This window comes from Rhodoferax sp. (genome assembly GCF_028689295.1).
Taxonomy (GTDB): domain Bacteria; phylum Pseudomonadota; class Gammaproteobacteria; order Burkholderiales; family Burkholderiaceae_C; genus Rhodoferax.
The window spans coordinates 1-57,671 of the sequence record NZ_JAQTWL010000002.1; the positions used below are offsets into that span (position 1 = coordinate 1).

A 57,671-nucleotide genomic window follows, 5' to 3' on the forward strand; every position below is an offset into this window, starting at 1 on the left:
CGATCTGTGCCGGTGACCCGGCACCGATCCGCGCTGCCTGGTGCGAGCTGGTGGCCACGACCGGCGCTACCTGGTGCGAGTGCTGCCGGGCTCGATCTGTGCCGGTGACCCGGCACCGATCCGCGCTACCTGGTGCGAGCTGGTGGCCACGACCGGCGCTGCCGGGTGCGAGCCGTAGCGCCGTAGTCGTGACACTGGCCACAATCTGCAATGAACTGGCCACTGTGAGACGCCGGGCTCGATCTGTGCTGCCCGGTGCGAGCGCTGCTGGGCTCGATCTGTGCCGGTGACCCGGCACCGATCCGCGCTCAAGCGCCAGTAGGGAAGTGTTGGGGTAATGCGTCTGTTCAGGTACCCACCCCCCGCCTGGCAAGCCAACGAGCCGCCCTGCCGACCCCCCACCCCTGGCGAGTGCTGCCGGGCTCGATCTGTGCCGGTGACCCGGCACCGATCCGCGCTGCCTGGTGCGAGCTGGTGGTCACGACCGGCGCTACCTGGTGCGAGTGCTGCCGGGCTCGATCTGTGCCGGTGACCCGGCACCGATCCGCGCTACCTGGTGCGAGCTGGTGGCCACGACCGGCGCTGCCCGGTGCGAGCCGTAGCGCCGTAGTCGTGACACTGGCCACAATCTGCAATGAACTGGCCACTGTGAGACGCCGGGATCGATCTGTGCTGCCCGGTGCAAGCGCTGCCGGTGACCACGACCGGCGCTGCCCGGTGCGAGCGAGCCGGGCTCGCGCTGCTGGGCGTGTATGTATAGGCTACACCCTAGCCGGACAGTTAAACACCCTTGGATTGATGTTCATCTAGGGTTACTTTTGCAATTGTTTGACATATTCCGGTTGAAGTCATAGAATCTAAACGTACACACTCACAACCAACGGGGGTTTTCATGGCCACAACATCCAAGCGCACCAGCACAGCCACACCCAAGCTAGCCCCTGCCGGGCAAGCGGTTGGATACGTCCGGGTTAGCAGCGCTGGCCAGAACGATGCCCGACAGTTGGATGGTGTCACTCTCGATAAGACATTCACCGACAAGGCCAGCGGCAAAGACACCCAGCGCCCCCAGTTGCAGTCCATGCTTGAGTTTGTCCGAGAGGGTGACTGCGTTTACGTTCACAGCATGGATAGGCTGGCGCGGTCTTTGAGCGATCTTGAGACCATCGTGAAGGGACTCACGGGGCGGGGTGTAGCGGTGACGTTCACCACCCAAGCCATGACGTTCACGGGTGATGATTCACCCATGAACACCCTGATGTTGCAACTATTGGGGGCCGTGGGGCAGTTTGAGCGAGCCCTGATCCGTGAGAGACAGCGAGAGGGTATTGCCATCGCCAAAGCCAAGGGGGGCGTTTACACGGGCCGCAAGCCATCGCTTGATGCAGCCGGGGTTATCGAGTTGCGGACGTTAGTGGCACAAGGGATACCAAAGGCGCGGATAGCTGAAAGGCTTGGTATCTCAAGAACGACGCTTTACGCCGCACTGGCAACGCCAGCGAACGGTTAACCCAAGTCCCAATCTGCAATGAACTGGCCACTGTGAGACGCCGGGCTCGCGCTGCTGGGTTCGATCTGTGCTGGTGACCCGGCAACCGAGCCGCGCTGCCTGGTGCGAGCCGTAGCGCCGTAGTCGTGACACTGGCCACAATCTGCAATGAACTGGCCACTGTGAGCCGCCGGGCTCGCGCTGCCGGTGGCATTGAATCAAATAGCTTAAAACGAGTTTGCCCGATATTGCTATGATTTGCATAGCGGGGTCTATTTGCACCCCTCCCCGCCGAAGGAAAGCAGGGAGTCTGGGTTCCACACCAAACATTGTGTAACAGTGTTGATGCCTGACCCGATGATCTGATCTGCCATGGCGACTACCGAACACCGACATGTTTTCACCAACACCGACACTCTGTTTTGTGTCGGTCTTGTCGGTATTGGCTTCCTTGGATATGTCAGTTGTTTCATGTCGGTCGATCGGCATAGGCCGAATCCCGCATGATTTGAGCGTTTGTGTAACTGTGCCACTCGATTTGCATCACGCTGCCTGGCGTGAGCCGCCGGGCTCGCGCTGCTGGGCTCTATCTGTGCCGGTGGCGCTGGCACTGAGCCGCGCTACCTGGTGGCCATGACCGGCGCTACCTGGTGCGAGTGAGCCGGGCTCGCGCTGCTGGGCTCGATCCGTTCTGGTGGCCACGACCGGCGCTGCCCGGTGCGAGCCGTAGCGCCGTAGTCGTGACACTGGCCACGCTCTGCAATGAACTGGCGACTGTGAGCCGCCGGGCTGCAAATTGGCATCATTAAGGCTGTGTCGGGTTATTATCAGGTCAAGTCACACGGTGTTACGGTGTAGCTTAATTGAGACAGATTGAAAAATGACGGTACTTTTGACGGTACTTATTTTTTGAGAAAAGTTTTTCGTCAATTAAATCAAGTGGTTACAAGCTCAACGCGGTTCCGGTCTCGCACCAACACCTGACAGTTCACCATAAATAAAGTGGCATCCGAGCATGACCGCAGCCAGCCAATCCCTTCCCCTTTCTGTTCCGCTCAAGCAGGACGCCACCATCATTGCCTTGGTGGGCTTGGCACATGCGGCTTCGCACTTCGGCCATCTGTTGTTGCCGCCGCTGTTTCCTGTGTTCATGGCTGAATTCAGCCTGAGTTTCTCACAACTGGGTGCGCTGGTGAGCGTGTTTTTTGTCGTGTCGGGGCTGGGCCAGGCATCTGCCGGATTTGTGGTGGATAAACTGGGCGCACGGCCTATGCTGTTTGCCGCTTTGACTTTGTTTGCGATGGCTTCGCTGCTGGCATCGATGGTGACAGGCTACAGCGGCCTGCTGCTGGTGGCAGCGCTGGCTGGCCTGGCCAATGCGACTTTTCACCCGGTGGACTTCACCATTCTGAACCAGCGTGTCTCGGCGCCGCGCCTGGGCCACGCCTTCAGCACCCATGGCCTGACCGGCAATCTGGGCTGGGCGGCGGCTCCGGTGTTTTTTGCCACTGTGACTGCCTTGAGCAATTGGCGCACGGCCTATGTTGCCGCAGCGCTGCTCTATGTGGGGGTGTTGGGGCTGCTGTGGATGCAACGCGACAAGCTCAAAACGCAGACGGTGGCGCACCCCGCCGACGCGCCCGCCGAGCACAGCATGGCGTTCATGAAGCTGCCGGTGGTGTGGTTGTGTTTTGCATTCTTTTTGCTCTCGACCATGACGCTGGCTGTGGTGCAGAGTTTTTCTGTTTCCATTCTCAAGGCCATGCACGGCATCTCTTTTGAAGCGGCCACGCTAACGCTCACCGCCTACATGCTGTGCGGCGCCTTCGGCATATTGGTCGGCGGTTTTGTGGCGGCCAAGTCGCGCCACAGCGACCGCGTGGTGGCACTGTCGATGTCGGTTGGGGCGGTGTTGCTGGCACTCTGCGGCACGGGCATTTTTGGCGCCAATCTGACCATGGTGGTGCTGGCAGCTACCGGTTTCGCCGTGGGCGTCGGTGGGCCGTCGCGCGACATGATGATCAAAAACGCCACACCCAAAGGCGCCACCGGCCGGGTCTATGGCCTGGTATATTCTGGGCTGGATAGCGGCTTTGCCATTTCACCGTTGATCTTTGGTGTCTTCATGGACCGCGGCTGGTACGGCGCCACCCTGTTGGGGGCGGCAGCCGTTTTGCTATTGAGCGTGGTGGCAGCGCTGGGGGTGGGGCAGCGCACGATTGTCAAGTCTTGAGTCAATGACCCTTGATGGTGTAAGTGCCGTCTTTCAGCCATTTGATCTCGGCATCCAGAAACACGGTTTTGAGTGCCGGTTTGTAGAGTTTGACCATGTCATGGGCTTCGCCACTGCGTCCTCCGGCACCACAAAAGAAGATGATGGGCTTGTCGGTTGGCAGTTTGTCGATGTTTTTCTCCAGCGCATTGACCGGCATGTTGATCGCCCCTTTGAAGGTGCCTGTGGCAAATTCTTGTGGATCACGCACGTCGATCAAATGCACGGTGTCAGGCGCTTCCTTGTAAATGCGTTCGAACGAGGTCACGGTGATGGTGCCTGACTCCTTGCCAGCCTCCATCACTGGCGCTTTGGTTTCAGGAGCCGCTGCTGCGCTTGCCGAGGGGCCTGGGCCATAGGCTTTGGCCCATGCCGGATAGCCTTCAGGCACGACCTTGACGTTGGTGTAACCCAATTTGATGGCCTTGGTAGCTGAGTCGTTGCTGAGCTTGCAGGCCAGACCGTCGCAATAAAAGAACAAGGGAGCCGCTTTGTCGGCAGGCAGCATTTCAGCAGCCAGCTTGTCGAATTGCAAATCCGGCAGATTGATAGCGCCCGGGATGTGCCCCACTTCGTACTTGCGCGCTTTGGGGCGTGCGTCGATCAGCGTCATCGGCGCTTTTTCGTCCATCAGTTTCTTCAGGTGCGCCACGCTCACGGCATGCAGGTTGCCGTTTTTGATCCAGTCGGGGAAACCTGCGGCGTACACCCGAATATTGGTGTAACCCAGTTTTTCTGCCTTGAAAGCCGAGTTGTGGCTCAGGATGCACTCGGGGCCATCGCAATAAAAAACCAGCAAGGTATTTTTATCGGGGGGCAGCAGCGTGGGCGCCAATTTGTCAAACATCGTGTCGGGGATGTTGACCGCAGTGGGAATATGGCCCAGATCGTATTTGCGCACGGCAGGGCGTGAGTCGATCACCATGACGCCATCGATCTTCGGCACCACGGCTTGCTGCTTGACGAAATCGACTTCGACCAGTTTGGTGTACCAATTCGCTTTGGGCTGCACGGCAGCTGCGTCTTGAGCCAGCGCGGCAGTGGAAACAAATGCCCCTGCGCTCATCATCAGGGATGCCAGAATGGCTGCATAAAGCGGGACTTTCTTGAACTTCATGGTGAACTCCTTTAGGGGGGAACGTTGAAAAAATAATTACATCAGGGTGAATTTTTCGGTTGATTCGTTGTAGCGCACCAGGGCGTACCACAACAGCAGCAGTCCCCCTGACATCAGCAGGGTGAGACCCCAGCCCGAGACCATGTCCGGCCAGTAGGCCTGAAAACCCACTGCGGTTTTCTCAAAGGTCTCGATGTTGGTTTCGTCGATCGACGTGAAATGGAATTTCTTGAGCAAAGCGCTGGCGGTAGAACCCATCCAGGCAAAGAAAAACATGCCGACCCATAGTTTCAGGTGGCCTTCACCCATGCGCCAGAGCGAGCCTGAGGCGCAGCCGCCGGCAAATACCATGCCGATGCCGAAGATCACCCCCCCCAGCAGGGAGCCGATCCAGAAGGTGGCGGGAATGGCGACATAGGGGTCGATGATTTTCTTTTGGAACAACAGCGCGGCCAACGGCAGGCCGATGGCCAGCGCCAGAATCACGGCCTTGGTCATCTCGCCCTCGCCAGTGACGAAGGGCTCGCGGAACGCCCGAGCAAAACACAGGCGCGAGCGGTGCAGAATGAAGCCGATGGCAAAACCGGCGATCACGATCAGCGCACGGACAACCAGCGTTTCAGTGCCCGAATACAGCCACATGGCGGCCCAGACGAGGATGGCCAGGGCGACCAGCAGTCCCATCCATGGATACGCATTCTTGACTCTCGGCGAGACCTGCAGCATGGGTGGTGCCTGGGTGCCCCATTCAATGTTTTCCATGGTCCACAGCAGCAGCTTGAAGCCGATCGCAGCACCGGCGAGCAGGCCCAGCCACATGGCCCAACCGGCGGGAGAGGAATGCAGCACCGGATTGAAAAAGCCCCCTGTGGTGCAACCCCCGGCGAGGGCGGCGCCGATGCCCATCAAACACCCGCCCAGCATGGCCCACAGGTATTCGAGTTTGGGTGGACGGCTCGGTGCAAACTGGCGCGACAACAAGGCGGCACAAAAGGAACCCAGCACCAGAGTGGTGTTCATCAGGGACATGCGGTGCATCCAGAAGCTGTCAAGCTCGGCCGGTACACCCAACAGCGGCCCCAGGCCGATCAGGTTGTTGACCCAGTCGCCCCAAAATTTGACGCCACCAAAGACGCCCCACACCATGCCGTTGACCATCAGGCCAAGAATGACCAGGACCAGCAGCACGGCCCCCATGTACGACGACCATTTTTTGACAAACAGCTTGTCGTAGTCCGACTTGAAGCCAGCCACCCATTTGGCGCTTGTTAAGTCACTCATCGTGTTTTCCTCTGGAGAGAAATTGGTTGAAACGATCAGCGCATGTCAGCTGCAACTGGCCGGTGCATCGCCGTCCTTTGCACCCTTGATCAGAAACGCCTTGATGTCTTCAAAGAGCTCTTTGTCAGGGGTATCGGCAAATTTTTCGGCCGCCTTGTTGCTTGACTTGATGCTGGCACGGTAGGCCTTGCTGATGTATTTGCTCACGGTATCCTTGCCCTTGGCGTGTTTGTCGGTGAGCAGATAAGCCGTCCATTCAGCCTTGGTCTTGGTGCTGGGGTTGATCGACCCAATCGGTGAGGCCACGTGGCACGAGGTGCAGACGCTGCGGTAGTAAACCCGGCCACGTTTCCAGTCAGCGTCATAGGCTTGCGCAGAGAAAGACGCACCCATCAAGGCGAGCAGGGCGACAACAGGTAAAGATTTGGATAATTTCATGATGGCTCCTAGAAAAATGAGAGTAATGATTAATGTTTCGAAATTTCGATTTCTTCCCAGCCCGTGATCATGGCTTTGACCTGCGAGGTGAGCTTGTGCCCGGTCGTAGCCAGATACAAGTGCGAGACCAGAAAGGCCAGCATCAGGAACGCGCCAATCGTGTGACCGGTGGCCACCCACTCCAGTTGCAGCGCGCTCAGTCCCCAGGCTGACCAGTCAGCGTAAAAAAGGTAGAGCCAGCCGGTGATCCACAGCAGCGGGCTGAGCAGCGTCAAGATGGCCAGATAGGTCAGGCGCTGGAGCGGGTTGTGCTTTTGCACTGGTGTGGGCCTGAACGGATGCGGCTCATCCTTGAAGATGCCCGACGAGTAGTAGCGCATGATCGCTACCACCTTGTCGGTGGTTGGGATGTACTGGCGCCATTCGCCGGTCGTGACGTGCCAGAAGATGGCAAAGATCCATAGCCCGACCAGGGTCCATGCGGCAATGGTGTGATAACCCACCGCTTGCTCGAACCCAAAAAGGGTGTAGGTGCCATGAATCTCGAAACCGGTCACCATCAGAGAAATGATCAAAGTTGCTTGTGACCAGTGCCAGAAGCGCACAAAGCCCTTGAATAAATAGACACGTTCAGTCATTTTGATTCTCCTTATGCCTTACGGCGTAACACGATCCGCATCGCACCATGACCCAGCACGCCGAGCAAGGTCAGCAGCACGAGACTCCAACCCAACTTGTCAAGCAGCGGGTTGGCACCACTGCCTGGCATATAAATGCCAGGCAAGCCAGCCAGGCGGCCGTCCTTGGCGTGGCATTCCACACAGCCCAGTGCCTTTTCCTTGGGCGCGACCATGTGGGTGATGGGCCAGTCCATTTGGGTCTTGATGAAGCCAAACTTGCCAGAATAGGGCACGCCCGACACTTTCACGCCGGCCTCAAGGGCCTTGTCCCACTCCAGGTTTTTCCAGTAACCGGTGTCATCATTGCCCGCAGTGTGCGGGGTCAGCAGGGTCAGGTTGACCGTGTCGTAGGGCTGTTTGCCGCCAAAACGCTTGACTGGCCAGATCATCGACTTGCCGTCAGTCGGGCTGCCCCCCAGCGTGTTGATACGGGTCACGTCCGCGTTCACATCAAGCTTGTCGGTCTTCAGTGTGTAGTTGACCTGGCCATTGAACCACACATAGACCGGTTTGACGTTCTCGGCCAGGATGAAGTCGCCCTTGCGCGATTCATAGGTGAGGCGGCCCTTGGCATCCTTCTTCTCAATATGCTTGCCGTTGGCATCACGCTGGCCAGCGGTGGACCAGTCCCAGTTCATCTTGGTGGCAATACCGCCGCGGGCAAACTCAGGGATATGGCAGGTCTGGCAGGCCAGTTTGGTGGCATGCTGGTTCAGGCGAGCCTCTTGCTTGTGCGGGCCGTTGCCGTGGCAGGAGACGCAGGTTTCAGGGGTGCCACTGTCTGCGGCACCGCGCAGGTGGGCACCCTTGGCTTCTTTGGCCGTGGGGGTGTAGCGGCTCCCGGCCACGTCGTGGCTGGAGGTCCTGTGGCAGGTGCCGCAGGTGAAGTCAAGACCAGAGGCATCCATGTGCACATCGAGTTCTTTCTCCGGGGCTGCCAAAGAACTGTCCATGTCGCCATGCTTGACACCGTCACCGCCCCCGCCATTGAAATGGCATGAGCCGCAGGTATCACGGCTGGACTTACCCACTTTCTGGGCAATTTTGGTGAGATCAATGGCTTTCAGGATCTTGCCTGATCCCGGCGGAAATTCCATGTCCTTGGTGACGACGTTGCCGGCCAGTCCAGACGGTTTCTTGTAGTTGCCGGTGGTGTCATGGCAAACCACGCAGTCCACGTTTTCTTCCGAGGTGAAGTCAAAGCTGGCATCTTTCCAGCCGTAACCCACGTGACAACTGTTGCACGCCGCTTCGTTGGAGGCAATGGAAATGCAGAAGTTGTTGACGACGTTTTTCTTGCCGAGCAACTGGTCGGTTTCGGGATTTTTGTATTCCCATTTCCAGTGCTTGGTACGGTGGATCTGGCCTGCTGCCTCGGTATGGCACGTCAGGCAGGCCTTGGTGACCTCTGGCCCGGAGGCAAACTCGCGCTGCAGCGCTTCAAACTTGGTGTGGTCGGCTGTGGTATTGAGCTTGACTGGCTTAGTCTCCTCAGCACTGGCTAAGCCCAATGCTGAGAATCCCATCCAACTGGCTAAACAGACCGCTAACGCGACACGGGTTGACTTGGACATCATCTGCGACCTTTCGTCATTTAGTTTTTAATATTCGAAACTAATGATAAGTATTCTCATGACCTTCATATCGTTACTCTTTGATAAAAGTCAATGAAACATAGGGAAAACCCTAGGCTTCGGACTCTAACCACAAAGCCTGAATCCGGACTGATGCGCTGCAAGCGTTGTCGTCCGGCTGCGATCTGGCGCAATTGGTTTGTCGGCACAATGGCGGCATGACTGAGACTTCTATTCCCCAAATCGGTGGCCACCTGCTGGTGCAGTGCCTGGTCGCACAAGGCGTTACGCACGCGTTTGGCGTGCCGGGCGAGAGCTATCTGGCGGTGCTCGACGGTTTCTACCGCTATCGCGACCAGATCAGCTTCATCATCAACCGGCAGGAAGGTGGTGCGGCCTTCATGGCGGAGGCGCAAGGCAAGCTCACCGGGCGCCCAGGCGTGTGTTTTGTCACACGCGGGCCAGGTGCCACCAACGCCTCGATCGGTGTGCATACCGCGTTTCAGGATTCCACGCCGATGGTGCTGTTCGTCGGCGACGTGGCCAGTGACACACGCGACCGAGAGGCATTTCAGGAAGTGGATTATCAGAGCTTTTTTGGGCCAAGTACCAAGGGTTTTGCCAAGCGCGTGGAGCGCGTTGACGATGTGGCCCGGATCCCGGAGTACGTGGCGCGCGCCTTCGCCACCGCCATGAACGGCCGGCCCGGCCCGGTGGTGCTGGTGCTACCCGAAGACATGCTGATCCAAGCCGTGTTGGTGAACCCGCTCACCGGCGCGTTGCCCGCGGCCCTGCCGTATGTGCCTGCCGTTGAGTGCCATCCGGGCAGTGAGCCTTTGTCAAAATTGCGTGAGGCGCTGTTGCAGGCGCAACGTCCGCTGGTGATCGCGGGCGGCCCGGCTTGGTCGCCTGAAGCGGCTCAAGCACTGCAGCGTTTTGTTGAAAAATGGCAACTTCCGGTGGCCAATGCCTTCAGGTTTCAGGACACCTTTGACAACCACCACCCGCTCTATGCGGGCGATGTGGGCATTGGCATCAACCCCAAGCTGGCGGCGCGCATTCAGGACAGTGACCTGATTTTGTCCCTTGGCCCCCGCCTCGGTGAGATGACCACGGGCGGCTACTCCCTGATAGAAGCCCCGCTGCCCAAACAAAAGCTGGTGCACATCCATGCCAGTGGTGAAGAGCTCAACCGGGTGTTTCAGGCGCATCTGGCGATCCAGGCCAGTCCGGCACAGGCCGCACTGGCACTGGCTGGCCTGCCTGCACCTGATGACGTGCCATGGGCAGGCTGGGCGCGAGACTGTCACGCCGACTATCTGGCCAATCTGGTGCCGCAGCCCCTGCCGGGCTTGATCGACATGCCCGCCGTGGTTGCGACGCTGCAAAAGCATTTGCCTGTCGATGCCGTGGTGACCAATGGGGCGGGTAATTTTGCCAGTTGGGTGCATCGCTTCTATCGTTACCACGGCTGGGCCAAAGGCTGCAAAACGCAGCTTGCACCCACCAACGGCGCCATGGGCTATGGCGTGCCGGCCGGCATTGCCGCGGCCATCATCACCGGCCGGCTGGCCTTCACCATTGCCGGTGATGGCGACTTTTTGATGAACGGGCAGGAGTTGGCCACCGCCGTGCAATATGGCGCCAAAACCGTCATCGTGCTGCTCAACAACGGCATGTTTGGCACCATTCGCATGCACCAGGAGCGAGAGTACCCGCAGCGCGTGGCGGGCACGTCATTGGCCAACCCAAACTTTTGCGCGCTGGCCCAGGCCTACGGCTACGCCGCAGAACGCATCACGCGTACCGATGAATTTGAGCCGGCTTTGCTGGCCGCGTTGCAGCGCGCGCAGGGCACGCTGATCGAGGTCATGCTGGACCCGCAGGTGATCAGCACGCGCGGCACGCTGGACGCCATCACGCGGGCTGCGCTGGAACGGTAAGAAGAAAGGCGCTGACCAGCTTATCAAACCTGGCATTTCTTTCACTCGAAAAACGGGAGCCAAAAAAAGCCAGCTTGCGCTGGCTTTTCAATGAAGCTGGAAAGACTTATTTGGCCATATCGACACCGTAGAACACGTGGGTGCCAAACGGGCTGATCTTGAAGTCGATCACTTCCTTTCGGACAGGTTTTAGCGCCACCGCGTGCGCAATGGTGAACCAGGGTGCCTGCTGTTTGAACACCACCTGGGCTTGTTCGTAAAGCTTGGTGCGTTCAGCCTGGTTGGAGGTCACCTTGGCCTTCTGGATCAGGTCTTCGAACGGCTGGTAGCAGAACTTGGCCACGTTGGAGCCATTGGTCTTGGCCGAGGCGCAACCCAGCAGCACGTTCAGGAAGTTGTCCGGGTCGCCGTTGTCGCCGGTCCAGCCCAGCATGCCCATCTGGTGCTCGCCAGCCTGCATGCGCTTGCGGTACTCGCCCCATTCAAAGCTCTTGATCTCAGCCTTGATGCCTACCTTGGCCAGGTCAGCCTGCATCAGCTCGGCAATGCGTTTGGCGTTGGGGTTATAGGGGCGCTGCACCGGCATGGCCCACAGGTCGGTGGTGAAACCGTTGGCCAGACCCGCTTCAGCCAGTAGTTTTTTGGCGGCTGCCACGTCATACATGTCGTCTTTGACCGACTTGTTGTATGACCACATGGTGGGCGGAATCGGGTTGGTGGCTGGCACGCCGGTACCCAGATAAACGGCATCGACAATGGCTTTTTTGTTGATCGCCATGTTCACCGCCTTGCGCACACGCAGGTCGTCAAACGGCTTTTTGGTGGTGTTGTAGGCGAGGTAACCCACGTTCAGGCCGGGTTTTTCCAGGACCGTGACTTTGGCATCCTTGCGCATGGCAGGCACGTCAGCCGGGTTGGGGTAGGGCATGACATGGCATTCGCCTTTTTGCAGCTTGGCCCAGCGCACCGACGCGTCGGGCGTGATGGCAAAAACCAGATCGTCGATCTTGGCCTTGCCAGCCCAGTATTGCGGGAATGCCTTGTAGCGGATCAGCGCATCCTTTTGGTATTGCACCAGGGTGAACGGGCCGGTGCCCAGGGGTTCCTGGTCGATTTTTTCGGGGGTGCCAGCCTTGAGCATGGCAATGGCGTATTCCTTGGATTGCACGCCATTGTGCGGCATGGCCATGTTGGCCAGGAACGGTGCTTCGGGTGCGTTCAGCGTGATCTTGACGGTGTAGTCATCAACCTTGTCCACCGACTTGAGCAACTTGGGCATGTCCATGTCATCAAAGTACGAGTGGTTGGAACTGGTGACCTTGAAGTAGGGGTCGTTCTTTATCCACTGGCGCTCGATCGAGAAAATGAAGTCGTCGGCATTGAAGTCGCGTGTGGGCTTGAAGTTTTTGTTGCTGTGGAACTTCACCCCTTTGCGCAGGTGAAAGGTATATTCCTTGCCATCCTTGGAGATGTCCCAGCTTTGCGCCAGGGCAGGCAACACCTTTGTGCCGCCACGCTCGAATTGCACCGGGGTGTCATAGATTTGCACGCCAGCATCAAACGAGGTACCCGTGGTGTTGATGCCGGGGTAAAAGTTTTCAGGGCTGCCTTCAGAGCAATACACCAGCGTCTTGGCGCCAGCCTGGCTCACGGCCAGCAGCGCAGGCAGTGCCAGGGCACATAGCGCCGCGCGCTTGAGCGCAAATGTGCGCCTTGATTTCAAAACAGTCATCTTGTGGACTCCTACAGGTTAATGCTGCGCTGCAGCGGGTTGGATAAATTGTTCAGCCAGATGACAAGCCACTTGCCTGCCAGCCAGCATGCGCAACACCGGGCGTTCATTGTGGCACTGTGCCGTCACGTGCGGGCAGCGCGTCGAAAACACACAACCGCTGGGTGGATTCAAAGGCGAGGGCAATTCACCCGTGAGCACGATGCGCTGCTTGGCGGCACCGGTGCCGACAATGCCGGGCGTGGAAGCCAGCAGCGCCTGCGTGTAGGGGTGCAGTGGCTGCGCAAAAACGGTTTTCTTCTCGCCCTGTTCGACCGCATGGCCGAGGTACATCACCAGCACATCGTGGGCAATGTGGCGCACCACGCCGAGGTCGTGCGAGATGAACAAATAGGCCAGGCCCAGCTCCTGTTGCAAGTCGGCGAGCAGGTTGAGCACTTGCGCCTGGATCGACACGTCGAGCGCCGACACCGGCTCGTCAGCCACGATCAGTGCGGGCTTGAGCATCAGCGCGCGGGCAATGGCGATGCGCTGGCGCTGGCCGCCGGAAAACATGTGCGGGTAGCGATCGTAATGCTCGGGGCGCAAGCCCACCAGCGCCAGCATGGCGCGGGCCTGCTCGGCGCGAGTCTTGGTGTCCAGCGTGGTATTGATTTCCAGCGGCGCCTCCAGGATGGCGCCGATTTTCTTGCGCGGATTGAGCGAGCCAAAAGGGTTCTGGAACACCAGTTGCACCGTGCGTCGCAAGGCATGACGCTCGGCTGCGCTGGCCTTGACCACGTCAACACCACCCAGCGACAACTCGCCGGAAGTGGGCACCTCGATCAATGACACCATGCGTGCCAGGGTGGATTTGCCACAGCCGGACTCACCCACCACGGCCAGTGTTTTGCCCGGCAGCACGGTGAACGACACGCCGCTGACCGCTTGCAGATGGTCGGCCGGGTGCATGAAACCCCGGCTGATTTTGTAAACCTGTTTCAGGTCGCGGGCCACCACCACGGGTGCTGCGGTTGGTTCAGTCGTGTTGTCGGGCAGGCTCATGGCTTGACCCCTGGCAAGGGGTAATGGCAGCGCACCATGCCGCTTTGCCATTCGCGCAATTCGGGGCGATCAGTGCGGCAGTGGTTGTTGGCGTAGATGCAGCGCGGCGCAAACAGGCAGCCAACTGGGCGGTCGTACAGGCCGGGCACCATGCCGGGAATGGTGGCCAGACGCGCGGCGCCGTCGCTGCGCTCGGGCATGGCGGCCAGCAGGGCCTCGGTATAGGGGTGTTGCGGCGCATCGAAAATATCGTGCGCGCTGCGTGTCTCCATGATCTGGCCGGCGTACATCACGGCCACGCGCTGCGCCATTTCCGACACCACGCCCATGTTGTGGGTGATCAGCACCAGCGCCATGTTGAGGTCTTTTTGCAGGGTGCGCAGCAGGTCCAGAATCTGCGCCTGGATGGTCACGTCGAGCGCGGTGGTGGGCTCGTCGGCAATCAGCAGCTTCGGGCTGCAGGAAATCGCCATGGCAATCATCACGCGCTGGTTCATGCCGCCCGACATCTGGTGCGGGAACACGTTCAGGCGGCTCTCGGGGGCCGGAATACCGACCTGCTCCAGCAGTTCGATCGAGCGCTTGCGCGCCGCCTTGGTGTCCATCCCCATGTGCAGCTTGAGCGTTTCTGCCAGTTGAAACCCGACGGTAAAGCAGGGGTTGAGGCTGGTCGTAGGGTCCTGAAAGATCATCGCCACGTCTTTGCCGGTGAGCTTGGCTCTGGCATTGGCTGACAGCTTGAGCAGATCATGGCCGTCAAAGCGCAGCTTGTCGGCCGTGACCTCGCCCGGAAACGACACCAGGCCCATCAACGCCATCATGGTGACGCTTTTGCCCGAGCCCGATTCGCCCACGATGCCCAGCACATCACCGGCCTCCAGCGACAGCGACACGCCATCGACCGCGTGCATCACCGCCGTCTTGGTCGGAAACTTGACGGAGAGGTTTTCTATTTCAAGCAGCGCCATAAATTGACTTTGTCAACGTTTGAGTTTGGGGTCAAACGCGTCGCGCAGGCCGTCACCCAGCAGGTTGAAGGCCAGCACGGTGATCAAAATGGCCAGGCCGGGGAAGGTGACGACCCACCAGGCGCGCAGCACAAACTCGCGCGCGTCGGCCAGCATGGTGCCCCACTCGGGCGACGGTGGTTGTGCCCCCAGTCCCAGAAAGCCTAAAGCGGCGGCGTCCAGAATGGCAGCCGAGATGCCAAGCGAGGCTTGCACGATGAGTGGTGCCGTGCAATTGGGCAGCACCTCGTTGAACATCAGGCGCAGGTGGCCAGCGCCGTTCATGCGTGCTGCGGTCACATAGTCGCGGCTCATTTCGGTGATGACGGCCGCCCGTGTGATGCGCACGTAATGCGGCAACACCACCACGGCCACCGCCAGCATGGCGTTCATGAGTCCAGGGCCCAAAATGGCCACGATCACAATTGCCAGCAGCAGGCTGGGCAGCGTCAGGATGATGTCCATCAGCCGCATCACCGCCACTTCGAAGATGCCGCGAAAGTAGCCCGCAGTCAGGCCCAGCACGGTGCCCAGCACCACCGACAGCGCCACCACGGCCAGGCCAATGGCCAATGACAGGCGGGCGCCATGAATCAGTCGCGACAAAATATCGCGGCCAATGGCATCGGTGCCGAGCCAGTGCGCGTTGGAGCCGCCAGTCTGCCAGGCCGGCGGCGTTAAAAAGACGCTGGGGTCGGTGTCGTTGGGCGCATAGGGTGCAATCCAGGGCGCAAACGCGGCCATCAGCAGCACCGCCAGCACAATGACCAGGCCCGCCACCGCGCCTTTGTTGGAACTGAAATAGTCCCAGAACTCGCGCAAGCGGTGCGGCGGCTCGATCAGGGCAGGAGTGTCGGCAAGGGTGGTCATGGTGGGGCTTTTAGTGCCGGATGCGCGGGTTGATGATGCCGTAGGTCACGTCCACCAGCAGGTTGACGACCATGACCATGCCGCCCAGCAGCAACATGCCGCCCTGCAGCACGGGGTAGTCGCGCCGGCCGATGGCTTCGATCATCCATTTGCCCACGCCGGGCCACGAAAAAATGGTCTCGGTCAGGATGGCGCCGGTGAATAACACGCCCACCTGCAGGCCGATCACCGTGATCACCGGGATCAGCGCGTTGCGCAGCGCGTGCAGCGCCACCACCCGAAAATTGGACAAGCCCTTGGCACGCGCCGTGCGGATGTAGTCTTCGCCCAGCACTTCGAGCATGCTTGATCGCGTCATGCGGGCAATGACGGCGAGCGGGTTGGTGCCCAGCACAATGGTCGGCAGAATCAGGTGCGTGGCAGCGGACCAGAAGGCATCCATGTCGCCAGCCAGCCAGGTGTCGATCAGCAGGAAACCCGTTACCGGCTCAATGAAATACTGCACGGCGATGCGCCCGGACACCGGGGTCAGGTCGAGCTGCACCGAAAACAGCAGGATCAGCAGCAGGCCCCACCAGAAAATCGGCATCGAGTAGCCGGTGAGCGACACGCCCATGACGCCATGGTCCAGAATCGTATTGCGCTTGACCGCCGCCAGGATGCCCGCCGGGATGCCAATGATCAGCGCGAACAAAATGGCACACACCGCCAGCTCGATGGTGGCCGGAAACAGCGCCATGAATTCATTGAGAACGGGTTCATGGGTGATGATGGATTTGCCCAGATCGCCTTGCAGCACACGGCCAATGTAGATGCCGTATTGCACCAGCACCGGGCGGTCCAGGCCGTAGGCCTTGAGCAGTTCGGCATGGCGGGCGGCATCGATGCCGCGCTCGCCGGCCAGGGTTTCGATGGGGTCGCCCGGCACCATGCGGATCAGGAAGAACGCGACCAGTGTCATGCCGATGAAGGTGGGAATGATCAGGCTGAAACGGGTCAGAAAGAAACGGAGCATCGGCGAACGATTGGTGTTGTTGGGCAGAATGATGCCACAAACAAAAGGCCGACTTGCGTCGGCCTTTCAAACACTGCGCGGGGCAGAATTATTTCAAATGTTTGCCGATCAGACCGGCCATTTCGAACATGGTGACTTGCGCCTTGCCAAAAACTTCCCTGAGCTTGGCATCGGCGTTGATCAGGCGTTTGTTGATGGCGTCTTGCAGTTTGTTGGCCTTGATATAGACCCACAGTTGCTTGACCACCTCGGTGCGCGGCAGCGGTTTGCCACCGACGATGGCAGCCAGCGCGGAGCTGGGCGTCATGGCTTTCATGAAAGCGGCGTTGACGGTGCGCTTGGCAGCAGGAGCTTTTTTGACTGCAGCCTTTTTGGCAGGAGCCGCTTTTTTGGCGGGCGCAGCCTTTTTGGCGGGCGCAGCAGCTTTTTTGGCGGCTACCTTTTTAGCGGGTGCCGCAGCTTTTGCCGGGGCAGCTTTTTTAGCCGGTGCGGCTTTGGTAACAGGTGCCGCTTTTTTAGCTGGCGCTTTTTTTGCAGTTGCCATGTGAATGTCCTTTTGGTAGTTGATCAAACACCAGCAAAAAAAGATTGGCTGGTTGGAGGCGAATCCTACTGGAGAAATTAGCGTATTCATAGGGGGAAGACGCTAATTTCTCAAGGAATAAGTCATTTGTGTTGCGTTTTTTACCGATTTACAATTTTCCGAACCCTTCAACCCATGCCTGTCGATTTTTATGACCCCCACTTTTGCCACCTGTGATTTGTGCGATGCCCACAAAAATGAGCCCCCTGAGCTGTTCCGGGTGCTGCCGCCAGTGTTCAGAGACTTCGGCGCACGCCAGACTTTTTGTGGTCCGGTGGCGACCGTCAAATGCTTCGAAGACAACTCGCTGGTCAAGGCGGCGGTGGACTCGGTCGGGTATGAAGACACACCCTTGGGTCGCATCGGCAAGGTGCTGGTGGTCGATGGCGCGGGCTCAACGCGCCGTGCTTTATTGGGCGGCAATCTGGGCGCGGCGGCCGTCAGAAACGGCTGGGCCGGCGTGGTGATCGACGGCTGTGTGCGCGACGTGGCCGAACTGGCCGTGCAGGAGGTGGGCATTCGCGCGCTGGCCAGTGTGCCCATGCCCACCGAAAAGAAGAACCAGGGCCTGCAGAATCTGGCGGTGCAAATCCAGGGTGTCTGGGTTCATCCCGGCGACTGGTTGTATGCCGATGCCGACGGCATGGTGGTCAGTGCAACGCGGCTGGTTTAGCGCGCCCCGGCAGGGTCGCCAGCAGCACGCCCGCCAGGCAAAGGGCAAAGGCAAACAGTTGCATGGCGTTGAGCTGTTCACCCAAAAAGAGCACACCCACCAGCGCCGCTGAAATGGGCAGCATGACGGTGAAAACACCGGCGCGAGATGCCGCAATGGTCTTGAGCCCGGTCATCCACAGCCACACCGTCCAGACGCTGGCGGCCAGCGCATAAAACAGCAGCAGCAGCCACATGGCCGCCGGCACGCTTGAGAAGTGAAAGCCCCAGGCGGCATACAGGCCAAACGGCGTCATCATGGCAAAGCCCCACAGGTTGATCAGCGCGGTGATGCGTTTGGGCGACAGGGCGCCGGTGAGCTTTTTGCCGATCACCGCGTAGCTGGCCTCGCACAGCACGGCGGCAAACACCAGCAGGTTGCCCCACAGCGCGTTGTCTCCCGCAGGTGCGGACGCGTCAGATTTGGCCATTGAAAACAAGCTGATGCCGATCACGGCCAGCGCAATCGCCGCCCACACGCGCAAGCCGATACGTTCACGCAAGAACAGCCAGCTCAGCAGCGCCACGGCGGTCGGAATGGTGGCCATGATGATGCCGGCCGAGACGGCGGTGGTCATGCTGACGCCGTACAGCATGCAAATGGTGAACATGAAATTGCCGAGGAACGACTCCAGAAACAGCAGGCCCTTGGTGCTGCGGCTTATGGGTGGCTCACTTGCCGGCTTGATCAGCCAGTGCGGCATGGCCAGCGCGCCAATGCCAAAGCGCAGCCAGGCCAGCAACATCACGGGCAACGCCAGCACCAGCGGCTTGCTTAGGGCCACATAGCTGCCGACCAGCGACATGCTGGCGGCCAGTAGCAGGTAGGCGAGCCAGGGCGGCGCGGCGCGGGCTGAATCTTGGCTGGGAGGTGTCACGTTTTGGCTGGCGCGAAGGTGGAGTGATCGATGGTATGTGAATTGGCACCTTGAAAGCGCCTCAACCCCGGATAATTTGCTGTGCCGCTGATGGTGCGTCAAATCGCTCAGCCATCGCTTCTTTCAAGGATGTATTCATGTCAATCGGTGAATTTGCTTACGCCAACCACAGCAACCGTTTTCTGGCTGCGCCCGAGTTGGCACAGCAGCCGTTTGCCGTGGTTGGTGTGCCCTTTGACGGCGCGGTGACCAACCGGCCTGGCGCGCGCTTTGGTCCGCAGGCCATTCGCAGCGCCAGCTTGATGTTGTGCGACGGCATCCACCCGCTTTTCGAAGTGACGCCGCTGGGGCATCTGGGCGACGGCCATGACATGCGTCTGCCCAACGCCTCGCCGCTGGCCGAGGTGCGCGCGCTCATCCAGGCCCGGGCCAGCGCGCTGATGGCGCGCCACCACTGCGTTTTTCTGGGGGGCGACCACTCCATTACCTTGCCCCTGCTGCGCGCCGCTCATCAAAAGTATGGCGCGCTGGCGCTGGTGCATTTCGATGCCCATTGCGACACCTGGACCGACCACTTTGGTGAACCCTCGGGCCACGGCACCTGGACCTATGAAGCCCTGCAAGAGGGCCTGGTGAGCCCGCAGCATTGTGTGCAAATCGGCTTGCGCTCCAGCGGTGACCGCGCCGCGCGCGAGTATGTGCTAGACCAGGGCGGCCTGATCTTTACCGGGCGCCAGTTGCGCGGGCTCGACGGCGCGGCACTGCGGCCGGTGGTTGCGCAAATCCTGGCGCGCCTGGGCGGCCGCCCGTGTTACCTCACGCTCGACATCGACTGCCTCGACCCCGCCTTTGCCCCCGGCACCGGCACGCCCGAGCCCGGTGGCCTGAGCAGCTCGCAGGTGCTGACGCTGCTGGAAGAGCTCAGCCCGCTTAACCAGATCGGCATGGACTGCGTCGAGGTCGCGCCCGCCTACGACCATGCTGAACTCACCAGCAACGCGGCCGCCACCTTCGTCTGGACCTATCTCTGCGGCCAGATTGCCAAACTTGCCTGAAAGCCCCATTGCATGCTGCTCGACTCCGACACCCAACTTAACCAGCACAGCTACTACGAAGCCAGCGTGCAGCGCGACGCTATTGAGCCACCATTGCAAGGCCACATCACTGCCGACGTGCTGGTGGTGGGCGCCGGTTTTGCCGGCTTGTCGGCGGCCATTGAGCTGGCACAGCGCGGCTACCAGGTGGTGGTGCTCGAAGCCGACCGGATTTGTGCCGGTGCCTCCGGGCGCAACGGTGGCCAGGCTATTGCGGGTTATGCCAGTGGGCAGGAACCCTTTGAGGCGCAACTCGGCAAGGCACAGGCGCGGCTGGCCTGGGACCTGTCGATGCAATCGCTGGACCTGATCGACCAGCGCATTGCCAACTTCCAGATCGACTGCGACCGCCAGCACGGCTACCTGCACGTGGCCGACTCGGCGCGCAAGGCGCGCGCGCTGGCCGCCGACATGCAGCGCTGTGCGCGCGACTACGATTTTGTGACCGACTTTGCCACCGGCCCCGAGGTGCAACGCCACATTGCCAGCCCGCTCTATCACGCCAGTGCCTATGAGCGCAAGTCGGGGCATCTGCATCCGCTCAAATATGGCCTGGGGTTGGCTCGCGCCGCCAAAAGCCTGGGCGTGCAGATTTACGAATACTCGGCAGTCACCGGTCTGCAGCGGGGCAAGCAGCTCACCGCCACGACAGCGCAGGGGTCGGTCACCGCGCCCTTCGGGGTGCTGGCCGGCAACTGCATGCTGGCCGATTACGGCCCGGCGGTGGCCCCCGACATCGCGCCGCGCATCATGCCGGTGGGCACCTACATGATCGGCACCGCACCGCTCGACCCCGAACTGTGCCAGCGCCTGATCCCGAGCAATGCGGCGGTGTGCGACAACAACTTCATCCTGGATTACTTTCGCTTCAGCGCCGACCACCGCATGCTGTTTGGCGGTCGCGTCAGCTACACCACCCGCACGCCCGCCAATTTGCAGGCGCTGATGGCAGCGCGCATGGCCAAGGTGTTTCCCGCGCTGCGCAATGCGCCGGTCGAATTTTTATGGGGCGGCTTTGTGGACATCAGCATGAACCGCGCGCCCGACTTCGGCCGCCTGGGCGACAACCTGTATTACCTGCAGGGTTTCAGCGGCCATGGCGTGGCGCTCACCGGCCTGGCCGGGCAACTGGTGGCGCAGGCGGTGGCGGGCCAGGCCGGGCAGTTCGACCTGTTTGCCAAATTGCAGCACCGCCGTTTTCCGGGTGGGCCGCTGTTGCGCATGCCCAGTCTGGTGCTGGGCACGCTCTACCACCGGCTGCGCGATGTGTTGTGATCAGGATCACACGATCCAGACGCTGGTAAGAGAGCCAGCGAGCGATTGAATCCAAGGCCCGAAGCGGAACTACGACTCGCGCGATTCATTTCCGAAAAGCGGCCGACCAACGGCGTGAAGTCGGGGTCACCGGCCGAGACAAGGGGCAATGGCGCAAACACTGCCAGCCGCAGCGTGAACTCCAGCGGCGCCATCACAAGGGTGCGTCGTGCATCGTGCGATCTATCGAATGGCGACCGCAATATCGTTCAACGCGAACTCATAGCGGATGCCGCGGCCGACGATCCGGTATCGTCCCCGGCCCTGTGTAGAGAGAGGGTTTGGCAGAACGGAGACCCAGCGGTTCTCGCTGTCGTTGACGCGCCCGACGAACAGGATCCTGTAGCGGTCATGTCCGGCGTTCGCCTGGGCAACCGCGATTTCTCTCTCAGAAAGGTCAAACGCCATGTCGTCGGTCGTCGTGGCCTTCACTTCGAACATCAGCGGCCCTCGGCGCTCGCGGAGCACCTCGATGTCGAACCCGAGATCATCATTTCCAATATCGCCGTCATTGATCACGTGGCGGCGATAGTGCGAGCGCCAGAGGCATGCCGATCCATAGCGTTTGCTCAGCCATTCGTACGCAACGAGTTCACCCATGAAGCCGATCAGTTCGGTCTGGTCACTCGTCAGTCGCTTCGGCACGCGAACCTTGGGCGGACGATCGGCGTCCCCGTCGTTGAGCCGCTTCCGCTTCCGGCGTTCCTCGATCTCGCGAAGCGAAACGGGACGATCCGACGTGCCGAGGAGGTCGGGTGAGATTCCGGTCCGGATCGCCTCGACAAGCTCGCCGATTCGGTCGGGCTCAAGGGAGACTGGCCGGCCATCCAATGACACCGATCGCCTCTCTTGCGCGCGCTCCCATCGAGCGCGCGCTAGCTCCTCGGCTTGTGCGGCGAGGTCATCAGGAGTAAGGCCGAGCATCGCGAGCTCGAGCGAATTCGGAAGCTCCTGGGACCATTGACCCAGGCGGCGCAACCAGGTCACGATGGCCTCTTCGTCGAGAGGACGGAAGTCGAGGATTCCTGCTGATGCGATCTGCCGTAAGAGCTCGTCGGTTTCATTGGTGGTCACCCACGCCGGGGGCAAGACCCCGCCACGCTTGATGGACCAAAGGGGAAGCCGAGCCACGGCGCATTCGATAAACGCATTCAGACGACGCGCGTTCGCGGTCCTGGTATCAAGGAGCGCCGGAAGGTCGCTCGTATCCACGGGGGTGTCCGTTGGAAGCGTGGCAATCCAGACGTCCACGCGCCTGGCCATGTCAGCCTCCGGCGGCTGGTCCCATTCATTCAACCACTCGAGATCAGGGTCCAGTTGGCTACGCCACTCGTCAGGCGGAGTAGTCCGCCTCAGGATCGCCGCGCCAAGCTCGCTCACCATGGCCGCGTAGTGGACGGGAAGGATTCCCGCGTCGAATAGCGGGGAGGCGCGTACCCGCAGCCGGTCGATGATCAGATCCCGCTGCCGAGCGAGGTGGGACGCCATGGCCGTGACCAAACCTTGGGGGTTCTGTATCGGTGCGTACTCGCCGCCGAGCGCGATCAAGACGCGGTTGAACTCCGCGAAGCCGATCTGCAACTCATCGCGCATCGCAGCGATGGGCGAGCCCTCGAGGGCACGGTTCACAAGATGCTCCGGGGACACACCTGACGGGAGCCGATCCGAGAAACCTGATAAATAGGCGACGATCGCATCCGGATCCGGCTCCTCAGCTGTCGCCCTCAGCAGATCAAGGAGAACATCCTCGCCGAGGAGCGCAGCCACGATGGGCCGAAGCGCGAAAGCAAGTCCCGTAACACCGGTGCGCTGGGCATGCCGGACCTCGGCGACGCGATCAGTCGACTCCTCGAACACCGCCGAGTAGTCGGCATCTGACGGGGTTGTCAAGGATGCTGAGCCAAGCCTTCGTGCAAGCGATGTGACAACAGTCTCTAGAGCGTTTGCTGTCTCCACGGCGCCGATGAGTTCACCGATCTTTGGGGCAAGGAGACTAAGGATGTCCCAGTTCAAGAGGCTGGCCTCTCCCTCGTAAGCTACCGCAGGATTGCCAGGTCCGGAAACCGCAAAGACACGGCGTAAATGTGCAGGGAGCGCGACGGGCTGACCTTGCAGTTCAATGCTTATGTCGTCCCCCGCGTGGAGCTTGATCGCCCGGAGCAGTCCAGTCGCGCTTCGGATCCTGGCATCCGTTTGTCGATTGAAGGCCGACGCCTTGAATTCGAGCGTCAGCGCTACGAGATCGACGAGCCACTCTCGTCCAGGGCAAACCAAGGTCTCCCCATCGTGATCCTCGACCGGCACACCGTCAACGAAGACGCGCACGTCCGTCCCACCCACTGTCCGCAGCTGCAACGCAGTCCATTTCTCTATCGTTGCTGCGACGACCCGGCCGTCACTAGGATCGACCGGCAGGACTGGCACCTCGATCGTGTCGAGGACGGCCGCGACCAAGCGATCCTCGTCCACGAGCACATATGGGACCAAGGCACTCGCCAGCGCGTGAGCGCCGAGGCGGCCACGCTGAGTTACGAGGACGTGATCCTCGCGCCGAAGAGAGCCGACGGGACCCGGTCCGACCCCGCGCGTCACGAGGGTCCAGGTGCGTTCGTATGCCTTGCGCAGGTTTGCGACAAGACTATCGGGGATGTCGTAGGTCTGTTGCGCCAAAGCCAAGGCACGAAGTCGTAACACTGCGTCGCTTCGTTCGTTCCACGTGTTTAGTCCGAGCGAACGAAGGCGCTCGGAAGCGACAGGCGACGACTCGATCTGACGGCGCACCGCTGTGACCACGAGTGGCATGAATGTCGGCCGTGCCTCGTTGTCAGTGTCGCGGTAGTGCCATGCGGTAGTGGGGCGGGCGAAGTCTTCCGCCGTCGGTGCGCCTGGGCGGGTCACTGGCAGCCATTCAACTTGTCGCAGGAACTCAGCAGCGGGCGACGGAAGTGATACAGGATCTGCCTGATTTTGCGCTCGGGGCCGGGCGATGCGAACCGAGACCACGTCCTGATCCCAGCTGCCGAGGCCCGACACCAGCAGACGGCCGTAGGTCTCACGGGCCGCGGGTGGTAGGAGTTCGTACTCGCCCGATCCCGGGAGCCGTTGAACGCGGCCAACGATTCGGTAGAGGGTATACGGGTAATAGGGTCGTGCGACCGACGCCCGCAGGGCTGGATCCCAGCGCGCGTGGTCGGCTGGCGGGAGCTTGACGGCAGTGGCGAACCCCGACGTCCACCAGTGGCCCTGTTGATCGCCAATTGAAGGTGTGACGTCGATCGGCGGGAGCCCATCCCGCACGCCGACGCGCCGTAGGAATGCGACCCACATGTGCAAGGACTCGATCCGGAACGTGAACTCGACTGGGGGAACGAGGAGTCGGCTGCTGAGGCCTTCGATGTCGGCCGAGGCCCCTGCTGCCTCACCGATGAGCTTCTCGACGACGCTGCCGAGAGTGTCTGTCCAGGAGGCTGAGAACAGCGTCTCTCCCGCTGGCAGCCAATCTCCAGAACATGTCGGTAAGAGTATGTGCAAAGCGCTAACGGGCGGCGCCTGGGTGTATTGGCGCTTGGCCGTCAGGTTGAAAACGAGACGCAGGGCGTCGGCGTGAACCTGCTTGTCGCGCGTGTGCGGCAGCACCGCGGCCAAGCGCGCGAGCAGCGCTTGCGTCCGAGGCATCTGGACTAGGTTGGTGCGCTCGAGGAACTCCCGACCCGGCCGGTTTTCCATCCGCTTCGTCTTGGGGTTCATCGATTTCCACGCAATCTCACTGTGCACGTAAGCGAGATGCCGGCTGAGAGTCTTGGGGATTGTTACATCCCGGCTTACGTCATCACCTTCGGCGATCTCACGCATTGGAAAGAAGACGGCGGGAGCCTGAGCCTGGTCGTCGGCCGGGCCACCCCACGTCCGGTGGATTCGAAGGTTGTCGTCGATGAGCAATTCGCGGCCGCGGAGGCTTGACACATCGTCGCGCTCGAAGAATGCATCGAGGTCGTCGTACAGCCCGATCCATGCCAATGGGTCGAAGCTGGCGGGTCGTCGATGGGCTGTAGCCGCCATCCGCCTGGCGACGGCCTCCGCCCAAATGGCGACGCGTGCGGCTTCCGGGATCATTGAGCGCCGCGTCACGGCCATGGACATGGCCTCTATCGCATCAAGCGTGGGCTTACCGAGCAGGGGCTCCAGAATCGACGCCTGGTCGTCCGCGGCGAGGCTGGTCTCGGCGATCGCCTCCGGGGTAAGTGTGTTCATCGACCGACTCCACACATTGGCCGCCGCGAGGGATGACCATCGCTTCGGACCCAGGACGGGAAGGAAATCTGCAGTAGCGAGGTCGCACCCCTGTCGCTGGAATGCGGCCCTTAGGCGCGCTATCTGTGCTTCGTTCCAGACGGCAAGCCCGGGCACAAGACGTCGGCCCTCGGCGTGCTCGCGCAAAGCGGTCCACGAAGCCGCAACGATGTCGGCCGCTACATCGAATAGGTACTCATTGAGGGGCGCGCCCGGCACCAACCCGTCCCGCGCCAGGGTCACTGCGAACGGAGCGTTGAGGTGCCCTGCGAACGGGCCACGTACTCGATGGTCCATCGGCAGGAAGCAATACAGGCGCGAGTCCGCCTTATCCACTTCATCGATCCGCAGGGCGATCGCCACCTCCGCGACTCCATCCCAGTCGCGCCAGGACTCGTCGACCAAGGTCGCAGTGATCGACGCCTCGATCGCTTCGATGAACGCCTCGTGGGGCACGGCCCTCGTCAGCAGCAGACATCGGCCCGCGTCCCCCAAGCGCACCTCGCAAGAACGAATGCCAGCGACTTCGATGCCTGATGGAACCTCCTCCCGAACCAGCTCATGGACGACAAGTTCCCCAAATGGCTCGATGACTTCAATCCGAAGCTCCGCAAGTCGGTCGAGGAAGAGAAGCAGCGGAGCGTGACGTGAGACGGCGTCAGAAATCTGCTTGCGGGTGATGTCGCCCGCCCGCGCTGTTCTCAGTGGAAGGCGGATGACCGAAACGTAACCCGCGTCTGCGAATCCGCTCAGGCGGGCTGGGTGATAGGCCGGAGCGATGTAGATCGGCAGGCCATACGACGAAATTCGATCACCAAGGTCGGAAGTCTCCTCGTCGCTTTTCGTCAGGGTCCGCATTGCTGCGGGATCGGCGAAGCGGAAGCAATACCCGTTGAACCCGACACCCTGACTGCCGCGCGAATAGATTTCCGGCCAAGCCGCTACCTGTAGGACGCTCTTGAAGCCCACCCCTTTGTTGCCGATCCCTTCTCCGGGTCGCTTGCTGCTTTGAGCGATCTCGCAAACAGCGCGGAAATTGGCGTCGGTGAACGGTCGGCCAGTGTTGGCGACGTAGACACACCCGAACTCCCCTTCTGTCGCGTCGAAGACCACGAGTACTCGCCCACGCGAAGCTGGCGGTTGGGCATCGTAGGCGTTCTGGATGAGCTCAAACAGGAATCGCTCGGCGTACTCCCGCGCGGCCTGCTCGATGAACTTCTTTGCGCCCTTGAGGGTGTCTACGAGCGCCCGGACCGTCAGTGCCTCGCGGATGATCGCGTCCGTGAACGCGTATATCCGCGCTGCCGCCTCTTCGGTCGTGTCGGGAGTCGACGGACGGCTGGTAGTGTTCATTTGCGTCGGTTGGATCAATTGGAGTTTCGCACGAAATTGGATGACCTATGTGCGCCAGCATATCGCAATACCCGGCGAGGACACGACCCCACAAACGATCATTTATTCCGGTCGACCGAAAGACTTGTCAGTTGTGGCCGCAGCAGCTGAACCAGAGCTCCACCTGACAGTGCAACGGTCCGAGCCGCAATGTGGATATCTTCCGCTCCAACTTCCTTCGCTGCATGTTGTGATACCGAGACTCGCTCGAAGAGCGAACACTTCACGGTCGCGCTACTCGTGCAATCTGAAGCACCATAAGCGGCCGCTCCCGAATGTCGGCTGATGGTCGTCACAAGCCAGCCATCTTCTCAAAGTGCTTGCCCCAAACTTGAGGTTGAAACGTTTACAAACTCGGGCCACCATACAAATTCCGGTCGTCGGCGCGAACGACCTGCCCTCATGTGGAGCTCGGCATAATGGCACGTTGCGGGTACAGCTGGCGCTTGCAGAATAGGCAGATAGCCCGTCTAATCTGATTCACGGAGGAACCTTTCATGCAAACAAACTTTCGGCAGCCGCAGATCGATCAGTCGAGACCGGCGAACGCGTCACTGCTGACGCGATGGATCACCTTAGCGATTGCGGCATGTGCCTTCAGCCCGGCCCTGGTGCTGGCGCAGTCGGGCAAGTTGGGCAGCTACACCGGCACCATCAAGGTGTCCGGAACAGAAATCGGCCCAGAGGTAACCTACCGCGCCACCGTCAAGGTCAGCCTGCCGGTCACGGAACGCGATAGCAGTTCCATCACCGCCGATTTCATCACCGAGGACGCGCCGAACGCAAGCGTGCAGATTGCGCAATGGGACTCATCCTTCACCGAAAAGTCTCGTGGAGCGGATGGCAAGTTCGCCCATTGGACCTGCTCGCTCGCAGCGCCTGTCGAGATCGCCATGAAGCCGACCGGCATCCTTAATGTGGACCTGGAAAAAAAGAGGCACGAACTTTCGCTGACCTTGCTTTCCGTTCAGGATGTTGCCTTCAACTGCGTCCATTCACAATCGGGCGCCCACAAGAAAAAGCAGGGCATCGCGCTGTACATGGGTACCGGCGCTCCAGGTGCGCAGGGCAAGGCACCGATGCCGTTTATCGACCCCGCACGCCTGACCGCAAAATACACGCTGATGCCCACAGCGGAAACCAAAGGCAAGTACGGTCCGATCGTTCAGGAATGGGACTTGCGACTGGTCCGCTGAAAGAGGTCGGCGAGCCCGCCGCTGCGCTGCACCTTGATGCCCACTGCACGCAACAACACCTCCGCCTGCGGCACCACCAGCGTCAGTTGCTCCCTGGCCCGCGTCATGCCGGTGTAGAGCAGCTCGCGCGTCAGCACCGCCACCAGCCGGTCCGGCAGCACCAGGGCCACATGGTCAAACTCCGAGCCTTGTGATTTATGCACCGTCATGGCAAACACCGTTTCCACCGCGTCCAGCCTGGCGGGCAGCACCCAGCGCATGCCGCCTTGACCGTCCGGGAACGCCACGCGCAACCCCCTGGCGTGATTCAGGCACAGGCCGACGTCGCCATTCATCAGTTTGAGGTGGTAGTCATTGCGCGTCACCATCACCGGGCGGCCGGCGTACCAACCCTCGCCGGGCAGCCCCAGACTGGCGGCGATGCGCTGGTTCAGGCTGTCCACACCCCAGGGGCCGTCGCGCACCGCGCATAGCACCTGAAAATTGGCAAATGCTTTCAGTGCGGCTAGCGCCTGCGCGTCGCTGCAAGCGCTGTTTTTGAGGGGTTCGAGTTGTTGCAGCCAGGCCTGCCAGCCCTGCCGCACCAGCGCCTTCAAGCGCGGGTCGTGGGCTTGGCCGGGTTGCAGTTGGGCTACGCTGGCTGGCGCGTCAAGTTGCCAAGTCGGCGCCTGTTGCCACAGCCTTTCCACCGTGGCGCTGTCGCCCGCATTCACCGCGCGCGCCCATTGGCCGATGCCACTGTCGTCGGCAAAGCGGTGGCTCAGGCGCAGCATGACGGTCTGCTGCGCCAGGGCCGAGCCGTTGCCGGCCCAGGCGCTCACGTCAGCGCCGGTGGTTTGCGCCAGCCAGGCCAGCGTGTCCGGGTTGTAATTGCCCTGGTCGGCATCGGCGCAGAGTTGGCCCATCACCGCGCCGGCTTCGACCGAGGCCAGCTGGTCTTTGTCGCCGAGCAGGATCAGGCTGGAGGTGAGCGGCACGGCGGCCAGCAGCCGAGCCATCATGTCGAGGTCGATCATCGACGCTTCATCGACCACGACCAGGTCCACAGCCAGCTCCAGCACCGTGTCTTGCGCCAGGTTGCTGCGCACTTGCAGCAGCTTGTGCAAGGTGACGGCCTGGGTCGGGATGTGCCGCCGCAGGTGTTCGGGCAGCTTTTGCACGGCCGAGGCGATGGACTCGCCCAGCCGCGCCGCCGCCTTGCCGGTGGGTGCCGCCAGCGCGATGCGCAAGGGCGTTTGCTGGCCTGCCGGGTCGGCTTGCAGCAGCGCCAGCAGGCGCACCACGGTGGTGGTTTTGCCGGTGCCCGGGCCGCCGGTGATGAGCGTGAAGCGTTTGCGTGCGGCCAGCGCGCAGGCCACCTTTTGCCAATCGGGGGCGGCGCTTGGTTGGCCTGGCTCGAACAGCTGCGCCAGTGTTTCTTTTAGGTTTTCGGGCACAGGGCAGGGCTGCGCCAGGCGGGCCGCAATCGAAGTGCGGATGTTTTGCTCGGCCTGCCAGTTGCGCCGCAGGTACAGGCGCGCACCGTCGAGCACCAGCGGGCTGTTGGGGCCTTCAATCCACGGCAGACTGGCCGCGCTTTGGCGCAATTCGGGTGCCAGCGTGTTCAGGTCCAGGCAGGCGTGGCCAAGACTGAACTGGTGGCTGACCCGGGCGGCCAGCTCGCTGTGCAGCGGGTCGGGGCTGGGCTGCTCCGCTTGCAGGAATGCCACCAGCGCCCGGTCCAGCCCGGTCAGTGCCAGGGCGTCGTCTTCAGTCAGCGAGGCGCTCATGAGGCCGCCTCCAAAGGTTTGACTTTCGCTTGGCTGGCAGAGAATGCCGCGTCGAGCGCTTCGATCAAGGCCTTGGGTGGCCGGTCCGCATACAGGCCAGCGCCAGGCTGGTCGATGCCGCGCAAAAACAGATACATCGCGCCGCCCACATGCCGGTCGTAGTCGTAGTCTGCCAGGCGAGATTTCAGCAGCCGGTGTAGCGCCAGCACATACAGCGTGTACTGCACGTCGTAGCGGTGCGCCAGTATGGCCTGTTGCAGTTGCGCCGGGTCGTAGCCCGGCAGCTTGTTGGACTTGTAATCGAGCACGTAATAGCGGCCCTCGAATTCAAAGACCAGGTCCATGAAGCCGGTGAGCATGCCCTCCAGTTGGCGGGGCTGCATGGCTTGGCGCGGTTGACCGACCAGTACATGTGCAGCGATCAGGCGGTCCAGTTGCGCGCTGCCCAGCGCGCTGACCTTCAGGCTGAATGCCATCTCGGGCCAATGCTGCTCGGCGCCCAGTTGGCCCAAAACCAGAGGTGATGCCGTGTTCAGCGGCAGTGCGGTGCCGACGATGGCTGGCACCCAGTCTGACAGTAGCGCGCATTCAGTCTCATCGAGCCCGAGCTTTTGGGCCTGGCGCCTGAGCGTGGCCTGCCACTGCGCGCTGACGGCTGCGCCAGGGTCATGCTGTGCTGCGGGCCAGCCTTGTTGCGCCTGCCATTCCAGCAAGTCGTGCAACAGCGTGCCGTAGTGGCTGCCGGCAGGGAAGGTATTGAATGGCGGTGGCGGCGGATCAGCTTGATCGTCCTGGCATGGATCGCCGCGCTTCGCTCGCGATGACGGCGGCAAATCGCTGTCGATGTGCGCGTCGCCCAGGCGTTCGTCCAGTTCCGACGCCATCACCGCGCCGCCGGCCGAAGCACCGACGTCGCGCGTCAGGGCGCTGAAGCTGGCACTCCACCAGCGGCTGATGAGTTGGCGCCGGGGTGTCAACGCCGGCTTCCAGTGCCTGGCGCTCGCCTGCGGGCTGTAAGCGGTGTCATCGGGCTCAGGGGCATCTTGCACCGCGATGTGCGCACATTCCCAGGCCTTGAGGCACTGCGCCAGGTCGCCGCTGGCCCGGCGGCCCAACAGCGCCGACACGGCACTTTTAACCTTGATGGTCTTGCCTTCCACGTCGCCGCGCGTGGCGGTGATGCCGAGCCACAGGGCCTGCTCGGCACGGGTCAGCGCCACGTACAGCAGGCGAATGTCCTCGGCCAATCGCGGGGCATCGTCCTGGCCGCTGTCGGCCTCCCGGTAGTTGGCCACGAAGGGCAGGAACACCAGCGGGTATTGCAGCCCCTTGGCCTTGTGCAGGGTGACCACCTGCACAAGGTCGGCGTCGCTTTCAAGCCGCAACTGGGCCGTGTCGCCACTGGCTTGCGGGTCGCGCAACTGGTCTTCCAGGTAGCGGATCAGTGCACCTTCGCCTTGCAGCCCGAGGCTGGCGTTTTGCAGCAAGTCGCCCAGATGCAGCAGGTTGGTCAACTGGCGCTCGCCGCTGCTGCTTTGGCGTTGGTGGTCGGCCTTGTCCTGGTTGAGCAGGCGCGCCGGGATCGATTGCTCATGCAACAACTGGTGCAGCATGGGCAAAAAGCCCTGGCGCTGCCAGATGGCTTGCCAGGCATGAAAGCGCTCGGTCAGCGCGTCCCAGGCCGCTTCATCCTGAAACAGGGTTTCAAGTTCGCGCCACGACAGGCCCCAGAGCCCGGTCGCCAGCGCGGCCCTGACCCAATGGCTGGCGCGCGGGTTGGCCACCGCCCGCAAGATGCGCCACAAGTCGTTCGCCTGCGGCGTGGCGTAAACGCTGTCGCGCTCGGACAAATACACGCTGCGCACGCCCCGGCTGGCCAGGGCGCTGCGAATGGCACGCGCCTCGCGCCAGTCGCGCACCAGCACCGCCATGGCGCCGGGTCGGGTCGCGCCCGCATTGAGCAGATGCGTCATCTGCGTGGCAAAGACCTCGGCCATTTGCCGCATCCACACCGCCTTGCGCTGGAGGTGCGGGCTTTGCAGGTGCCAGACCGTCATGGCCACTTGCGTCTGGCCGGCCACTTGCAGGGGCTGCACCTTGTCGTTGCAGGCGCTCACTTTCTCGTAAGGCACTTCACCAAATGGCTCGGCGGCGCGGCCAAAGACATGGTTGACCGCAGCCACCACGCCTTGCGTCGAGCGGTAATTGCCGCTCAGGGTGTGGATCGCCTGGGCCTGCTGGCGCGCGCTCAGGTAGGTGGCCAGGTCAGCGCCGCGAAAACTGTAAATGGCCTGCTTGGGGTCGCCGATCATGATCAGGCCGGTGCCACCAGAGGCTTGCGTCGCGTTGCCAGAGGCGCCATAGATTTTGGACAGCGCGCCGTATTGCCAGGGATCGGTGTCCTGAAACTCATCGACCAGCGCCACCGGAAATTGCGCGCGGATGGCGGCGGCCAGGCGCCCATCTGGGGCTTGCAGTGCGTGGTACAGGTGCTGCAGCAGGTCGGAAAAATCGAACTGCGCCAACCGGGACTTGGCCTGGCGGTAGGCGGCACCGACCTCTTGGGCAGCGTGAGCGAGCAGCAGCTCGGTCACCGGGGGTTCCTGATCGAGGGACTGGCACAAGGCTTCGACGTGGGCAAAGGCGATGTGTTGCGCGGCATCAGCCCAACCCTTTTCCAGCAGGCGCGACACAGTAAAACGCTGCAGGGTCTCGGGTTTGATGCTGTTGCCTTGCTGCCAAACCGACATTTGTTCAAGCCAGCCTGCCAGCCAGTCGGCGCGGTAGCCCTTGATGGCCTTGCGCGCGGCGGCCTCGGTGACCAGTGTGACCAGTTCCGGCGTCCAGGCAAGTCGGGCCTGTGATGTCAGCGCGTCGTGCTGCTGTTGCCAGACCTCCCAGGCCTGAATGGCCACATAAGGCGTCTGCTCGGGCGCACTGGCCAAATGCGGCGCCTTGTCTTCAAGGTTCCAGAGCGGGCCGAGTTGTTCAAGCAATTCTTGCGGGCTGGAAGCCACAGCTTGCAGGGCGCCCAGTTGATTGGCAGATAGCGGATAAAACCACTTGCGCCAATAGTCCTGCACGGCGCCGAGCTTGAGTGCCTCGCTGTCTTCGACCCGGCTTTGCTGGAACAGGCTGGCGCTGTCGAAGGCGTGCGTTTTGAGCATCCGGCTGCTCCAGCCGTGGATGGTGAAGATGGCGGCCTCGTCCATCCACTGCGCCGCCAGGTCCAGCCGCTCGGCGCAGGTTGGCCATTGCGCGGCGTCGATGTCGGCGCGCAGGCTGCGCAGAAAATCATCGGCCTCGAAGCCGGGTTGCTCGCCGTGTTTGAAGAAGCGCGCCGCCTGCGCCAGGCGCGCCCGAATGCGCCCGCGCAACTCGGCCGTGGCGGCCTCGGTGAAGGTCATGACCAGGATTTGCGGCGGGTACAAACCGCTGCCCGGCTGGGTGCCTTTGGGTGCGTGGCCCAGCACCAGGCGCACATACAGCGCGGCCAGCGTCCAGGTCTTGCCGGTACCGGCCGACGCCTCGATCACCTGCAGGCCGTTGAGCGGCAGGGTCAGTGGGTCGAGTGGCTTGATGTTGCTCATGCGTTGACGCCTTCGCTTGGGGTCAGTGCAATGTGCCGTGCCAGATCACCGTACAAAATGTCGGCCCACTCGGGCAACCTGGATTCGATTTCGTCATAACTCTCGAAAGCGCGCGCCAGATAGGCCGACTCGGCGCGCTCGCCAGGCCCGTGACCGCCCTCGAAAACGGCTTGGGCCGCGTCATGCGGGTCTTTGGGCACCTTGTCGGGCTGCGCCACGGCCAGACGTTCGGCCTGCAGCACGGCTTGCAGATAGGCCCAGCCGGTTTTGCAGGCGATGGGGAGCGGGCGCTGCCACGCTGCTTGGTAAGCCAGCACCAGCTTTTCCAGTATGGCCAGGGCGTCTGGTGCGGGCAGGGGGTTGAAGACCGCCTGGCCGTCGAGCCCCAGTTGCACGCTGGTCAGGGGCATGGCGCTGGCGCAGGCCGCCAGGTGCTGCAGCCACAGGCCAACCACGATGTGGCAGCGCGCGGTTTGCTCATCTTTTTTGCCCTCCAGCACGGCCCCGACGCGCTGGCCGATTTGCAGCCAGCCGGCTTCACCGCTGTAAAGCCCTGCCAAAGTTCCCGTGAGGCTGATGCCACCCAACTGCAGGTCGATCGACTGCGCGGGCAGGGGATTTGGGTAGTGCTGCACCCAGTCGGCGCGCCGATCCAGCACCACTTGCGTTTTGGCCTGCAGCTCAGATGCCAGGCGCTGGCCAAAGGCGGCCATTGGCAGTTGGCCCGAAAGCGTCAGTTTTTCCATCGCCTGGGGCAAATCGGCGGCGTCTAGCAGTGCCTGCCCCGCGTGGTAGTGTTCCAGACCATTGAGCGCGAAAGGTTCTTCGGTTTGCTCAAGCTCATCGACCGTGTCAAGCCGCACCTGCAGGCGCGACCTGAAGAACACCTCGACCGGCTGGCGCATCAGTTGGCGCAGATCGGCCAGCGTCAGGTGGGACGGGGCTGCCAGGGCTGTGGTGTCGGCGGCGGGAGATGCGGGGGTCGCGCTGTCATGCACTCGCGCCCAGTCGGCGGCGTAGGTCTGAAAGGGTGAATCCTGCAAAAAATACGCTTCAGAAAAAGCCTGCAGCGGCTGCTGTCGAACCTGCGGTGCGGCTTGCCAGCCGGCATGGAGGTAGTCGATCAGTTGCGCTACCAGCACCGAGGGCGGCTGCTCGCCGTTGTCGCTGGCGCTGTGCCCTTGCCAGCTGATGTAGAGCTTTTGCCGCGCCGACAAAATGGCTTCCAGAAACAGGTAGCGGTCGTCCTCGCGGCGCGAGCGGTCGCCCACGCGCCAGCTTTGCGCCATCAGGTCGAAGTCGCGCGGGGCTTGTTGGCGCGGGTAGTCGCCGTCGTTCATGCCCAGCAGACAAATCGTCTGGAACGGAATCGCGCGCATCGGCATCAGGGTGCCGAACTGCACGCCGCCGCCAAAAAAGCGCTGCTGCAAACTGCTTTCCTCGATCTGCGCCAACCAGTGCTCGCGCACCACGTCCAGCGGCAGGGGGGTGTCGAGCTGTGCCGCTTCGCAAGCTTGCAGCCAGGCTTCGAGCGGGGTCAGGCAGCGCTGGATGAGGCGTTCATCGGCGTCGTCACTGGCCTCAAAAAAGCGCGCCACAATGCCGGCCAGAATCGGCCCCCATTGCGCGGGTGTCTTGTCACCGGCGAGAGCTTGCAGGGCGGTGCTGGTGGCCTCCAGCCAGTCGAGCAGGGCACTGATGACCGGCGCATCGAGCCCGCCCAGCGCGGCCTGCGGCTGCGTGGCGCCCCAGGGCGCACCGGCGCCCACGGCATAACCCAGCAACAGGCGGCGCAAGCCAAAGGCCCAGGTGTTCTGGTCCAGGCCCGCCACGCCGTCGGGCACGCCCCAGGCCTTGCGGTGGCTGGCATCCAGCCCCCAGCGCACACCGGCCTGCGCCAGCCAGTCGTGCAGTTGCGCCACATCGGCCTCGCTGAGGCCAAAACGCTGGCGCACCGCTGCCACTTCGAACAGCCCCAGCCAATCGGCCGATGTCAGGCGCGATGTGGGCAGCGCCAGCAGTTGCGCCAGCGCCTGCACCAGCGGCGACTGTCGCGGCGTCGTGTCGGCCAGCGCATAGGGAATGTGCCGCGCCTGCCCCGGCATGAAGCGGCCAAAGACCGCCTGGATGTGCGGTGCAAACGCGGCCATGTCGGGCACCATCACCATCACGTCGCGCGGTTGCAGGGCGGGGTCGGCATCGAACCAGGCCAGCAATTGGTCGTGCAGCACTTCGACTTCGCGCTGCGCCGAGTGGCAGGTCACAAAGCGGATCGAGTCATCTGGCGGCAGCGCCCGGGGCGACGCTGGCAAAGGCACAAGATTGAGCATGTCCGATTGCATCCGGTGCAGCAGGCTGGGGTGTTGCTGACCGGCTGCGGGATCAACGAAGACATCGACCCGGTTCATGCGTTGCCGGTAGCGTTCAGGCGCGTCGAAGCCGTCCAGCAAATGCAGGTAGTCGCGCCCCTGTTTGCCCCATGATGCCAGCAGCGGGTGGCCGCTGGCGGGCAGCGGTGTGGGACTTTGCCGGTGGCGCACCTGCGCGCGCACTTGGTCATGGCCGGCCACGATGTCACCCCAGTAATACTGACACGGGTTCTGCACCAGCATCAGCACCTGGCAGACCTCGCCGAGCCGCGCCAGTGCCTCGACCGTTTGCATCGGCAACGAAGAAATGCCAAACACCACCAGGCGCGGCGGCAAGCCTTCCGGGCGCTGGCCGGTGGCTTGGCATTGCGCCGCCTGGGCTGTGAGTGCGGCCATGAAGCGGGCATGCACGCTGGCGCGCGAGGCATCGGCCAGCGCGGCCCCGACATCGGCGCGCAGGTCGCGCCACAGCTGGGCTTGCCAGGCGTGGGCGTCTGCCAGCTCACCGGGCTGGCCATTGTGGCTGCGCAGCACGTCGTGGCCGGTCAGGCCAGTGGCCCAGTCCGCCAGCCAGTCGGCGCGGTAGCTTTGGTAAGCATCGAAGACATCCGCCACCTGCAGCGCCAGCTGGTAGCGTTTGCGGCCGTCGGTGTCACCTGCCAGATAGCGCTGCAGCGGCTCGTAAACAGGGTTGCTGGCCGCCAGTTCGGGCAACAGGCGTACCAGGCGCCAGAGCAAGTGGCCCTTGTCAAAAGGCATGTGCGGCGGCACGGCAGCAGCGCCCAGCACGCTGCGATAGACCTGCCACAGGTAGCCACTGGGTAATTCCAGCCGGGTGGCAGCGCAAATGCCCAGGGCGGCGTCGTCGGCCAGCGCCATTTCCAGCCAGTGCTTCATGCCGTTGCTTTGCACCAGGATCACCTCGGGCGTCAAAGGCGGCAAGGGCTGGGCGCGCAGGAATTCGCAGAGCAGGTCGCGCAGGTCTTCCAGGCGGTTGCCGTGCAGGACCATGAAACCCGGCTTGAAAACGGGGGCGGTGACACCGGGCGTGGATAGGGTCATGTTGAAGGGCTGAAGCTTGCCAAGGCGCTGGCGATGGTGCGGGCCAGCAGCGGCCCGAAATGCTCAATCTCGGCCAGCGGCGCATAGCCGTAGCCAATGATCAGCCCACGCAGCCGGGTTTGCTTGAGGCAATAGCTCGACAGCGGGCGCACCGTCAGCCCCAACTTGGCGATGCGCTGCGCCAGCGCCTTGTCGTCCAGCGTATCGGGCAGACGCAGGCACAGGTGCAAACCTTGTTCTGCCCCGTTGATCCGGGCCAGCGACCCCAGGCAGGGCTGCAATGCTGCCAGCAGGCTGGTGCGACGCTGGGCGTAGCTTTGCCGCGCGCGGCGCAATGCGCTGGCGAAATGCCCCATCTCGATGAACTCGGCCAGCGCTGCCTGCAGCGGCATCTGGCCGGGGCGATTCAGGTCGTAGTGGGCGCGCTTGAATGCCGCGGCCAGCCCCTTCGGAACCACCATGTAGCCGAGCTTGAGCCCCGGGTAAAGCACCTTGGAAAACGAGCCCAGGTAGATCACGCGCTGGTCGGTGTCGAGCCCTGCCAGCGAGGCAATGGGCGGGCCGCTGAAGCGGAATTCGCTGTCGTAATCGTCCTCCAGGATCCAGGCCTGGTGCTGGCGCGCCAGCGTGAGAATCTGATGCCGTCGAGCCAAGGACATCACTGCGCCAGTCGGGTATTGGTGCGACGGCGTCACGTAGATCAGCCTCGGTGGCGTGGCGTCGTCAGCGGGCTGGGGCGCAATGCCCAGCTCGTCCACCGGCACGGCGTGCAGCGCCAGGCCGGTGGCCATGAACGCCTTGACAGCGCCCCAGTAGGCCGGGTCTTCGAGCCAGACGGTGTCGGCATGGTCGGCCAGCAGTTGGGAGCACAGCGCCAGAGACTCCTGCGTGCCGCTGGTGATGATGACCTGTTCAAGGTCCAGCGGCACACTGCGAAACACTCGCAGATAGTCGGTCACCGCGCGGCGCAGCGGGGCGTAGCCGCCCAAACTGCTGTAGTCGAGCATCTCGGGGTAGGTCATGCGCCAGTGCTTGTTTTGCAGGCGCTGCCACAGTGCCACCGGGAACGCGCTGAAATCGGCAATGCCGGGGGTGAACGGCTGGATCTCGAGGTCGGTGGCGCAGAACGTGCTGCTCAGGCGCATGCCGCGTGCCGACAGGCTGGCTTGTCGGCTGGGTGCGCCGCGGTGCTTGAGCGCAGGCAGCCTGGGGACGTTGTCGCTGACAAAGGTGCCGCTGCCGATATGGCTGACCAGATAGCCTTCAACCGTCAACTGGTTGAGGGCGGCGACCACGGTGTTGCGCGACAGTTGCAGGTCTTGCGTCAAGTCCCGGCTGGAGGGCAGGCGCTCACCAGCGGCAATTTTGCCGTCCAGGATGGCACGCCGCAGCGCTTCGTACAGCTGGCGGTGCAGCGGCAGCTTGGTGGGCTGGTTCAGGCGGCCGATTTCGGTCAGTAACAATTCCGAGAGCATGTCGTGGCGAAAGTGGCACCAAGGCCAAGGTTTAAATGGCTCTGATTGTGAACCAATTTCTGGCTCACAATGGTTTTTATAACTGCGCGCAAAATAGGTGAACAGTATCACCCTGGAGCAAACCATGAATGCCAAGAAGTCAATGAATTTCAACGATCTGGAGCAATGGCTCAACGAACGCCGCGTGACCGAGGTGGAGTGCCTGGTGCCCGACTTGACCGGTGTCGCTCGCGGCAAAATTTTGCCGCGCGTGAAGTTCACCGAGGACCGCGGCATGCGCCTGCCGCAGTCGGTGGTGGCCATGGGGGTGACCGGCGAGTTCCCCGAGAGTGGCCCCTATTACGACGTCATCGACCCCACTGACAAGGACATGCAGTTGCGGCCCGACCCCAGCACCGTGCGCATCGTGCCGTGGGCCACCGATCCCACCGCTCAGGTCATTCACGACTGTTTTGACCATAAGGGCAACCTGGTGCCGTTTGCGCCGCGCAGCGTGCTGCGCCGGGTGTGCGACCTGTTTGCCACCGAGGGACTCAAACCCATCGTGGCGCCAGAGCTGGAGTTTTACCTGACCGCCCGCAACACCGACCCCAACACGCTGCTCAAGGCACCCATTGGCCGCAGTGGCCGCAGCGAAACCTCGCGCCAGGCCTACAGCATCGATGCCGTCAACGAGTTCGACCCGCTGTTCGAAGAAATCTACGACTTCAGCGACAAGATGGAACTCAACGTCGATACGCTGATCCACGAAATCGGCGCCGGCCAGATGGAAATCAACTTCTTCCATTCCGAGCCGCTGGGCCTGGCCGACGAGGTCTTCCTGTTCAAGCGCACCGTGCGCGAATCGGCACTGCGCCATGACATGTACGCCACCTTCATGGCCAAGCCGATCGCCGGCGAGCCGGGCAGCGCCATGCACGTGCACCAGAGCATTCTGGACGTCACTACCGGCAAGAACATTTTCAGCAACGAAGACGGCACGCCCTCCGAAGCCTTCATGCATTACATCGGCGGCCTGCAGCGCTACATTCCGGCGGCCATGGTGCTGGTGGCGCCCTATGTGAACAGTTACCGGCGCCTGTCGCGCAACACCGCCGCGCCGATCAACATCGAATGGGGCTACGACAACCGGACGGTGGGCATTCGCTCGCCGATTTCATCACCCGAGGCGCGCCGGGTCGAGAACCGGGTGATCGGCGCCGACGCGAACCCCTATGTGGCGCTGGCCATGACGATGGCTTGCGGCTACCTCGGGCTCAAGAACAAGATCAAGCCCAAGGCCGAGATGAAGGGCGATGCTTACCTGTCGCCGTACTCGCTGCCACGCAGCCTGGGTGAGGCGCTCGACTGGCTGCGCCGCGAGTCCGACCTGCACGAGGTGCTGGGCAAGGAATTCATCACGGTGTATTCGGAAATCAAGGAACTCGAGTTCGACGAGTTCATGAAAGTGATCTCGCCGTGGGAGCGCGAGCACCTGCTGCTGCACGTGTAACTCGCCATTCTTTTATCTCTCCGTTGCTGACCCGAGGATCGCCACCATGAACGCTTTCACTTCTGCACAAGCCTTGTCCACCCAGGAAATCCAGGCACTCGACAGTGCCCATTTCATTCACCCGTTCACCGACCATGGAGACCTGGCTACCCGTGGCGCGCGTGTCATCGTCAAGTCCGAAGGCATCTACATCTGGGATTCCGAAGGCGAAAAAATGCTCGATGCCATGAGCGGCCTGTGGTGCGTCAACGTGGGCTATGGCCGCAAGGAACTGGCGCAAGCCGCCTACGACCAGATGATGACGCTGCCGTTTTACAACAGCTTCTTTCAGACCACCAACGTGCCGGCGGTCAAACTGGCCACGCGCCTGGCCGCGTTGGCGCCCAAGGTCGGTGACCGCACGTTCGAGCATGTGTTTTATTCCAGCAGTGGCTCCGAGAGCAACGACTCCAACGTGCGCATGGTGCGACGCTACTGGGACCTGCTGGGGCAACCACAGCGCAAGGTCATCATCAGCCGTATGAACGCCTACCACGGCAGCACCATGGCCGGTGCCTCGCTGGGCGGCATGAGCGGCATGCACGCGCAGGGCGATCTGCCCATTCCCAACATCACCCACATCGAGCAGCCGTACTTTTTCGAGAATGGACTGCCCGGCGAAAGCGCCGATGCGTTTGGCTTGCGCGCTGCGGGCTGGCTGGAAGAAAAAATTCTGGCGCTGGGTGCCGACAAGGTGGCCGCCTTCATTGCCGAGCCGATTCAGGGCGCCGGCGGCGTCATCATTCCGCCTGCCAGCTACTGGCCCGAAATTCAGCGCATTGTGGACAAATACGGCATTTTGTTGATCAGTGACGAGGTAATTTGCGCCTTTGGCCGCCTTGGCCACTGGTTTGCCTATGAAAAATTCGGCTACAAGCCCGACCTGGTGACCTTTGCCAAGGCTGTCACCAGCGGCTACATCCCGCTCGGCGGCGTCATGGTGGGCAACCGCGTTGCGCAGGTGCTGATTGACAAAGGCGGTGAGTTCAACCACGGTTATACCTACAGCGGGCATCCGGTAGCCTGTGCCGTGGCGCTGGCCAACCTGGACATCATGGAAAGCGAACAACTGCCGCAACGCGTCAGGGACGACATTGGCCCTTACCTTGCCAAATGCTTTGAATCCATTGCCGAGCATCCGCTGGTGGGCCTCGCCGAAACCTGTGGCTTTACCGCCGGCCTGGTGCTGGTCAAAAACAAGCCAAACAAGACGCGTTTTGCCGAAGAAATGGGTGTGGGCATGATCTGCCGGCGCCATTGTTTCCAGAATGGTTTGATCATGCGCGCCGTGGGTGAGCGCATGATCATTGCCCCGCCATTGACCATGACCCATGCCGAAATTGACGACATGATGCGTCTGATTCGCCTGGCGCTGGATCTGACGCAACAGGAATTGACCCAAAAAGGGTTGATTTAGGCGCCAGGCGCAAAGATTTTGCTGGTCTGGTTTTTGCTAGGCTTAAACTATCGTTCCCTTCACCGTTTTCTCTTATTCGGAGTATTTTTATGATGAAAAAAATCCTTTGGTCGTTTGCGCTCTCCGCCATCGTTCTGGCAGGTTGTGGTAAAAAAGAGGAACCGCCAGCGGTCGCTCCGGCCCCGGTGGCAAGTGCCCCGGCACCCGCGCCCGTCAATGCCGAAGAAAAGGTGCTCAACATCTACAACTGGGCCGACTACGTTCCCGAGGGCATGATCGCCGCGTTCGAGAAGGAATCAGGCATCAAGGTGAATTACGACACCTTTGAGACCAACGAGGCCCTGCACGCCAAGCTGGTGGCTGGTAATTCGGGTTACGACATCGTGGTGCCTGGCTCGGTGTTTGCCAAGCCACAAATTGAAGGCGGCCTGCTGCAGCCCCTGGACAAGTCGAAGATACCGAACCTGAGCAATCTTGACGCCCCCATCATGGCCACGCTGGCGGCGAAGACCGACCCCGATAACAAGCATCTGGTGCCCTGGGCCTGGGGTTTCACCACGGTCGGCATCAACAAGACCAAAGTGGCCAAGGCCCTCGGCAAAATGCCGATGCCGGAAAACGCCTGGGACCTCGTGTTCAAGCCTGAATACACCAGCAAGCTCAAATCCTGCGGCATCGCCTACCTGGATTCGCCCACCGAGATCATTCCCGTGGCCCTGCACTACATCGGCAAGGACGCTTACTCCAATGATCCGGCTGACTACAAACTGGCAACCGACATGCTGGCCAAGGTGCGCAAGGATGTGCGCATCTTCAGCTCGACCATGATCGACGACGTCGCTGGCGGCAAGGCCTGTGTGGCGATTGGCTGGTCGGGGGACATGAACATTGCCGCTGCGCGTGCCAAGGAGAACAAGTCCAAGGACGAGATCGAGTCCATGTTGCCCAGCACCGGCGCATTGATCTTCTTTGACACCATGGCCATCACCAAGGATGCCAAGCACCCCAACAATGCGCATGCCTTCATCGACTTCTATTTGCGTGCCGAGAACGCCGCGCGCATGAGCAATGAAATGAACTACCCCACGGCCAACAAGGCGGGTGTGCCGCTGGTCAAGCCGGAAATTGCCGCCAACAAGACGATCTTTGTCGAGGCCGACTATTTCGCCAAGATGATTCCGCCGAGCAGCTTCAGCAACGAGGCACGTGAAGCCATGGCCAACGCTTACAACAGCTTCAAAAAGGGCAAGTAAAGCCCGGTGTGATGACGCCAGGGGCTGTTTGTACGCTCGGTATGAACAGCCCTTTTTGTATCTGAAGTGATGTGCTGAAGCAAAGGGTTGACCATGGCTGATGTGGGTTCCAAAAGAGACTATCTCGTCACCGAGAAGCTGGTCAAGCGCTTCGATGAAGCGCTGGCGGTGGATGAGGTCAACCTGTCCATCAACAAGGGTGAGATCTTTGCCCTGCTGGGAAGCTCGGGCTGTGGCAAATCGACGCTGCTGCGCATGCTGGCCGGGTTCGAGACACCGACCTCAGGGCGCATTTTGCTGGGCGGCCAGGACGTAGCCAAATTGGCGCCGTACGAGCGGCCCTTCAACATGATGTTCCAGTCCTACGCGCTGTTTCCGCATCTGGACATCTGGGAAAACATTGCCTTCGGCCTGAAACGCGAAGGTCTGCCAAATAGTGACATCAAGCAGCGTGTCGGCGAGATGCTGGATCTGGTGCAACTGGGCGCTTATGCCAAGCGCAAGCCACACCAGCTGTCGGGTGGCCAGCAGCAGCGCGTGGCGCTGGCGCGCAGCCTTGCCAAAAAACCCAAGGTGCTGCTGCTGGATGAGCCGCTCGGTGCGCTGGACAAAAAGCTGCGCGAGCAAACCCAGTTCGAACTCGTCAACATCATTGAAAAAGTGGGTGTGACCTGTGTCATGGTGACACACGACCAGGAAGAAGCCATGACCATGGCGGGCCGCATTGCGGTCATGAGCAAGGGCAGGGTGCTGCAGGTGGGCTCGCCCGAAGAGGTCTATGAGCACCCGGCCAACCGTTTTGTGGCCGACTTCATCGGCAACGTCAACCTGTTCGACGGCAAGCTCAGCATCGATCAGCCCGACCGCTGCGCGGTGCAGACCGCCATTGGCGAAATTCACGTCGGGCATGGCGTCAGCGGTGCGCTGAACATGCCGGTGTCAATTGCGGTGCGCCCGGAGAAAATTGAAATCAGCAAGGAGCGGCCTGCCGTTGACCATAACCTGTTCAGTGGCAAGGTCAAGGAGATTGCCTACTTTGGTGCACACAACACCTACATCGTCACCGCCTCGGACGGAACCAAGGTCAAGATCACTGAAGCCAATACGTCGCGACACGAGCTGAGCAACATCACCTGGGAAGATGATGTGTATTTCTGGTGGCATAACGGCGCTGGCATTGTGCTGCGCGACTAAGGAGCCGCCATGGCCATCAGAAGTATGACGATGCCCGGCAAACGCTTTGTCATCAGCGTGCCCTTTGTCTGGCTGATCCTGTTCTTTCTGTTCCCGTTTTTGATTTTGCTGTACATCAGCTTTGTCGATATGGGCAACGACATTTCGCCGTTCAAGCCGATCTGGGACTCCAGCACCGGCCTGCTCAAGCTCAAATACGAAAACTACTGGTCGATTTTTCGCACGGGCGAAGGCGGCGCCCCGTTTCAGACCATCTACATCGAAGCCTATGTGCGCTCGCTTTGGTACGCCCTTTGCACGGCGCTGCTGTGCCTCGTGATCGGCTACCCGTTCTCGTATTTCATTGCCCGTTCCAAACCCAGCGTGCGCCCGGCCTTGCTGATGATGGTGATGCTGCCGTTCTGGACCTCCTTTTTGCTGCGGGTTTATGCCTGGAAAGGCATCCTGGCCGATCAGGGCGTGCTGAACCAGATTTTCATGGGCCTGGGCCTGATCAGCGAGCCGCTGCAAATGCTTTACACCGACGTCTCGATGCTGGTGGGCATGACCTACGTCTATCTCCCTTTCATGGTACTGCCGTTGTACGCCAATCTGGTCAAGATGGACTTTCGCCTGCTGGAAGCCGCCTACGATCTTGGCGCCTCGCCCCTCGGTGCGTTCTGGCTGGTCACCGTGCCGCTGTCCAAGGCCGGCATCGTGGCAGGCTTCATGCTGGTGTTTATCCCGTCGGTGGGTGAATTTGTCATTCCATCGTTGCTTGGTGGACCTGAGAACATCATGATCGGCCGCGTGGTCTGGGATGAAATGTTCAGCAGCAACAACTGGCCGCGCGCCACGGCGCTGGCGGTGGTGATGATCGGGCTGATCGTGGTGCCTCTGGCCATTTATTACCACTATACCGGCGATGCGGCCGAACCCAAAGCCTGAGGCCAGCCACATGAAACAATTTTTGAACCGGTACTTTGGCAAGCTCTGGCTCGGGCTCACTTTCCTGTTTTTGTACCTGCCGCTGTTTTTCATGATCGTGTTTTCGTTCAACAGCACGCGCCAGGACGCGGTCTTCACCGGCTTCTCGCTGCGCTGGTACGAGGCGCTCACGCTTGACACCAAGATCGTCGATGGTTTCTGGCTCTCGATCCAGGTGGCCACCTTTGCGGGCGTGGCCTCGGCGGTGCTGGCCACCTTTGCCGCTTTTGTGCTGGTGCGCTACCGCCGCTTTCCGGGACGCACGCTGTTTTCGGGCATGGTCAACGCCCCGCTGGTGATGCCCGAGGTGGTAATTGGCCTGTCCTTGCTGCTGCTGATGGTGGGCGTGCAAAACGCCTTCGGCTGGCCGCAGCGCGGCATGTTGACCATTGTGCTGGGGCATACCCTGCTGGGCATGGCGTATGGCATGGTGGTGATCCAGTCGCGCCTGCTGGAGATGGACCGGGCCTTCGAGGAGGCCGCCATGGATCTGGGCGCCAAGCCGTTTCAGGTGTTCTTTCTGATCACCATGCCCAATATTTTGCAGGCCATTTTTGCCGCCTACCTGCTGGCCTTTACGCTCTCGTTCGATGATGTGGTGATTGCCGAATTTTTGTCCGGCCCCGGTGTCAATACCCTGCCGCAGGTCATCTTCGGTTATGCCCGGCGCGGTATCAACCCGACCATTTACGCTGCGGCCACGCTGCTGATCGTGTCGGTCACCGTGGTGGTGGTGGGCTACAGCGTCTGGGTGGCGCGCCAGACCCGCCGCCGTGAGCGTGAAATTGCCGCTGCCACGCGCGCCGAACTGGCGGCGTTGCAGGCGCAGTAGGCATTTTGGTGCCTTGTCCCAAGTCGGCAAGCACCTTTTCTTTGAGGTTTTGACATGACAACACACATTTATGACGGCCGTGCCTTGATCAATGGCGCACGCGTGCCTGCGCAGGACGGGCAAACCTTCGACTGCATTTCACCGGTCGATGGCCGCCTGCTCACTACCGTGGCGCGTTGCGGCCACGCCGATGTGGATGCCGCGGTGGCGGCAGGGCGAGCGGCATTTGAAGATCGGCGCTGGTGCGGCCTGGCACCTGCGGTGCGCAAGCGCATCATGATCAAGTTTGCCGACCAACTGCTGGCCCATGCCGATGAACTGGCGCGCATGGAAACGCTCGATATGGGCAAACCCATCCAGTACGCCCGTGGCGTTGATGTCAATAGTGCGGCCAATTGCATCCGCTGGTACGGCGAGGCGGTGGACAAAATCTATGACGAAATTGCCCCCACGGCCAGCACCGCGTTGGCGCTGATTCAGCGCGAGCCGATGGGCGTGGTGGGCGTGATCGTGCCCTGGAACTACCCCATGATCATGGCCGCCTGGAAGATTGCCCCGGCGCTGGCCGCCGGCAATTCCGTGGTGCTCAAGCCCAGTGAAAAGTCTCCCTTGACGGCACTGCGCCTGGCCGAACTGGCGCTGGAAGCTGGTATTCCGCCAGGCGTGTTCAACGTGGTGCCGGGCTATGGCGTTGAGGCCGGCTCGCCGCTGGCGCTGCACATGGACGTCGATTGCATTGCCTTTACCGGCTCGACCCGCGTGGGCAAACAGATTCATGTGATGGCCGGCCAAAGCAACCTCAAGCGCGCCTGGACCGAACTCGGCGGAAAGTCGCCCAACATCGTCTTTGCCGATTGCCCTGACCTGGACCGTGCGGTGCAGGCCGCGGTCGGCAGCATTTTTTTCAACCAGGGCGAAAGCTGCAACGCACCCTCCAGGCTGTTTGTCGAAGCCAGCATCCGCGAGCAGTTTCTGGAAAAGGCCCTGGCGCTGGTGCCCGGCTACGCCCCGGCCAATCCGCTGGAACCGGGCACCGTGATGGGCGCCATCGTCGATCAGACGCAATTGAAATCGGTGTTGCATTACATCGAGCTTGGCAAAAAGGAGGGCGCGGCCCTGCTCGCGGGAGGCGAACAGGCCCTGGTGGATAGCGGTGGCTGTTACGTGCAACCCACCATCTTTGCCGGTGTCACGCCTGACATGACCATCGCCCGCGAGGAGATTTTTGGCCCGGTGCTCTCGGTGCTGTCGTTCACTGACACCGCTGAGGTGGTGCGCCAGGCCAACCAGAGCGTCTATGGTCTGCAGGCGGCGGTGTGGACGCGTGACATCAACAAGGCGCACGGCGTGGCGCGCGCGCTGCGTGCCGGCACGGTTCATGTGAACCAGTACGATGAGGACGACATCACCGTGCCGTTTGGCGGCTACAAGCAAAGCGGGGTAGGGCGCGACAAGTCGCTGCACGCCTTTGACAAGTACACAGAGACCAAGACCACCTGGATCCGTATCGACAGTCCGGTCTGAAACCATTGAATTTTTGAGCCAGTCACACCATGCCCCAAACCGACCCCATTCAATCCGCGATTGACGACCTGTCGTCGCAAGGTATCCACAGCATCCTGACCCAGTTTTGCGATCTGCACGGCGTTGCCAAAGGCAAGCTGGTGCCGCTTGACGATTTGAAGGAATGGGTGGAAACCGGTGCCGGTTTTGCCGGTCCAAGCATCTGGGGTACCGGCCTGGGGCGCTTTGGTGCGCGCAGCGAATACTATGGCCGGGTACAAATCGAGTCGTTGCGGGCCTTGCCGTGGCTGCCCGGCGTGGCCCATGCCGTGTGCGATGGTTATGCGGGTGGCGATGCCTTGGCCAGTTGCTCGCGCCAGTTGCTCAAGCGGCAACTCGTCCGTCTCAAGGCGCGCGGCTGGACCTTGTGGATTGGCATCGAGCCCGAGTTCTTCTTGTTGCGGCAGGATGAGCAAGGCAACTGGCAGGGCGCCGACACTCAGGACAACCTGAGCAAACCTTCTTATGATCTCAAGGCCATCCACCGCAACCATGCGTTTCTAGATGACATGCGCCAGACCTTGACGCAACTGGGCTTCAGGCTGCAACAAATGGACCATGAGGATGCCTGCGGCCAGTATGAAATCAACTACCGTTTTGACGATGCGCTGGCCGCTGCCGATCGCTTCATGCTGTTCAAAATGGCGGCGCATGCGGTGGCGCAAAAGCATGCTTGTGTTTTCAGCTGCATGCCCAAACCCTTTGCCACCATGCCCGGCAGCGGCCTGCACTTTCACATGAGCCTGACCGATGCGCAGGGTCGAGCCGTGTTCCAGGATGACAGCGACGCCCTGCAACTCAGCCCCACGGCCTACAGTTTTGTTGCCGGCCTGCTGCAGCACGCCGATGCCTTGAGTGCCCTGTGCGCGCCCACCGTCAACAGTTACAAAAGACTGGCGTGCAGCGACAGTGCCTCTGGCACCACTTGGTCGCCAGTGTGGAAAGCCTATGGCGACAACAACCGCACCTGCCTGGTGCGCAGTGTCGCCGGGCGCATTGAATGGCGCCTGCCCGACCCGTCCTGCAACGTCTATGCCGCCATCGCCGCCACCCTGGCTGCCGGGCTCGACGGGATTGAAAACGGCATGACTGCGCCAGCGCCCTGTGACGAAGACCTTTATGAGCGGTTCGCCCGTAACCAGGCTATGCCCGCGCGCCTGCCGCGCGACCTCGGGGCAGCGCTTGACGCCCTGGCATCGGATGCAGTGCTGATGGACGCGGTGGGCGAGGACTTTTGCCAGCAATTTTTGGCGCTAAAACGGCACGAATGGAGCAGCTTCAGCCAGTCGGTGAGTGACTGGGAACTCCGACACTACGCGGCCCTCTATTAGTTCCATAATATAAAAATTTGATTTTGCATCGTGCAATGAAATGCGCAGGTTTACGCTGATTGATGCGGCGATTTTCAAAATAAAGTTTCGTATCCTAAAATAATAAAGCCAAGTGTTTGAATTTATTCAATTAAATAAAAGTCTTCTATAAGACATAAGATAATTTTTTGGTCTTCTATAAGACATAGAATAAACCCAAGACATCAACCGCTTCACGCGGCAGATGGCCCCTCGTTTTCATCAACTTAGGAGTGTTTCCATGCCACAAGCTCTCACCGAACAATTAAGCCGCGAACAGCAGATTGCCGCCCTGGAAAAAGACTGGGCCACCAACCCGCGCTGGAAGGGCATCAAGCGCGGTTATAGCGCTGCGGACGTGGTGCGTCTGCGCGGTTCTTTCCCCATCGAGTACACGCTGGCGCGTCGCACCTCTGAAAAACTGTGGGAAATGCTGCAAACCGAAGACTATGTGAATTGCCTGGGCGCCCTGACCGGCGGTCAAGCCATGCAGCAAGTCAAGGCCGGTGTCAAGGCGATCTACCTGTCGGGTTGGCAAGTGGCAGCTGACAACAATTCGTCAGCTTCCATGTACCCGGATCAGTCGTTGTACGCGGTGAATTCCGTTCCCAAAATGGTCGAAACCATCAACAACACGTTCCGTCGCGCCGACGAGATTCAGCACTCCAAGGGCATCGACGCAGGCGACAAGGGCTACATCGACATGTTTGCCCCCATCGTGGCCGACGCTGAAGCCGGTTTTGGCGGCGTGCTCAACGCCTTCGAACTGATGAAGAACATGATCAAGGCTGGCGCGGCTGGCGTGCACTGGGAAGACCAGTTGGCATCGGTCAAGAAATGTGGCCACATGGGGGGCAAAGTGTTGGTGCCTACCGCTGAAGGCGTGCAAAAACTGGTCGCGGCGCGCATGGCTGCAGATATCTGCGGCGTGCCCACCCTGGTGATTGCCCGCACCGATGCCGAAGCGGCCGACCTGTTGACCAGCGACTACGATGAAAATGACAAGCCGTTCCTGACCGGTGAACGCACGGCCGAAGGCTTCTACAGAACCCGCAATGGCTTGGATCAGGCGGTCAGTCGTGCCATTGCTTACGCCGACTATGCTGACCTGGTGTGGTGTGAAACCGGCAAGCCCGACCTCGAATTTGCCCGCGAGTTTGCCGAAGCCGTGCGCGCCAAGCACCCCGGGAAAATGCTGGCCTACAACTGCTCGCCATCGTTCAACTGGAAGAAAAACCTCGACGACGCCACCATTGCCAAGTTCCAGAAAGAGCTCGGCGCCATGGGTTACAAGTACCAGTTCATCACCTTGGCCGGCATCCACTCCATGTGGTACGGCATGTTTGATCTGGCGCAAGACTACGTCAAGCGCGGCATGACGGCTTACATCGAGAAAGTCCAGGAGCCCGAATTCGCAGCCCGCGACCGCGGCTACACTTTTGTTTCGCACCAGCAAGAAGTGGGAACGGGTTACTTTGACGACGTGACCACCGCGATTCAGGGCGGCAAGTCCAATGTGACGGCGCTGACCGGTTCCACCGAAGAAGAGCAGTTCCACTAAAAAACCCGACCCGAGGAGGTCAAGGGCTGGCGCTCCCTTATTTGGGGCGGCCAGCCTTTTTTGATTTCGACGACTGCGGTTAAAATGAACAGGACAAACGCGGCGCTTGCCGCGTTTTTTTACTTACCTATACGCTCATTCCCATGGTTCACATCACGCTCCCCGATGGTTCGCAACGCGACTACGATTCCTCTGTCACGGTGGCGGACGTTGCGGCATCCATTGGCGCCGGCCTGGCCAAAGCCGCACTGGCGGGCAAGGTCGATGGCAAGGTGGTCGATACCAGCTTTGTGATCGACAAGGACAGCAGCTTGGCCATCATCACCGCCAAGGACGCCGAGGGGCTGGAGGTCATTCGCCACTCCACCGCGCACTTGCTGGCCTATGCCGTCAAGGAGCTTTTCCCAACAGCGCAAGTCACGATTGGACCGGTCATTGAAAACGGTTTTTTCTACGACTTCGCCTTTGAGCGCCCGTTCACGCTGGAAGACCTGGCGGTCATCGAAAAGCGCATGGCGGCATTGGCTGCCAAGGACGAGCCGGTGCTGCGCCGGGTGCTGCCGCGCGACGAGGCGGTGGCCTATTTCAAAGGCCTGGGTGAGCACTACAAGGCAGAAATCATTGCCAGCATACCCGCCAACGAAGATGTCAGCCTGTACCGTGAAGGCGCTTTCGAAGACCTGTGCCGCGGCCCGCACGTGCCCAGCACCGGCAAGCTCAGGCACTTCAAGCTGATGAAGGTGGCCGGTGCCTACTGGCGCGGCGACCACAAGAATGAAATGCTGCAGCGCATTTACGGCACCGCCTGGGCCACCAAGGACGAGTTGCAGCAGCATTTGACGATGCTCGAAGAAGCCGAAAAACGCGACCACCGCAAGCTCGGGCGCGAACTCGACCTGTTTCATGTGGACGACCACGCCCCCGGCATGGTGTTCTGGCACCCCAAGGGCTGGGCGATCTGGCAGGCGGTGGAGCAGTACATGCGCCAGGTCTATCGGGACAACGGCTACCAGGAGGTCAAGGGGCCACAACTGCTCGACAAGGGCCTGTGGGAAAAAACCGGCCACTGGGACAAGTACCGCGACAACATGTTCACCACCGAGTCCGAAAAGCGTGACTACGCGTTGAAGCCCATGAACTGCCCGGGTCACATCCTGATTTTCAAGCAGGGCTTGAAAAGCTACCGCGACCTGCCGCTGCGTTACGGTGAGTTCGGCCAATGCCATCGCAATGAAGCCACTGGCGGCCTGCACGGCATCATGCGGGTGCGCGGCTTTACCCAGGACGACGGCCACATTTTTTGCACCGAAGACCAAATCCTGTCGGAATGCGTGGCCTACACCACGTTGCTGCAAAAGGTGTACCTGGACTTTGGCTTCAAGAACATCATCTACAAAATCGCCACCCGCCCCGAGCAGCGTATTGGCTCGGATGAAATCTGGGACAAGGCCGAGCATGCGCTCATCGAGAGCCTGCGCGCCTCCGGGTGCGAGTTTGAACTCTCGCCCGGCGAGGGCGCTTTTTATGGTCCCAAGGTCGAGTACACCCTGAAAGACGCCATCGGCCGACACTGGCAGTGCGGCACCATCCAGGTCGATTTCTCCATGCCCGAGCGGCTAGATGCCGATTACGTGGGCGAAGACAGCGCGCGTCATCGCCCGGTCATGCTGCACCGTGCCATCGTCGGCAGCCTGGAGCGTTTTATCGGGATTTTGATCGAAGAAACCGCCGGTGCCCTGCCAACCTGGCTCGCGCCGGTGCAGGTCAAGGTGCTCAATATCACCGACGCGCAGGCCGAATATGCCCGTGATGTCGTCAAAACGCTGCAAAATCAAGGCTTTAGGGTAGAGGCGGATCTTCGCAATGAAAAAATCACGTATAAAATACGGGAGCATTCAATGCAGAAGGTGCCTTATCTGATCGTGATTGGCGACAAAGAGATGGCCTCCGGTGCTGTTGCAGTGCGAGCCCGAGGCGGACAAGACCTTGGCGTGATGTCGGTGGCCGAGTTTGTTCAAAAAATGACGGCTGACGTTGCGCATAAATCAATCATTTGATTTCTAGAAATTGTTCATGGGGTTTTGCTGCCCAGTTTTGGCCACGATGCATGTGGCAGTTTTTGTGAAGGATTAAGTCATCGCTACCGAATTTCGTGATCGCCGTCACCGCGAAGAACGCAAACACCGATTGAATCGGGAAATCATGGTGCCAGAGGTTCGCCTTTCTGGTGTGGAAAACGAACCCCTGGGTGTTGTCAACATCAATGACGCACTGCGTATGGCGGGCGAGTTGGACGTTGATTTGGTAGAGATTGCCGCAACCGCCAATCCGCCAGTTTGTCGTTTGATGGATTACGGTAAGTTCAAATACCAGGAACAGAAAAAAGCTGCCGAAGCCAAAGCCAAGCAGACCGTGATCGAAATCAAGGAGATCAAGTTCCGACCCGGTACCGATGAAGGCGACTACAACATCAAGATGCGCAACGTCCGGCGCTTTTTGGCCGAGGGTGACAAGTGCAAGATTACCTTGCGCTTCCGTGGTCGCGAGATCACGCACCAGGATTTGGGTATGGCCTTGCTCAATCGCATTCGTGATGAGCTGGGCGATTTGATTTTGGTCGAGCAGTTTCCCAAGCTCGAAGGACGCCAGATGATCATGATGATCGCGCCCGGTCGCAAGAAGGTTGCGACGGCCAAACCGGTTGTGACCGAGGTCACTGCCAGCGCGTAAAGAATTGGGGCAAGCACCCGCAAGGTGTTTGCCACTTTAAAAGTGGCTCGGGGCCATCAAGGCTGCAAAGTGTTTGCAGACGCCTCACGAGCACAATGTAAAAAGGAGCATGAAAATGCCCAAAATGAAGACCAAGAGCGGCGCTAAAAAGCGTTTCCGCGTTCGTCCAGGTGGTACCGTTAAACGCGGTCAAGCCTTCAAGCGTCACATCCTGACCAAGAAGTCCACCAAGGTCAAGCGCCATCATCGTGGTACGTTGACTGTTCGTGAGACCGAAATGGGTCGCATGGCACAGATGCTGCCATGCCGTGGCCTTTAATTAACGACGAACAAGGAGTACTCACATGCCTCGCGTCAAACGTGGTGTAACGGCTCGCGCCCGCCACAAAAAAGTTCTGGCCCTTGCAAAAGGTTTCCGTGGTCGTCGTGGTAATGTCTTCCGCATCGCTAAAGAAGCGGTGATGAAGGCTGGGCAATATGCCTACCGTGACCGCCGTACCAAAAAACGTGTCTTCCGTCAGTTGTGGATTGCCCGTATCAATGCCGCTGCCCGTCAGTGTGGCATGACCTACAGCCAATTTGCCAACGGTCTGAAGAAAGCCGGTATCGAGATCGACCGCAAGGTTCTGTCTGATATTGCGATCCATGACATGGCCGCATTTGCTGGTATCGTGGAACAAGTCAAGGCCAAACTGGCAGCTTGAGTTGCAGTAATTGCTATTTAAGTTATAGCATATTGCAAGAACAGATGAGGGCTAGAGCTTGAAAAGGCACTAGCCCTTTTTCCTTGGATTTGCGCTTTCTAGAGTATTTATGAACGACTTGACCGCTGTTGTTGAACAAGCCCGTGCCGCTTTTGAGCTGGCCCATACCCCTGCTGACCTTGAAAACAGCAAGGCGATTTTTCTGGGTAAATCAGGCCGCATCACCGAGCTGATGAAAGGCTTGGCCAGCTTGTCGATCGAAGAGAAAAAGTTGCAGGGTGCCGCCATCAACCACGCCAAACAAGCCATCGAAGCCGCGCTCAACGCGCGTCGCCAGGCGCTGGCGGAGCGCGAACTGCAGGCGCAGCTGCAAGCCGAAGCGCTGGACGTGACCCTGCCGGGCCGCCAGCGCGGCGCAGGTGGTCTGCACCCGGTGTCGCTCACACTGGAACGCATCGAAGCCATTTTTGGCTCCATGGGTTTTGAGGTGGCACAAGGCCCCGAGATCGAGTCCGACTGGTTCAACTTCACCGCGCTCAACACCCCCGAAGATCACCCGGCGCGATCCATGCACGACACCTTCTATGTTGAAGGCGGCAGCGACCAGGCGCCCAATTTATTGCGCACCCATACCAGCCCGATGCAGATCCGGCACGCGGTGCAGCACGTCAAGAAACACCGCCTGGCCCATGGCAGCCCCAATGACGGCAAGCTCTACAGCGGCGACATGCCCGAGATCCGTGTCATTGCGCCCGGGCGCACTTACCGGGTTGACAGCGACGCCACCCATTCGCCCATGTTCCACCAGTGCGAAGGTCTGTGGGTGGGCGAGGCCATCAGCTTCAAGGACCTCAAGTACGTCTTCACCGATTTCTGCCGCACCTTTTTTGAAAACCCTGAACTGGTGCTGCGCTTCCGGCCCAGCTTTTTCCCGTTCACTGAGCCCAGCGCCGAAATCGACATCCAGTTCCCCAGCGGTCCGCTGGCCGGCCGCTGGCTCGAGGTCGCGGGCTCGGGCCAGGTGCATCCCAACGTGATCCGCAACATGGGACTCGACCCCGAGCGCTACATCGGCTTTGCTTTCGGCATGGGGCCGGACCGGCTCACCATGCTGCGCTATGGCGTCAACGACCTGCGGCTGTTTTTCGATGGCGATATCCGTTTTCTGTCGCAGTTCCGCTAAGCAGCCTCCAAGTCCTATTGGTATATTTGATTGATTGACTATGCAATTTCCCGAATCCTGGTTGCGTGAATTTTGTAATCCCCCGTTAAGCACGGACGAGCTGGCCGAAGCCCTGACCATGGCTGGTCTGGAGGTCGAAGAGCTCAGGCCCGTGGCGCCGCCGTTCACCCGCATCGTGGTCGGTGAAATCAAGGATGCGGTGCAGCACCCCAATGCCGACCGCCTGCGCGTTTGCCAGGTGGATGTGGGCCAGGCCGAGCGGCTCACCATCGTCTGCGGCGCGCCAAATGCCCGTGCTGGCATCAAGGTGCCCTGTGCGCTGGTGGGCGCTGAATTGCCGCCCGGTGACGACGGCCAGCCGTTCCTGATCAAGGTCGGCAAATTGCGCGGCGTGGAGAGTTTTGGCATGCTGTGCTCGGCCCGCGAACTCAAGCTTTCCCAAGACCACGGGGGCCTGCTGGAACTGGCCGCCGAGGCAGAAGTGGGGCAAGACATCCGAACGCATTTACTGCTCGACGACACCCTGTTCACGCTCAAGCTCACGCCCAATCTGGCGCATTGCCTGAGCGTCTATGGCGTGGCGCGTGAAGTGTCCGCGCTCACGGGTACGCCCCTGAAAACGCCGGGTTTTCCCAAGGCCAGCTGTGCTATCCATGACGTGCTGCCGGTCAAGGTCAGCGCACCCGATTTGTGCGGGCGGTTTTCCGGTCGCATCATTCGCGGCGTCAACCCCAAAGCCGCCACGCCCGCCTGGATGGTGGACCGCCTGGCGCGCTGCGGCCAGCGCAGCGTGACTGCTCTGGTGGACATCTCCAACTATGTGATGTTCGAACTGGGTCGGCCCTCGCACATTTTTGACCTCGACAAAATCCATGGCGGTCTGGACGTGCGCTGGGGCCAGCCGGGCGAACAGCTCAAGCTGCTCAACGGCAACACCGTCACGGTCGATGCGCAAGTGGGCGTGATTGCCGATGCGGTCCAGGTCGAATCCCTGGCCGGCATCATGGGCGGTGATGCCACCGCCGTGTCGGATGACACCCGCAACATCTTTGTCGAAGCCGCTTTCTGGTGGCCCAAGGCCATTGCCGGACGTTCCCGCCGCTTCAATTTTTCCACCGACGCAGGTCACCGCTTCGAGCGCGGTGTCGATCCTGAATTGACGGTGGAACACATCGAGCGCATCACCCGGTTGGTCATTGACATTTGCGGTACGCCCGACACCGTATGTGGCCCAATGGATGACCAACAGGTTGCCATGCCACAACCCGTCAAAGTGTCCTTGCGTGTGGCCCGTGCAACCAAGGTGCTGGGCATGCCGCTGACGCAGGTGCAATGCGTGAAAGCGCTCACCGGCCTGGGCCTGCCGCTGACCGAGAGCGACGGCATGATCGAAGTCACCGCGCCTTCCTACCGCTTCGACCTGCAAATCGAGGAAGACCTGATCGAGGAGGTCGCCCGCATGATCGGCTTCCATAACTTGCCGCAAACGCCGCCGCAGGCACCGATCACAGCCAAGATTCGACCCGAGAATCAACGCAGTCCATTTGCCGTGCGCCGCGCGTTGGCCGGCCTGGGCTACCAGGAGACCATCAATTTCAGTTTTGTCGAAGAGCGCTGGGAGCATGAACTGGCGGGCAACCCCAACCCGATCAAATTACTCAACCCGATTGCCAGCCAGATGAGCGTGATGCGCTCCAGCCTGCTGGCCTCGCTGCTACAGGTGCTCAAGTTCAACCAGGACCGAAAAGCACAGCGCGTGCGTGTTTTTGAGCTGGGTCGCGTGTTTCTGCGCGACGCCTCGGTGACGAGCACCGACACCACCGTTGAAGGCTTTGACCAGCCCATGCGCGTGGCTGGAATGGCCATGGGCGCGGTGGATGAGCCCGAGTGGGGTTGTAAAGAACGCGCTGTTGATTTCTTTGACGTCAAGGGTGACCTGGAAGCCCTGTTTGCGCCGACCCAGCTGACCTTCGAGCCGGCTCAGCACCCGGCCATGCACCCCGGGCGCTGCGCTCGCGTGCTGTGCGACGGCCAGGCGGTGGGCTTTGTCGGCGAATTGCACCCCAAGTGGCGCCAGTCGTATGACCTGGTGCAAGCGCCGGTCATGTTCGAAGTTGACCTTGACGAGGTGTTGGCGCGCCAGGTGCCGCATTTCGCATCGGTGCCCCGCTTCCAGGCCGTGGAGCGCGACATTGCGGTGCTGGTCGCCGAATCGGTCACGCACGACGCCCTGATGCAAGCCATCTGGTCCGCTCAATGTGGTGGTGTGCTGCAAGATGCGGTGCTGTTTGACATTTACCGGCCCAAACCAGCAGCCTCTGCGGCTGAGCAAAGCGTGCAGCCCGAGAAAAGCATGGCGATCCGTTTGACGCTGAATGCGCAAGATGCTACGCTGTCCGAGCAGCAAATCGAAGTTGCGGTGTCCGCAGTGCTTGCCACCCTCAGTGAAAAATTAGGTGCGCGACAGCGCGCTTGAATCAGTTGCCAACCCCCTAGCCACAGAGCGAGTCATCGATGGACATTACGGTTGAATCCCTGGAAACACCGGCCCTCACCAAGGCGCAACTCTCAGAGCTGCTGTTTGAGCAGATCGGCCTGAACAAGCGCGAGTCCAAAGACATGGTGGACGCTTTTTTTGACCTGATTTCACGCAGTCTGGTCGAGGGCGATGATGTCAAGATCACCGGCTTTGGCAACTTCCAGATACGCACCAAGTCACCGCGCCCCGGGCGCAATCCGCGCACCGGTGAGGCCATTCCCATTGCCGCGCGTCGAGTGGTCACTTTTCACGCCAGCCAGAAACTCAAGGAGCAAATTCAGGCTGGTGCCTCGGTAAACTCCCCTGCGGTTTGACCGCCGGCAAGTCTTATGCGGGTAAGCTGTCTTTACAGTGTGGGCTCAGTTAGAGTACGCTCGCATGTTTCCAGCTTAGATTGTTGATTCAAATGGAGAATTCGCTCCCCCTGATTCCAGCCAAACGCTACTTCACCATTGGTGAGGTTGGCGAACTGTGTGGCGTCAAACCGCATGTGCTGCGTTATTGGGAGCAGGAATTTACCCAACTCAGGCCCATGAAACGGCGCGGCAATCGCCGTTATTACCAGCACCACGAAGTGCTGATGATCCGGCGCATTCGTGACTTGCTCTACGACCAGGGCTTTACCATCAGTGGCGCGCGCAACAAAATGCAGGAATTGCTGCAG

The 57,671-nt window shown here is 60.9% G+C and carries 44 protein-coding genes (1 of these 44 running past the window's edge); 25 read left to right on the plus strand and 19 right to left on the minus strand.

What is annotated here, in order from left to right:
* Nucleotides 1–223 (minus strand): hypothetical protein (locus PHF15_RS02370; protein WP_300118640.1); only part of this gene is annotated, 223 nt, incomplete at its 3' end.
* A gap of 241 nt (nt 224–464) precedes the next feature.
* Here PHF15_RS02370 and PHF15_RS02375 point away from each other — a divergent pair.
* Both PHF15_RS02375 and PHF15_RS02380 read left to right on the plus strand, forming a co-directional pair.
* Complete coding sequence (locus tag PHF15_RS02375) at nt 465–602, plus strand: hypothetical protein (RefSeq protein WP_300118643.1); 138 nt, start codon at nt 465–467, stop codon at nt 600–602.
* Between the two features lie 290 nt (nt 603–892).
* The gene (locus PHF15_RS02380) at nt 893–1,510 is read left to right on the plus strand and encodes a recombinase family protein (protein WP_300118645.1); all 618 of its coding nucleotides are present in this window, start codon (nt 893–895) and stop codon (nt 1,508–1,510) included.
* A 522-nt stretch (nt 1,511–2,032) separates the two neighbouring features.
* On the opposite strand, the gene PHF15_RS02385 is transcribed toward PHF15_RS02380, so the two are convergent.
* Nucleotides 2,033–2,236 (minus strand): hypothetical protein, encoded by a 204-nt coding sequence (locus tag PHF15_RS02385; protein ID WP_300118647.1) that lies wholly within the window; start codon nt 2,234–2,236, stop codon nt 2,033–2,035.
* A gap of 268 nt (nt 2,237–2,504) precedes the next feature.
* Between PHF15_RS02385 and PHF15_RS02390 the strand changes: the two genes are divergently transcribed.
* Nucleotides 2,505–3,722: an MFS transporter gene (locus tag PHF15_RS02390; RefSeq protein WP_300118649.1), complete on the plus strand. Its 1,218-nt coding sequence runs from the start codon at nt 2,505–2,507 to the stop codon at nt 3,720–3,722.
* A gap of 1 nt (nt 3,723) precedes the next feature.
* On the opposite strand, the gene PHF15_RS02395 is transcribed toward PHF15_RS02390, so the two are convergent.
* From PHF15_RS02395 to PHF15_RS02415, 5 genes are read right to left on the minus strand one after another with little or no spacing between them, the layout of a single operon-like run.
* Nucleotides 3,724–4,878 carry a rhodanese-like domain-containing protein gene (locus PHF15_RS02395; protein ID WP_300118651.1) on the minus strand — a complete coding sequence of 385 codons (1,155 nt, stop codon included), beginning with the start codon at nt 4,876–4,878 and terminating at the stop codon, nt 3,724–3,726.
* A gap of 36 nt (nt 4,879–4,914) precedes the next feature.
* Nucleotides 4,915–6,159 (minus strand): YeeE/YedE thiosulfate transporter family protein, encoded by a 1,245-nt coding sequence (locus PHF15_RS02400; RefSeq protein ID WP_300118653.1) that lies wholly within the window; start codon nt 6,157–6,159, stop codon nt 4,915–4,917.
* A 45-nt stretch (nt 6,160–6,204) separates the two neighbouring features.
* On the minus strand, nt 6,205–6,597 hold the full coding sequence (locus PHF15_RS02405; RefSeq protein ID WP_300118656.1) for a hypothetical protein: 393 nt from the start codon (nt 6,595–6,597) through the stop codon (nt 6,205–6,207).
* A 29-nt stretch (nt 6,598–6,626) separates the two neighbouring features.
* Nucleotides 6,627–7,235, minus strand: coding sequence for a cytochrome b/b6 domain-containing protein (locus PHF15_RS02410; protein WP_300118660.1), 609 nt, complete (start codon nt 7,233–7,235; stop codon nt 6,627–6,629).
* An 11-nt stretch (nt 7,236–7,246) separates the two neighbouring features.
* Entirely contained in the window at nt 7,247–8,788 is a 1,542-nt protein-coding gene (locus tag PHF15_RS02415; RefSeq protein ID WP_300118662.1) for a tetrathionate reductase family octaheme c-type cytochrome, read from the minus strand.
* Nucleotides 8,789–9,069: 281 nt separating this feature from the next.
* Between PHF15_RS02415 and PHF15_RS02420 the strand changes: the two genes are divergently transcribed.
* Nucleotides 9,070–10,794 (plus strand): thiamine pyrophosphate-binding protein, encoded by a 1,725-nt coding sequence (locus PHF15_RS02420; RefSeq protein WP_300118665.1) that lies wholly within the window; start codon nt 9,070–9,072, stop codon nt 10,792–10,794.
* 106 nt (nt 10,795–10,900) lie between these two features.
* Here PHF15_RS02420 and PHF15_RS02425 read toward each other — a convergent pair whose 3' ends face one another.
* From PHF15_RS02425 to PHF15_RS02450, 6 genes are all read right to left on the minus strand, one after another.
* Nucleotides 10,901–12,526, minus strand: coding sequence for an ABC transporter substrate-binding protein (locus PHF15_RS02425; protein WP_300118666.1), 1,626 nt, complete (start codon nt 12,524–12,526; stop codon nt 10,901–10,903).
* Nucleotides 12,527–12,544: 18 nt separating this feature from the next.
* Nucleotides 12,545–13,570, minus strand: coding sequence for a peptide ABC transporter ATP-binding protein (locus PHF15_RS02430; RefSeq protein ID WP_300118669.1), 1,026 nt, complete (start codon nt 13,568–13,570; stop codon nt 12,545–12,547).
* Nucleotides 13,567–14,538: an ABC transporter ATP-binding protein gene (locus PHF15_RS02435; RefSeq protein ID WP_300118672.1), complete on the minus strand. Its 972-nt coding sequence runs from the start codon at nt 14,536–14,538 to the stop codon at nt 13,567–13,569. Before PHF15_RS02435 ends, PHF15_RS02430 begins: the two co-directional genes overlap by 4 nt.
* Before the next feature lie 12 nt (nt 14,539–14,550).
* Entirely contained in the window at nt 14,551–15,447 is an 897-nt protein-coding gene (locus PHF15_RS02440) for an ABC transporter permease subunit (RefSeq protein ID WP_300118675.1), read from the minus strand.
* Nucleotides 15,448–15,457: 10 nt separating this feature from the next.
* Nucleotides 15,458–16,462: an ABC transporter permease subunit gene (locus PHF15_RS02445; RefSeq protein ID WP_300118677.1), complete on the minus strand. Its 1,005-nt coding sequence runs from the start codon at nt 16,460–16,462 to the stop codon at nt 15,458–15,460.
* Between the two features lie 88 nt (nt 16,463–16,550).
* A complete protein-coding gene (locus PHF15_RS02450; RefSeq protein WP_300118680.1) occupies nt 16,551–17,006 on the minus strand; it encodes an SWIB/MDM2 domain-containing protein in 456 nt (151 codons plus the stop codon).
* A 190-nt stretch (nt 17,007–17,196) separates the two neighbouring features.
* Here PHF15_RS02450 and rraA point away from each other — a divergent pair, with 190 nt between their 5' ends.
* Nucleotides 17,197–17,718, plus strand: coding sequence for a ribonuclease E activity regulator RraA (rraA, locus tag PHF15_RS02455; RefSeq protein ID WP_300118683.1), 522 nt, complete (start codon nt 17,197–17,199; stop codon nt 17,716–17,718).
* On the opposite strand, the gene PHF15_RS02460 is transcribed toward rraA, so the two are convergent.
* Nucleotides 17,696–18,634 carry a DMT family transporter gene (locus tag PHF15_RS02460; protein WP_300118685.1) on the minus strand — a complete coding sequence of 313 codons (939 nt, stop codon included), beginning with the start codon at nt 18,632–18,634 and terminating at the stop codon, nt 17,696–17,698. The genes rraA and PHF15_RS02460 overlap by 23 nt on opposite strands.
* Before the next feature lie 137 nt (nt 18,635–18,771).
* On the opposite strand from PHF15_RS02460, the gene speB reads away from it, so the two are divergent.
* Both speB and PHF15_RS02470 read left to right on the plus strand, forming a co-directional pair.
* Nucleotides 18,772–19,689: an agmatinase gene (speB, locus tag PHF15_RS02465; protein ID WP_300118687.1), complete on the plus strand. Its 918-nt coding sequence runs from the start codon at nt 18,772–18,774 to the stop codon at nt 19,687–19,689.
* 12 nt (nt 19,690–19,701) lie between these two features.
* The gene (locus tag PHF15_RS02470; protein ID WP_300118690.1) at nt 19,702–21,003 is read left to right on the plus strand and encodes an FAD-binding oxidoreductase; all 1,302 of its coding nucleotides are present in this window, start codon (nt 19,702–19,704) and stop codon (nt 21,001–21,003) included.
* A gap of 222 nt (nt 21,004–21,225) precedes the next feature.
* Here PHF15_RS02470 and PHF15_RS02475 read toward each other — a convergent pair whose 3' ends face one another.
* Nucleotides 21,226–26,685, minus strand: coding sequence for a DUF3883 domain-containing protein (locus PHF15_RS02475; protein WP_300118693.1), 5,460 nt, complete (start codon nt 26,683–26,685; stop codon nt 21,226–21,228).
* Nucleotides 26,686–27,221: 536 nt separating this feature from the next.
* Between PHF15_RS02475 and PHF15_RS02480 the strand changes: the two genes are divergently transcribed.
* On the plus strand, nt 27,222–27,920 hold the full coding sequence (locus tag PHF15_RS02480; protein WP_300118696.1) for a hypothetical protein: 699 nt from the start codon (nt 27,222–27,224) through the stop codon (nt 27,918–27,920).
* Here PHF15_RS02480 and recD read toward each other — a convergent pair.
* The 4 genes from recD to PHF15_RS02500 are packed head-to-tail and all read right to left on the minus strand — an operon-like array spanning nt 27,890 to nt 38,185.
* A complete protein-coding gene (gene recD, locus PHF15_RS02485) occupies nt 27,890–29,689 on the minus strand; it encodes an exodeoxyribonuclease V subunit alpha (protein ID WP_300118698.1) in 1,800 nt (599 codons plus the stop codon). The genes PHF15_RS02480 and recD overlap by 31 nt on opposite strands.
* Nucleotides 29,686–33,279, minus strand: a complete 3,594-nt coding sequence (recB, locus tag PHF15_RS02490) for an exodeoxyribonuclease V subunit beta (RefSeq protein WP_300118701.1) — start codon at nt 33,277–33,279, stop codon at nt 29,686–29,688. Before recB ends, recD begins: the two co-directional genes overlap by 4 nt.
* Entirely contained in the window at nt 33,276–36,710 is a 3,435-nt protein-coding gene (recC, locus tag PHF15_RS02495; RefSeq protein ID WP_300118704.1) for an exodeoxyribonuclease V subunit gamma, read from the minus strand. Before recC ends, recB begins: the two co-directional genes overlap by 4 nt.
* Nucleotides 36,707–38,185, minus strand: coding sequence for a PLP-dependent aminotransferase family protein (locus PHF15_RS02500; protein ID WP_300118706.1), 1,479 nt, complete (start codon nt 38,183–38,185; stop codon nt 36,707–36,709). Before PHF15_RS02500 ends, recC begins: the two co-directional genes overlap by 4 nt.
* 124 nt (nt 38,186–38,309) lie before the next feature.
* On the opposite strand from PHF15_RS02500, the gene PHF15_RS02505 reads away from it, so the two are divergent.
* The 17 genes from PHF15_RS02505 to PHF15_RS02585 form a co-directional block, all read left to right on the plus strand.
* Nucleotides 38,310–39,677, plus strand: coding sequence for a glutamine synthetase family protein (locus PHF15_RS02505; RefSeq protein ID WP_300119078.1), 1,368 nt, complete (start codon nt 38,310–38,312; stop codon nt 39,675–39,677).
* Between the two features lie 46 nt (nt 39,678–39,723).
* Nucleotides 39,724–41,133: an aspartate aminotransferase family protein gene (locus PHF15_RS02510; protein WP_300118708.1), complete on the plus strand. Its 1,410-nt coding sequence runs from the start codon at nt 39,724–39,726 to the stop codon at nt 41,131–41,133.
* A 92-nt stretch (nt 41,134–41,225) separates the two neighbouring features.
* Complete coding sequence (locus PHF15_RS02515; protein WP_300119080.1) at nt 41,226–42,386, plus strand: extracellular solute-binding protein; 1,161 nt, start codon at nt 41,226–41,228, stop codon at nt 42,384–42,386.
* Between the two features lie 93 nt (nt 42,387–42,479).
* Nucleotides 42,480–43,580: a polyamine ABC transporter ATP-binding protein gene (gene potA / locus PHF15_RS02520; protein ID WP_300118710.1), complete on the plus strand. Its 1,101-nt coding sequence runs from the start codon at nt 42,480–42,482 to the stop codon at nt 43,578–43,580.
* 9 nt (nt 43,581–43,589) lie between these two features.
* Nucleotides 43,590–44,507: an ABC transporter permease gene (locus PHF15_RS02525; RefSeq protein ID WP_300118713.1), complete on the plus strand. Its 918-nt coding sequence runs from the start codon at nt 43,590–43,592 to the stop codon at nt 44,505–44,507.
* Nucleotides 44,508–44,517: 10 nt separating this feature from the next.
* Nucleotides 44,518–45,378: an ABC transporter permease subunit gene (locus PHF15_RS02530; protein WP_300118715.1), complete on the plus strand. Its 861-nt coding sequence runs from the start codon at nt 44,518–44,520 to the stop codon at nt 45,376–45,378.
* A gap of 54 nt (nt 45,379–45,432) precedes the next feature.
* Entirely contained in the window at nt 45,433–46,902 is a 1,470-nt protein-coding gene (locus PHF15_RS02535) for an aldehyde dehydrogenase (RefSeq protein WP_300118717.1), read from the plus strand.
* A 29-nt stretch (nt 46,903–46,931) separates the two neighbouring features.
* The gene (gene glnT, locus PHF15_RS02540; protein WP_300118719.1) at nt 46,932–48,272 is read left to right on the plus strand and encodes a type III glutamate--ammonia ligase; all 1,341 of its coding nucleotides are present in this window, start codon (nt 46,932–46,934) and stop codon (nt 48,270–48,272) included.
* A 259-nt stretch (nt 48,273–48,531) separates the two neighbouring features.
* Entirely contained in the window at nt 48,532–49,851 is a 1,320-nt protein-coding gene (gene aceA, locus PHF15_RS02545; protein WP_300118721.1) for an isocitrate lyase, read from the plus strand.
* Nucleotides 49,852–49,994: 143 nt separating this feature from the next.
* A complete protein-coding gene (thrS, locus tag PHF15_RS02550) occupies nt 49,995–51,908 on the plus strand; it encodes a threonine--tRNA ligase (RefSeq protein WP_300118723.1) in 1,914 nt (637 codons plus the stop codon).
* 79 nt (nt 51,909–51,987) lie between these two features.
* Nucleotides 51,988–52,581, plus strand: a complete 594-nt coding sequence (infC, locus tag PHF15_RS02555) for a translation initiation factor IF-3 (protein WP_300119081.1) — start codon at nt 51,988–51,990, stop codon at nt 52,579–52,581.
* Between the two features lie 115 nt (nt 52,582–52,696).
* On the plus strand, nt 52,697–52,900 hold the full coding sequence (rpmI, locus tag PHF15_RS02560; RefSeq protein ID WP_300118725.1) for a 50S ribosomal protein L35: 204 nt from the start codon (nt 52,697–52,699) through the stop codon (nt 52,898–52,900).
* A 25-nt stretch (nt 52,901–52,925) separates the two neighbouring features.
* Nucleotides 52,926–53,285, plus strand: a complete 360-nt coding sequence (rplT, locus tag PHF15_RS02565; protein WP_300118727.1) for a 50S ribosomal protein L20 — start codon at nt 52,926–52,928, stop codon at nt 53,283–53,285.
* 109 nt (nt 53,286–53,394) lie between these two features.
* Complete coding sequence (gene pheS / locus PHF15_RS02570; RefSeq protein WP_300118729.1) at nt 53,395–54,468, plus strand: phenylalanine--tRNA ligase subunit alpha; 1,074 nt, start codon at nt 53,395–53,397, stop codon at nt 54,466–54,468.
* 40 nt (nt 54,469–54,508) lie between these two features.
* Nucleotides 54,509–56,944: a phenylalanine--tRNA ligase subunit beta gene (gene pheT, locus PHF15_RS02575; protein ID WP_300118731.1), complete on the plus strand. Its 2,436-nt coding sequence runs from the start codon at nt 54,509–54,511 to the stop codon at nt 56,942–56,944.
* Between the two features lie 38 nt (nt 56,945–56,982).
* Nucleotides 56,983–57,321, plus strand: coding sequence for an integration host factor subunit alpha (locus PHF15_RS02580; protein ID WP_300118733.1), 339 nt, complete (start codon nt 56,983–56,985; stop codon nt 57,319–57,321).
* 92 nt (nt 57,322–57,413) lie between these two features.
* Nucleotides 57,414–57,671, plus strand: partial view of a MerR family transcriptional regulator gene (locus PHF15_RS02585; protein WP_300118735.1) — the 5' portion only. Its footprint extends 192 nt past the window's final position; 258 of the gene's 450 nt are visible here — the first part of the coding sequence; the start codon lies at nt 57,414–57,416; the stop codon falls past the right edge of the window.

What these genes read in the sequence shown, in the direction of transcription:
- PHF15_RS02425 (WP_300118666.1), bottom strand. Translation starts at nt 12,526, where the DNA reads ATGACTGTTTTGAAATCAAGGCGCACATTTGCGCTCAAGCGCGCGGCG.
- PHF15_RS02535 (WP_300118717.1), top strand. Translation starts at nt 45,433, where the DNA reads ATGACAACACACATTTATGACGGCCGTGCCTTGATCAATGGCGCACGC.
- PHF15_RS02410 (WP_300118660.1), bottom strand. Translation starts at nt 7,235, where the DNA reads ATGACTGAACGTGTCTATTTATTCAAGGGCTTTGTGCGCTTCTGGCAC.
- rplT (WP_300118727.1), top strand. Translation starts at nt 52,926, where the DNA reads ATGCCTCGCGTCAAACGTGGTGTAACGGCTCGCGCCCGCCACAAAAAA.
- PHF15_RS02475 (WP_300118693.1), bottom strand. Translation starts at nt 26,685, where the DNA reads ATGAACACTACCAGCCGTCCGTCGACTCCCGACACGACCGAAGAGGCG.
- PHF15_RS02530 (WP_300118715.1), top strand. Translation starts at nt 44,518, where the DNA reads ATGAAACAATTTTTGAACCGGTACTTTGGCAAGCTCTGGCTCGGGCTC.
- rraA (WP_300118683.1), top strand. Translation starts at nt 17,197, where the DNA reads ATGACCCCCACTTTTGCCACCTGTGATTTGTGCGATGCCCACAAAAAT.
- PHF15_RS02500 (WP_300118706.1), bottom strand. Translation starts at nt 38,185, where the DNA reads ATGCTCTCGGAATTGTTACTGACCGAAATCGGCCGCCTGAACCAGCCC.
- PHF15_RS02400 (WP_300118653.1), bottom strand. Translation starts at nt 6,159, where the DNA reads ATGAGTGACTTAACAAGCGCCAAATGGGTGGCTGGCTTCAAGTCGGAC.
- PHF15_RS02480 (WP_300118696.1), top strand. Translation starts at nt 27,222, where the DNA reads ATGCAAACAAACTTTCGGCAGCCGCAGATCGATCAGTCGAGACCGGCG.
- pheT (WP_300118731.1), top strand. Translation starts at nt 54,509, where the DNA reads ATGCAATTTCCCGAATCCTGGTTGCGTGAATTTTGTAATCCCCCGTTA.
- recB (WP_300118701.1), bottom strand. Translation starts at nt 33,279, where the DNA reads ATGAGCAACATCAAGCCACTCGACCCACTGACCCTGCCGCTCAACGGC.
- PHF15_RS02395 (WP_300118651.1), bottom strand. Translation starts at nt 4,878, where the DNA reads ATGAAGTTCAAGAAAGTCCCGCTTTATGCAGCCATTCTGGCATCCCTG.
- PHF15_RS02450 (WP_300118680.1), bottom strand. Translation starts at nt 17,006, where the DNA reads ATGGCAACTGCAAAAAAAGCGCCAGCTAAAAAAGCGGCACCTGTTACC.
- PHF15_RS02580 (WP_300118733.1), top strand. Translation starts at nt 56,983, where the DNA reads ATGGACATTACGGTTGAATCCCTGGAAACACCGGCCCTCACCAAGGCG.
- recD (WP_300118698.1), bottom strand. Translation starts at nt 29,689, where the DNA reads ATGAGCGCCTCGCTGACTGAAGACGACGCCCTGGCACTGACCGGGCTG.
- PHF15_RS02510 (WP_300118708.1), top strand. Translation starts at nt 39,724, where the DNA reads ATGAACGCTTTCACTTCTGCACAAGCCTTGTCCACCCAGGAAATCCAG.
- PHF15_RS02405 (WP_300118656.1), bottom strand. Translation starts at nt 6,597, where the DNA reads ATGAAATTATCCAAATCTTTACCTGTTGTCGCCCTGCTCGCCTTGATG.
- aceA (WP_300118721.1), top strand. Translation starts at nt 48,532, where the DNA reads ATGCCACAAGCTCTCACCGAACAATTAAGCCGCGAACAGCAGATTGCC.
- PHF15_RS02470 (WP_300118690.1), top strand. Translation starts at nt 19,702, where the DNA reads ATGCTGCTCGACTCCGACACCCAACTTAACCAGCACAGCTACTACGAA.
- PHF15_RS02420 (WP_300118665.1), top strand. Translation starts at nt 9,070, where the DNA reads ATGACTGAGACTTCTATTCCCCAAATCGGTGGCCACCTGCTGGTGCAG.
- glnT (WP_300118719.1), top strand. Translation starts at nt 46,932, where the DNA reads ATGCCCCAAACCGACCCCATTCAATCCGCGATTGACGACCTGTCGTCG.
- PHF15_RS02435 (WP_300118672.1), bottom strand. Translation starts at nt 14,538, where the DNA reads ATGGCGCTGCTTGAAATAGAAAACCTCTCCGTCAAGTTTCCGACCAAG.
- PHF15_RS02380 (WP_300118645.1), top strand. Translation starts at nt 893, where the DNA reads ATGGCCACAACATCCAAGCGCACCAGCACAGCCACACCCAAGCTAGCC.
- PHF15_RS02390 (WP_300118649.1), top strand. Translation starts at nt 2,505, where the DNA reads ATGACCGCAGCCAGCCAATCCCTTCCCCTTTCTGTTCCGCTCAAGCAG.
- pheS (WP_300118729.1), top strand. Translation starts at nt 53,395, where the DNA reads ATGAACGACTTGACCGCTGTTGTTGAACAAGCCCGTGCCGCTTTTGAG.
- PHF15_RS02430 (WP_300118669.1), bottom strand. Translation starts at nt 13,570, where the DNA reads ATGAGCCTGCCCGACAACACGACTGAACCAACCGCAGCACCCGTGGTG.
- PHF15_RS02440 (WP_300118675.1), bottom strand. Translation starts at nt 15,447, where the DNA reads ATGACCACCCTTGCCGACACTCCTGCCCTGATCGAGCCGCCGCACCGC.
- thrS (WP_300118723.1), top strand. Translation starts at nt 49,995, where the DNA reads ATGGTTCACATCACGCTCCCCGATGGTTCGCAACGCGACTACGATTCC.
- recC (WP_300118704.1), bottom strand. Translation starts at nt 36,710, where the DNA reads ATGACCCTATCCACGCCCGGTGTCACCGCCCCCGTTTTCAAGCCGGGT.
- rpmI (WP_300118725.1), top strand. Translation starts at nt 52,697, where the DNA reads ATGCCCAAAATGAAGACCAAGAGCGGCGCTAAAAAGCGTTTCCGCGTT.
- PHF15_RS02525 (WP_300118713.1), top strand. Translation starts at nt 43,590, where the DNA reads ATGGCCATCAGAAGTATGACGATGCCCGGCAAACGCTTTGTCATCAGC.
- speB (WP_300118687.1), top strand. Translation starts at nt 18,772, where the DNA reads ATGTCAATCGGTGAATTTGCTTACGCCAACCACAGCAACCGTTTTCTG.
- potA (WP_300118710.1), top strand. Translation starts at nt 42,480, where the DNA reads ATGGCTGATGTGGGTTCCAAAAGAGACTATCTCGTCACCGAGAAGCTG.
- PHF15_RS02445 (WP_300118677.1), bottom strand. Translation starts at nt 16,462, where the DNA reads ATGCTCCGTTTCTTTCTGACCCGTTTCAGCCTGATCATTCCCACCTTC.
- PHF15_RS02515 (WP_300119080.1), top strand. Translation starts at nt 41,226, where the DNA reads ATGAAAAAAATCCTTTGGTCGTTTGCGCTCTCCGCCATCGTTCTGGCA.
- PHF15_RS02505 (WP_300119078.1), top strand. Translation starts at nt 38,310, where the DNA reads ATGAATGCCAAGAAGTCAATGAATTTCAACGATCTGGAGCAATGGCTC.